Origin of the sequence: Salinivibrio sp. PR5 (genome assembly GCF_001996085.1) — a bacterium.
Taxonomy (GTDB): Bacteria; Pseudomonadota; Gammaproteobacteria; order Enterobacterales; family Vibrionaceae; genus Salinivibrio; species Salinivibrio proteolyticus.
This window is the reverse complement of record NZ_MUFK01000029.1, coordinates 1-42,962: the sequence shown is the minus strand read 5'-3', so window position 1 is coordinate 42,962 and position 42,962 is coordinate 1. Positions and strand designations below refer to the sequence as shown.

43 protein-coding genes and 1 riboswitch are annotated in these 42,962 nt (G+C 49.5%); of the genes, 24 read left to right on the top strand and 19 right to left on the bottom strand.

All coding sequences use genetic code 11. The features are described 5' to 3' along the window. Nucleotides 1-221 precede the first annotated feature (221 nt). The gene (locus BZG82_RS11170) at nt 222-1,064 is read right to left on the bottom strand and encodes a hypothetical protein (protein ID WP_241825755.1); all 843 of its coding nucleotides are present in this window, start codon (nt 1,062-1,064) and stop codon (nt 222-224) included. Nucleotides 1,065-1,250: 186 nt separating this feature from the next. Between BZG82_RS11170 and BZG82_RS11165 the strand changes: the two genes are divergently transcribed. After that, nucleotides 1,251-1,586: a DUF440 family protein gene (locus BZG82_RS11165; protein WP_077640324.1), complete on the top strand. Its 336-nt coding sequence runs from the start codon at nt 1,251-1,253 to the stop codon at nt 1,584-1,586. Between the two features lie 109 nt (nt 1,587-1,695). On the opposite strand, the gene emrD is transcribed toward BZG82_RS11165, so the two are convergent. The 5 genes from emrD to BZG82_RS11140 form a co-directional block, all read right to left on the bottom strand. Continuing rightward, on the bottom strand, nt 1,696-2,907 hold the full coding sequence (emrD, locus tag BZG82_RS11160; protein ID WP_077765857.1) for a multidrug efflux MFS transporter EmrD: 1,212 nt from the start codon (nt 2,905-2,907) through the stop codon (nt 1,696-1,698). A gap of 193 nt (nt 2,908-3,100) precedes the next feature. Further along, nucleotides 3,101-3,562, bottom strand: coding sequence for a methyltransferase family protein (locus tag BZG82_RS11155; RefSeq protein ID WP_077663123.1), 462 nt, complete (start codon nt 3,560-3,562; stop codon nt 3,101-3,103). A gap of 110 nt (nt 3,563-3,672) precedes the next feature. Further along, nucleotides 3,673-4,278, bottom strand: coding sequence for a GTP cyclohydrolase II (locus BZG82_RS11150; protein ID WP_069587601.1), 606 nt, complete (start codon nt 4,276-4,278; stop codon nt 3,673-3,675). Between the two features lie 119 nt (nt 4,279-4,397). Beyond that, nucleotides 4,398-4,955 carry a sugar O-acetyltransferase gene (locus BZG82_RS11145; protein WP_077765856.1) on the bottom strand — a complete coding sequence of 186 codons (558 nt, stop codon included), beginning with the start codon at nt 4,953-4,955 and terminating at the stop codon, nt 4,398-4,400. Between the two features lie 3 nt (nt 4,956-4,958). Then, nucleotides 4,959-6,227: a patatin-like phospholipase family protein gene (locus BZG82_RS11140; protein ID WP_241825754.1), complete on the bottom strand. Its 1,269-nt coding sequence runs from the start codon at nt 6,225-6,227 to the stop codon at nt 4,959-4,961. Nucleotides 6,228-7,179: 952 nt separating this feature from the next. On the opposite strand from BZG82_RS11140, the gene BZG82_RS11135 reads away from it, so the two are divergent. The 5 genes from BZG82_RS11135 (at nt 7,180) to BZG82_RS11120 (ending at nt 12,421) form a co-directional block, all read left to right on the top strand. After that, nucleotides 7,180-8,667, top strand: a complete 1,488-nt coding sequence (locus tag BZG82_RS11135; RefSeq protein ID WP_069587598.1) for a sodium-dependent transporter — start codon at nt 7,180-7,182, stop codon at nt 8,665-8,667. After that, entirely contained in the window at nt 8,664-8,765 is a 102-nt protein-coding gene (locus BZG82_RS16205) for a MetS family NSS transporter small subunit (protein WP_096628241.1), read from the top strand. Before BZG82_RS11135 ends, BZG82_RS16205 begins: the two co-directional genes overlap by 4 nt. A 233-nt stretch (nt 8,766-8,998) precedes the next feature. Next, nucleotides 8,999-9,718, top strand: coding sequence for a response regulator (locus BZG82_RS11130; RefSeq protein ID WP_069587752.1), 720 nt, complete (start codon nt 8,999-9,001; stop codon nt 9,716-9,718). Beyond that, entirely contained in the window at nt 9,708-11,156 is a 1,449-nt protein-coding gene (locus tag BZG82_RS11125; protein WP_077765855.1) for an ATP-binding protein, read from the top strand. The genes BZG82_RS11130 and BZG82_RS11125 overlap by 11 nt, the downstream gene beginning before the upstream one ends. Next, on the top strand, nt 11,156-12,421 hold the full coding sequence (locus BZG82_RS11120) for an ABC transporter substrate-binding protein (protein WP_077765854.1): 1,266 nt from the start codon (nt 11,156-11,158) through the stop codon (nt 12,419-12,421). Before BZG82_RS11125 ends, BZG82_RS11120 begins: the two co-directional genes overlap by 1 nt. Before the next feature lie 9 nt (nt 12,422-12,430). On the opposite strand, the gene BZG82_RS11115 is transcribed toward BZG82_RS11120, so the two are convergent. Then, entirely contained in the window at nt 12,431-13,195 is a 765-nt protein-coding gene (locus BZG82_RS11115; protein ID WP_274532487.1) for a DeoR/GlpR family DNA-binding transcription regulator, read from the bottom strand. A 31-nt stretch (nt 13,196-13,226) separates the two neighbouring features. Then, the gene (locus BZG82_RS11110) at nt 13,227-13,967 is read right to left on the bottom strand and encodes a glycerophosphodiester phosphodiesterase family protein (RefSeq protein WP_077765853.1); all 741 of its coding nucleotides are present in this window, start codon (nt 13,965-13,967) and stop codon (nt 13,227-13,229) included. Nucleotides 13,968-14,243: 276 nt separating this feature from the next. Here BZG82_RS11110 and ugpB point away from each other — a divergent pair, with 276 nt between their 5' ends. The 7 genes from ugpB (at nt 14,244) to panP (ending at nt 21,997) form a co-directional block, all read left to right on the top strand. Then, a complete protein-coding gene (ugpB, locus tag BZG82_RS11105) occupies nt 14,244-15,548 on the top strand; it encodes a sn-glycerol-3-phosphate ABC transporter substrate-binding protein UgpB (RefSeq protein ID WP_077765852.1) in 1,305 nt (434 codons plus the stop codon). A 58-nt stretch (nt 15,549-15,606) separates the two neighbouring features. Then, nucleotides 15,607-16,488, top strand: coding sequence for a sn-glycerol-3-phosphate ABC transporter permease UgpA (gene ugpA / locus BZG82_RS11100; protein WP_077456081.1), 882 nt, complete (start codon nt 15,607-15,609; stop codon nt 16,486-16,488). Continuing rightward, nucleotides 16,488-17,336: a sn-glycerol-3-phosphate ABC transporter permease UgpE gene (gene ugpE, locus BZG82_RS11095; protein WP_077479353.1), complete on the top strand. Its 849-nt coding sequence runs from the start codon at nt 16,488-16,490 to the stop codon at nt 17,334-17,336. The genes ugpA and ugpE overlap by 1 nt, the downstream gene beginning before the upstream one ends. Beyond that, entirely contained in the window at nt 17,337-18,440 is a 1,104-nt protein-coding gene (gene ugpC / locus BZG82_RS11090; RefSeq protein WP_077479352.1) for a sn-glycerol-3-phosphate ABC transporter ATP-binding protein UgpC, read from the top strand. Nucleotides 18,441-18,455: 15 nt separating this feature from the next. Beyond that, entirely contained in the window at nt 18,456-19,253 is a 798-nt protein-coding gene (locus BZG82_RS11085) for an HAD family hydrolase (RefSeq protein WP_077479351.1), read from the top strand. 288 nt (nt 19,254-19,541) lie between these two features. Further along, the gene (locus tag BZG82_RS11080) at nt 19,542-20,063 is read left to right on the top strand and encodes a hypothetical protein (protein ID WP_069587589.1); all 522 of its coding nucleotides are present in this window, start codon (nt 19,542-19,544) and stop codon (nt 20,061-20,063) included. A 284-nt stretch (nt 20,064-20,347) separates the two neighbouring features. After that, nucleotides 20,348-21,997 (top strand): pyridoxal-dependent aspartate 1-decarboxylase PanP, encoded by a 1,650-nt coding sequence (panP, locus tag BZG82_RS11075; protein WP_077479349.1) that lies wholly within the window; start codon nt 20,348-20,350, stop codon nt 21,995-21,997. A 54-nt stretch (nt 21,998-22,051) separates the two neighbouring features. Here panP and BZG82_RS11070 read toward each other — a convergent pair whose 3' ends face one another. The 5 genes from BZG82_RS11070 to BZG82_RS11050 all read right to left on the bottom strand — a co-directional run bounded on the left by BZG82_RS11070 (nt 22,052) and on the right by BZG82_RS11050 (nt 26,400). Then, nucleotides 22,052-22,495, bottom strand: a complete 444-nt coding sequence (locus BZG82_RS11070) for a hypothetical protein (RefSeq protein WP_077479348.1) — start codon at nt 22,493-22,495, stop codon at nt 22,052-22,054. Nucleotides 22,496-22,557: 62 nt separating this feature from the next. Further along, nucleotides 22,558-23,031 carry a DUF2947 domain-containing protein gene (locus BZG82_RS11065; RefSeq protein WP_077479347.1) on the bottom strand — a complete coding sequence of 158 codons (474 nt, stop codon included), beginning with the start codon at nt 23,029-23,031 and terminating at the stop codon, nt 22,558-22,560. A 135-nt stretch (nt 23,032-23,166) separates the two neighbouring features. Further along, complete coding sequence (gene hutZ / locus BZG82_RS11060) at nt 23,167-23,736, bottom strand: heme utilization protein HutZ (protein WP_077479346.1); 570 nt, start codon at nt 23,734-23,736, stop codon at nt 23,167-23,169. Nucleotides 23,737-23,738: 2 nt separating this feature from the next. Further along, nucleotides 23,739-24,272, bottom strand: a complete 534-nt coding sequence (hutX, locus tag BZG82_RS11055; protein ID WP_077479345.1) for a heme utilization cystosolic carrier protein HutX — start codon at nt 24,270-24,272, stop codon at nt 23,739-23,741. 70 nt (nt 24,273-24,342) lie between these two features. Continuing rightward, nucleotides 24,343-26,400: a TonB-dependent hemoglobin/transferrin/lactoferrin family receptor gene (locus tag BZG82_RS11050; RefSeq protein WP_077765851.1), complete on the bottom strand. Its 2,058-nt coding sequence runs from the start codon at nt 26,398-26,400 to the stop codon at nt 24,343-24,345. A gap of 203 nt (nt 26,401-26,603) precedes the next feature. On the opposite strand from BZG82_RS11050, the gene BZG82_RS11045 reads away from it, so the two are divergent. From BZG82_RS11045 to BZG82_RS11000, 10 genes are all read left to right on the top strand, one after another. Next, complete coding sequence (locus BZG82_RS11045; protein ID WP_077479343.1) at nt 26,604-27,446, top strand: heme/hemin ABC transporter substrate-binding protein; 843 nt, start codon at nt 26,604-26,606, stop codon at nt 27,444-27,446. Next, the gene (locus BZG82_RS11040) at nt 27,446-28,483 is read left to right on the top strand and encodes a FecCD family ABC transporter permease (protein WP_077765850.1); all 1,038 of its coding nucleotides are present in this window, start codon (nt 27,446-27,448) and stop codon (nt 28,481-28,483) included. The genes BZG82_RS11045 and BZG82_RS11040 overlap by 1 nt, the downstream gene beginning before the upstream one ends. Beyond that, on the top strand, nt 28,480-29,256 hold the full coding sequence (locus tag BZG82_RS11035; protein WP_077765849.1) for a heme ABC transporter ATP-binding protein: 777 nt from the start codon (nt 28,480-28,482) through the stop codon (nt 29,254-29,256). The genes BZG82_RS11040 and BZG82_RS11035 overlap by 4 nt, the downstream gene beginning before the upstream one ends. Nucleotides 29,257-29,516: 260 nt before the next feature. Beyond that, entirely contained in the window at nt 29,517-30,521 is a 1,005-nt protein-coding gene (gene purR, locus BZG82_RS11030) for an HTH-type transcriptional repressor PurR (protein WP_077663108.1), read from the top strand. A gap of 180 nt (nt 30,522-30,701) precedes the next feature. Continuing rightward, nucleotides 30,702-30,804: riboswitch (cyclic di-GMP riboswitch) on the top strand. A 107-nt stretch (nt 30,805-30,911) separates the two neighbouring features. Next, nucleotides 30,912-31,505 (top strand): TfoX/Sxy family DNA transformation protein, encoded by a 594-nt coding sequence (locus tag BZG82_RS11025; protein WP_077765848.1) that lies wholly within the window; start codon nt 30,912-30,914, stop codon nt 31,503-31,505. 284 nt (nt 31,506-31,789) lie between these two features. Further along, nucleotides 31,790-33,925, top strand: a complete 2,136-nt coding sequence (lpdA, locus tag BZG82_RS11020) for a dihydrolipoyl dehydrogenase (RefSeq protein ID WP_077765847.1) — start codon at nt 31,790-31,792, stop codon at nt 33,923-33,925. Nucleotides 33,926-33,937: 12 nt separating this feature from the next. Next, nucleotides 33,938-35,092: an ABC transporter substrate-binding protein gene (locus BZG82_RS11015; protein WP_077765846.1), complete on the top strand. Its 1,155-nt coding sequence runs from the start codon at nt 33,938-33,940 to the stop codon at nt 35,090-35,092. A 12-nt stretch (nt 35,093-35,104) separates the two neighbouring features. Continuing rightward, entirely contained in the window at nt 35,105-36,814 is a 1,710-nt protein-coding gene (locus BZG82_RS11010; protein WP_077765845.1) for an ABC transporter permease, read from the top strand. Then, complete coding sequence (locus tag BZG82_RS11005; RefSeq protein ID WP_077765844.1) at nt 36,774-37,445, top strand: ATP-binding cassette domain-containing protein; 672 nt, start codon at nt 36,774-36,776, stop codon at nt 37,443-37,445. Before BZG82_RS11010 ends, BZG82_RS11005 begins: the two co-directional genes overlap by 41 nt. Continuing rightward, entirely contained in the window at nt 37,438-38,064 is a 627-nt protein-coding gene (locus tag BZG82_RS11000; RefSeq protein WP_077666317.1) for a CDP-alcohol phosphatidyltransferase family protein, read from the top strand. The genes BZG82_RS11005 and BZG82_RS11000 overlap by 8 nt, the downstream gene beginning before the upstream one ends. A gap of 1 nt (nt 38,065) precedes the next feature. Here BZG82_RS11000 and punR read toward each other — a convergent pair whose 3' ends face one another. Continuing rightward, on the bottom strand, nt 38,066-38,965 hold the full coding sequence (punR, locus tag BZG82_RS10995) for a DNA-binding transcriptional activator PunR (RefSeq protein WP_046073314.1): 900 nt from the start codon (nt 38,963-38,965) through the stop codon (nt 38,066-38,068). 106 nt (nt 38,966-39,071) lie between these two features. Here punR and punC point away from each other — a divergent pair, with 106 nt between their 5' ends. Further along, nucleotides 39,072-40,277: a purine nucleoside transporter PunC gene (gene punC, locus BZG82_RS10990; protein WP_077765843.1), complete on the top strand. Its 1,206-nt coding sequence runs from the start codon at nt 39,072-39,074 to the stop codon at nt 40,275-40,277. Between the two features lie 139 nt (nt 40,278-40,416). Here the strand turns inward: punC and BZG82_RS10985 are convergent, their stop codons facing one another. The 5 genes from BZG82_RS10985 to BZG82_RS10965 all read right to left on the bottom strand — a co-directional run. Then, nucleotides 40,417-40,845, bottom strand: a complete 429-nt coding sequence (locus BZG82_RS10985; protein WP_077640297.1) for a VOC family protein — start codon at nt 40,843-40,845, stop codon at nt 40,417-40,419. Between the two features lie 16 nt (nt 40,846-40,861). After that, nucleotides 40,862-41,617 carry a DUF4336 domain-containing protein gene (locus BZG82_RS10980; protein WP_198928549.1) on the bottom strand — a complete coding sequence of 252 codons (756 nt, stop codon included), beginning with the start codon at nt 41,615-41,617 and terminating at the stop codon, nt 40,862-40,864. 27 nt (nt 41,618-41,644) lie between these two features. Continuing rightward, entirely contained in the window at nt 41,645-41,938 is a 294-nt protein-coding gene (locus tag BZG82_RS10975) for a hypothetical protein (protein WP_077765842.1), read from the bottom strand. 12 nt (nt 41,939-41,950) lie between these two features. Then, nucleotides 41,951-42,496: a lipocalin family protein gene (locus BZG82_RS10970; protein WP_077765841.1), complete on the bottom strand. Its 546-nt coding sequence runs from the start codon at nt 42,494-42,496 to the stop codon at nt 41,951-41,953. Further along, on the bottom strand, nt 42,493-42,962 hold a 470-nt coding region (locus tag BZG82_RS10965; protein ID WP_077765840.1), incomplete at its 5' end, for a DapH/DapD/GlmU-related protein. The genes BZG82_RS10970 and BZG82_RS10965, both read right to left, overlap by 4 nt.

The window sequence follows — 42,962 nt, the reverse complement described above, 5'->3', positions numbered from 1 at the left end:
GTCATAAATACTGAATAAATACATCTATAGAGCACAACTACCACGGCTCAATTGCGTTTTATAGTTCATCAAACCTTCATTTGTGAAAAGTTTGTTACACTATTTTATTGACCAAGATCAGATTCCGTTAGCAACTTGTAGGGTATAAGGTGGGCCAGCTCACAGATTATCGTAACCACGTTTTTGGATAACGAGCTGATATACACTGCGTATTGGTCCTGCTAACCGATTTTAAAGTCAATACGTGCATATTCTTTGATCAACCAGTCACCAAAGTCATTGAGGAGCATCATAACAGCACGTTTTTTTACAGGTTTGCGATCTAGCAGGATAAAAAGTCGCTCAATTGCTTGTTGTTTAGCAGGATAATGCTTAATAAACAACTCTGCACAGTCAGGTAGTGATTCCGTCCACGTCCCTTCTTTATGCAAAACCAAACCAAACGCACCACGAATTAAGGTATCGGCAATGCGCTGTGCTGCAGTCAGTTGCGTGTTCCATGTCGTGGCCGCTTGTATTTTATGCTTGGCACGTGCGAGTTTACCGCTCAAATCGGGATTCATCGCTTTCGCCACTTCCCAACTCGCCTCGAAATGGCCAAAACTCTCGGAAAGATCTTGGCCATACAGGCACATTGCACGATGTTTAAAAAAGAAGCCCCAGTGAAAGATTTCGGCCAAATCACGGACTTGTGACACTGTCACTGTGTCGATATGACAGCCATCGATGACTTTGCTATGGCTGGTTTTAATTCGCCACAATAAGGTATTCATGGCACTGGATTGGTCAAGCGTTAGTGGTTGGTGGCATACCACGGTTAAATGCAGGACAGACTCCCCCACTATCGCACGGCGCCAGACAATATCGCCGCTCACGTAGACACTGTGAAGCCGCTTACCGATCAAAGCACGAAGCTGTTTGATCGCTTTGACCATGACAGGGATAAATTCGGGTTGTAACGGCGAGCGCCGATCCGGCTCTGGTAAATAAGCCGTTTGAGATTGCAACTGAGTCACGACTTTCACACAAGGTTGAATGCGTGCGCTATTGTTGGTCATCTGCATGGACAAATCAACGCTCTACCACCGAATCTCACCCTGTATCAACGCGCTTGCTTAAATTGAGTACAGGCGTTTGCGTAAAGTTAAGCATAATCCTTGCCAGCTGTCGCGTTGGATAATTGACGGGCTGAGAATTCGTAACCAGCATGCTATAGTCCGAGCACGCCCAGAACGAATAGAGAACACCCAATGACGCAATCAGCGCTAATGAGCTTGGATGAGATCCTTGAAACCGCCTTTGAGATCTTCGCGGAGATGGCACCAGATAATTTGGAGTATGACGATTTGGCAGCATACGAATCCCATTTTGAGGAAGACGGCGGCGCCATCGTGGTTGAAGTCGGCAGCGATTGGCCTGAGCATGTCGGGTCTGACATCAACCTCGCCCACTGTGCGGAAGTACAAATTGGGATGGCAAAAGAAGGCGCCTTGGCCGATGTGTTTGTGCGTATGCTACTCAGCCGTGATCCGGAAGAAAAATTCTGTCACTTACTATGGAAACGCAGCCCCACACAACTGCACTGATGGCAGACCTCATGTCTATGATTGACGTGACAGCTCGCCTTTATCGACCGCTATGGTCAGGATGAGAAATTAAAAATGGCAGCCCATGCTGCCGTTTGCATTTGTATCCTTAGTGGACTGGTGCCGAGGTGGGATCGTCCCCGTGTTGGTCCGCACGATAACTCATCATTAAGCCAATGCTCGCGAGTATGCCGAGAGCAAGCATCATTGAGCCCAGAGAAAGCTGACTCGCGACACCTAATCGACTGGCCGCTAGCGTCACAAGACCCGCAAGCAGGTTTTGAGCGCCCCCCAAGATAGCACCGGCTGTGCCCGCATGATAAGGAAATGGGCTCAGTGCCCCCGTGCTGGCCGCTGGGAATAACACGCCTGCACCGGCAAAATACACACAACCGCCACCAATCAAGCTATACACAGAAATCTCGCCCATTAATCCTGATACAACAAGGATCCCTGCCCCCATTAATGCCATTACGCTACCCAGCGTCAATGTCGCGTAGTAGCCTATGGTATCGGCAAAGCGGCTAGATAGGCCCGAGCCCACTAAATAGGCAGGCAGTGGCGCGACAAAAAGGACACTGATCAGCGTCGGTGATAAATGTAATCCATCAGACATAATCACCCCAGCGGCTGCTTCAAAGACCGACACGCCCGAGAAGACTGTAATCAAACACAATAGGTAACCTCGAAAACGCCGCGAGCTCATGACATGGCGGTAACGACCGATAAAATTACCGGGCTGACGAGCCTCTTGCGGTAACGTTTCGGTAAAACGCAGCGCCATCACTGCATAGACCACGATCGCTAGCAGCAGCAAGAAAAAGTAACTCGCCCGCCAGTTCAACACCTCAGTAAGGTATCCTCCTAATAAAGGCGCAATTAATGGTGAGAAAATAAGCCCCATACTCACCAAACTGTTGGCACGGTGCAACTTCGCGCCAGAGAAACAATCTCGGGTTAAGGTTCGCGCCATGGCGCCACCACAGCCAATCCCAGCGCCTTGCACCACACTACCCACTAAAAACCACGAATAGGAATGTGCTAACAGCGTGATCCCTGTCCCGACCAAGAATAAGGCAAGCCCGGCCAAAATAACGGGCTTACGCCCAATACGGTCGGAGATGGGGCCATAAATAAACTGAGACAGCCCGTACGGGATCAAGTAGCACGCCATCACCGCCTGCAATAGCGCCGGTGATACCGAGAAATCTGCGGCCATCGCTGCAATCGATGGAACATACATGGTTTGAGTCATTTGACCCACCGCAGCCAGCATTACAATGAGCAGCAACAACTTACCCATAGGCATTGCCGAAGACATTCCTACACTCCTAAAAATGAATTATGCGAAATAATGATTTGATAAGTGGATGTTGCAAAGTTTTACGCTAGGCACACGAAAAACATCACAACCAAAGACAGCGCGATAATAGGCCTGAGCAGTGAGGAAAGCAATGGGCGATGAGTCGCCGCAACACGATTCTTTATCATGGTTGAGATTAGTTTTTATAATCTCAAATCCAGCGTCTGACGTGTGCCCGATATTCAGCAAATGCGTCAGGCCAATGCGCAGCGAGTCGCCGCTCTTCAGAGAAGATAAAGGTCATTGACAGGTAGGTCATATAGGCGGGAACCAAGCCCCAACACCAAAGAGAGTTAAAGTAGAATCCAGCGCTAACGATGAGCAATACCAAAGCGAGATACATCGGATTGCGCGTATAGGCATAAATGCCGGTTGTGACCAGGGCTGATGGCTCTTTGATTGGATCAACGGTGGTGTGATGACGATGAAATGCCCATTTCGCCGCCACCAGCAATCCAATGGCGAGCGTAAGAGGAAATACAGCCCAATATGGCGAACCTAATGTGAACGGAAAAGAAAAATAGTGGTTGAGCAACACACCGAAGCCCACGGTAAGTAACATCGCAATGGGCGGCAAAGGTGGGAAAATATACTGCCAAAATTGCGTTTTCATGACTCGTCCTTGAGTGAAAGCTTATATATCGCGCCGCACTGTATCGAAAAAGGGCAGTGACTGTCACTGCCCTTCCGTAAAGTTTGCGACTAAGCACAACTCACTACCACTTAGTCTTGCTCGATATTCAGACGATGTTTGCCATGCTCAATTTTAGCTTTTAAATAATTGCGATTACCTTCTTTGAGGTGCGCTTTGGTGCCAATCACTTCTTTGAGATCAATACCGGCAGCTTGGAGTTCTTCAATTTTTTTCGGGTTGTTGGTCACTAACCGAATGCGATGAATGTCCAAGGCTTTTAGCATTTGTGCGGCTTCAGTAAAGTCACGTAAATCGTCCGCAAAGCCAAGATGGTTATTGGCTTCGTAAGTAGTCATGCCTTGGCTTTGCAGCTCATAAGCATCAAGCTTATTGTATAGGCCAATTCCACGCCCTTCTTGACGAAGATAGAGGATAATCCCGCCATTTTCACCCATCTTTTGGATCGTTTCTTCGAGCTGCTCACCACAATCACACCGTGATGAATGGAATACATCGCCCGTTAAGCACTCAGAATGCATTCGCACTAGGGGAGTTTGATCGGTCACGTCCGCTTGTTTAAAAATAAGCGCAACGTGCTCCTGTCCAGACGCTAGTCCTTCAAAAGATAGAATTTCGGCAGGGATATGGCTCCCTACTCCAACGTTCAGAGGCACCCGAGCCCTTACTTTTACCATTAGAATTTGTCTCTTACTACTGACACCCGAATCAGGGCGTTAACATTACTACAGCGTTACCAGGATGCCAATTAGAAAATGTTATATTATAACATTTCCCACCCAAGTAATGGCTACCTCTATTGTAAACGCCGGACAACCTCTGCTGGATTACCTGCCACTATGGAAAAGGGTTCGATATCTGTATCCACCACCGATCCCGCCTCAATCACCACACCTTCACCAATCGCAACGCCTGCTTTGATCACACTGTTGCCTTCGATAATGACGTTATTGCCGACAATCACGCTTTGTGAGGTTTCACACTCTCCACGAGCAATGTCGAGCGGGAGTACGCGATGGCGCGTGGTATAGATACCCACATTGGGACCGATGCTGACATTATGCCCAATCCGAACATGGGCCCCATCAAGCATGGTGCAATTAGGTCCAATACTGACGTTATCGCCGATTTCGATATTCATTCCGTAGTGACAAAAAAACGGCGCATCAATATCCACATTGGATCCAATCCCTGCAAACAACTTGGTCGTTACTATCGCAAGGTTATCGGTGTCTTCAGGATCGATACAATTAAACTGTTGGCATAAGCGGCGCGCAGCATAGCGAAATAAGGTTAATTCCTCATCGGCTGGGGAATACGGTAACCCCCGCTGCATTTTTTCAAACTCCGTCATCGCCTATCCTTGGTGTGGTAACGCTATTGAGTTGGGCTCAAAAGCCTCACTTTTAACGGTTGATATGGTATTGAGAGCATCGCCGTATTGCGCCATAAACTGATTGCCAAGCGATAAGCCCAGTTGATAGTCCGCATCGAGTTGCTCAGGCTTGCTCAATAATGCACTGCTTTGTAGCGGTGCGCTCGGCGCGATTTGTAACACCTGTGCACGAGGTGGTGGCTCGGCTAAAAACTGTAATTCGTTTTGATAGCTTTGATAGTGCGTAGTGAGCATTTTGAGCATCTCGCTGCTCAGCGGTTTACCCGATAACGACTGCAACCGATAAATCGTGTCACCGCCAAAGAGCCAGCGTCCGCCGTTTTGCATCGCTTTTTCTCTCATTCCATCGCGAACACGACTCACCCATTGCTCACGGCTAGATTTGTAGCGTTCGGAGAGTTCGGCTAACTGCTTGTTCAACTCCTTTTGAAAGGTTTCAAATCGGGTTAGACGGTACTTAAATTCAAAATTAGAGAGATAGTCAGAAATCTTAAAATGCGGCTTTTTGGCTTCAAACTTGGTCCGTAATGTATCCAAAAAATGGCTCTGATCTTCTGGGCCGCCTTTGTCTTGCTCCAACGCCGGCTCAGTGCGAATCACTACAATAATATCCGCCCCACGGGCGAAGGCTTCTTTCGCCGGCACCGCGGCACTCACGCCACCGTCAACATAGCGCTTACCATTAATGCAAACAGGATGCGGATAAAGCAAAGGGATGGCACAGGTTGCTTTGAGTGCATCTGGCCAAGTGTCATCGGTAATCGAGAAAAAGGCCGGTTTCAGGGTATCAACCTCAGTCACGCACGCGTAGGCCTCTCTTCCGTTCAAGTGTAGCTTCGCTGTTTCAATGTCCAGCGCAGCCTCATGACCCGGCAATGCCGTACTAAGCGCCCAATCTAAATCCATATGGTGTTGGCGGCGCACGTACTTCATCAGGTGGAAAAAGCGCTCTTGCGTGGTGAGCTCAGTGATAAACCGATGCCCGTAGCGATGCTGCTGGCATACATACGCCGTCAAGTTGAGTGCGCCGGCAGACGTCCCTAAATAAAGTTGAAATGGATCAAATCGGACATTAAGAAATGCATCAAGCACGCCTGCGGTAAAAATCCCGCGTTGCCCGCCTCCCTGCAGTACCAGCGCGATACGCTGTGGCCGGGTAAAATGGCGCGGAGCAATTGGCATTGCCGTACCGGGAGAGTTGTCTGTCAAAGCTTGCTTACTTCTTAACACTTTCGCCCCTTATTCATCTTGCATAACGCTTTATGCGAGCAAAGCTCTTTATTAGCGTACAGCTCTTGATTAACGCATCGCTTTCAGTGTGTTAGCTCACTTCCAGCACGCTGGCCGCTGTGCATGGTAACGCTTACTGCGCAACGTAGCTACTCACAGTTAGGGCGCCAGTGTCCATTCTCGTTAACAGCGAACCGATGATAATTAAGACAACACAGCGACAGCAGCAAAAGTGAAAATCATACCCAGCGCGCAAACAGCGGTTGTCAGTGCGTATGCAAGTGTTTTATCCATGCTGATACTCCTTGTTGACATAATGATTAACCCCAAAGACGCCGCGGATCAGGTGCAATACCTATTAATCCAAGTATATACCCTCTCCTGTCAAAGCTGCACCGACGTCGACTAAGTGGGCTCTTACAAAGCTAAACCACTGATTAAAAGATGAAAAATATCGCTATTATGTAGCGAATAAAATGGCGAATCTGAGGCGATCATCATGTTTTCCCTATCCTCATCGTGAGGATCCGCGAGTAAAGATACCTGTGTGAACTTCAATTCAAGGGGGCATTTTGCTGTTTTTTTCGTCACCCAGACAGCAAATCAAAATAACGATCATTCGCCTCTATTGATAATTTTGACAGCTCAATCGTCTACATCAAAAGTAAAAGCCCAGCATGAAACACCACTTATAATTGTTTACACCAAGTTAACAAAAATTTTTGTGCTAACTGCTTGGTTTTGCGGCTATTGATTTAGGCCTGACCAGTGCTTAATCTGCCATCAATGCCCGTCCTAGATAAAAATTTCAACATACGGGCAACAGGAAGTTAAAACTTATAATTGTGGGAATGTGCTATTTCTTTCATATAAGCCATAAAACGATCTGCAGCCTCACAACACTGCGATACCTATATGGTGAAAGATGGTAGCGATTCGCAAAGGAGTAGATATGAAACGAGAACAATGGGGCTCGCGCGCTGGCTTTATTTTAGCCGCTGTCGGGTCAGCAATTGGCTTGGGGAACATTTGGCGATTCCCTTATATGGCCTACGAAAACGGTGGCGGCGCCTTTTTTATTCCATACCTTTTCGCCATGCTAACCGCCGGTATCCCCTTTATGATCATGGAGTTTGGGTTAGGCAAAAAACTCCGCGGCTCGTCGCCTGTGGTCTTTTCTAAACTCAATACCAAGTTCGAATGGTTAGGCTGGTTCCAAGTTCTGATCGCCGCAACCATCGGTATTTACTATGTTGCCGTCATTGGTTGGGCCATCTCTTATTTTGGCTTCTCGTTTGGCCAGGATTGGGGCACAGATACCAACGCGTTCTTTTTCTCTGACTATTTGAAGCTGGGAGAAAATTCACCCACCAACTTAGGCGATTGGCAATGGCATATTGCTATTCCGATGATCATCGCATGGGCAATCACTTATGCAGCCGTCTATCGTGGCGTCAAAGGCGGGATTGAAAAAGCCAGCAAGATTATGATGCCACTGCTATTCATCATGGTGATCTTGCTGATTGGCCGCGTAGTGATGCTGCCGGGTGCCCTCGATGGCTTGAACTACTTATTTGCGCCTGACTTTAGCAAGTTGTTAGATGCAAAAGTGTGGTCGGCCGCCTATGGGCAGATTTTCTTCACCTTGTCCGTTGGGTTTGCCATCATGCTGGCCTACTCCAGCTACCTGCCTGAAAAATCGGACGTAAACAACAACGCCTTGATGACAGTGCTGATCAACTGTGGCTTCTCCATTGTGGCGGGGGTATTGATCTTCTCCATTTTGGGCTACATGGCGGCAGAGCAAAGCAAAGGCATTACCGATGTTGTCAGTGGCGGCGTAGGACTTGCCTTTGTCACGCTACCAGCGGCGATCAACTTACTGCCGATCCCCTACATCCTCGGGCCATTGTTCTTCCTTGCGCTCGTCGTCGCTGGGCTGAGCTCACACATTTCGATTATCGAAGCAGTGACTGCATCGATCATGGATAAGCTGAACCTTGCACGTGAAAAGGCAGCGACAGCCGTCTGCGGCGTTGGCTTCGTGGTTTCTATGGCCTTTGCAACTAACGGCGGCTTGTTGCTTCTCGATTTAGTGGACTACTTCGTCAACAACGTAGCGCTGCTAGCAAGCTGTTTGATTGAGCTCATTGTCGTCGGCTGGTTGGTGAAACTTTCCGATATTCGCCAATACGTTAACCGCGTATCTGAGTTTAGTGTTGGCCAGTGGATGGAAGTGTGTATCCGCTTTGTCAGCCCAATTATGTTGGCCGTGATCATCACCAAAAACTTGATCAACACGGTTAATGAAGGATACGGCGGCTATGCACAGTTCGAACTCATCACCCTAGGTTGGGGGCTCGTCGCAGCCATGGTTGTGGTTGGCATCATCGTGAACTCAACCACAACGCCCGCACGCGATATGGAGACAGAATCATGACCACAGGCGCAATTGTAATGATGATCATTGGTTTCGCGGTCACATGGGGTGGCGCGGCACTGTGTATTCACAAAGCGATGCACAGCGATAGCGAGTAATCCTGTCTGACATCTCACTAAGGTTTCTAAAGCCCTCTTCGGAGGGCTTTTCGTTTCCAGCGATTTAGATTCTTTGTTTGCCTGCATTCTCGTTCGTCCTGTCTAGGGGATGTGGTCTGACCTTGATCAAGTCGCTGATTAATTATGCAAAGTGCGTCATTGTCAGTAGCATCACAGGCCCAAACCACCGATAATGGCGCTCATTGATATTGGTAAGAAAGGGTATCGGCGCTATGGCTGCAGCCAAACGCATTTTAGTGGTTGATGACGATGTAGAAATTCGCGAGCTTTTGCAGGCCTATCTGTCCAAAGCAGGATATGAAGTGACCACCGCGCAAAATGGTCATGAAATGCGCTCTAAGCTTGCGGTCCAATACCCAGACCTTATCTTACTTGACGTGATGCTTCCCGGTGATGATGGGTTTACCTTATGTAAAGCCATTCGCAAAGACTCCAGTGTGCCAATCATTATGCTCACCGCAGTATCTGATGAGACCGATCAAATCGTTGGCTTAGAGCTGGGCGCAGATGATTATATTGCCAAACCCTTTAGTCCTCGTCAGCTCATTGCGCGTATTCGTGCTTTGCTTCGCCGCACCCAACAGTTGCAAGAAACGACCTTGTCACGGCCGAAAGCGATCCGTTTTGGTCAATGGCGCTTGGAACCGGCGACACAACAGCTACATCAAGTAGTCACCGGCATGGAGATTGAACTCTCTGCATCGGATTATGCGCTACTGATGTTGTTTATAGACAATCCCCACCAATTGCTAGATCGCAACGCCATTAGCCAAGCCACCCGCGGTCGCGACGCTCAGCCACAAGAACGAGGCATAGATGTCCAAGTGAGTCGCCTACGACAGCGCCTGCGTGATAATGGTAAAGCGAACCTAATCAAAACCGTCCGCGGTGCGGGCTATATGTTTGTCGCTGAGATCCAATATGAATCATGAGTGGTTACAACGGCTCGTGCCGCGCTCTCTCCTCTCGCGTACGCTGCTCCTGACCCTATTGTCTGTCGTGCTCGCACAGGTGATTGCGACATCCATTTGGTACACTCAATCCAAACGCACGCAGCTGGCGGGCTTAGAGTCCGCGTCAGCCAGCTTGGCGAATATGTTCGCATCGACAACCACCTTTTTTCAGTCTTTGCCCGTCGCGTACCGCCACATCGCATTAAATCAGCTTCGCAATATGGGCGGAACGCGGTTTTTTGTCTCTTTCAACAAAGAAAAAATCAACATCACCCCAATAGAAGAGACCCAAGCGAAACAGGTGGCGGTCAATACCGTCTCGCAAGTGCTAGAGGCGCAACTGCCCGCGCTGAGCACCATTGACGTGGAATTTTCCCGCCCCGAGACGCTGCGCGTTTTAAATAATGACATTTTACTCCGCGACCTGCCCAAGTCATGGGCGCATCACACGCTAAGCCTTGAGCCACTCAACCCACCAATTTTGGTGGTGCAAATGGAGCTCAAAACTAATGAGTGGATTTACATCGCTGCCCTGCTCCCCGCGCCGTATGTCACCTTGGACGATACGTTGATTACGGCCGATCAAGTGGTCTTTATTGTGGTGATCACTGCGTTACTTTTGCTGTTTACTTACAGTTTAATTCGTCAACAAGCGCGGCCACTCAAACGCTTAGCGAAAGCGGCGAACCTATTTAGTACAGACATTGAACAACCGCCACTCAAAGAAGAAGGCGCTGCAGAAATCGCGATTGTGACACGCGCATTTAACCGTATGCAGCGTCGATTACAACGGCATTTGCGAGAGCGTGAAACCCTGTTTCGCTCGATGTCACATGATTTAAAAACCCCGATAACCCGATTACGTCTGCGGGCAGAATTGATTGATGATGACATCCAAGCCGCCAAAATGAACAAAGACTTGGATGAACTCGAAATCATGGTAAAAGGCGCCGTTCAAACCGTGCGTGATACCGACATTCACGAAAACATGGCCGAGATTGATGTGATTGATTTCTTGGCGGTAATTGCCGAGCCCCACAATCAAGATCGGGTGCGTGTCACCATCGAATGTGAGGCAGTGAAAGGCTTTACCTGTAAACCTCTGGCGTTTAAACGCTGCCTATCTAATTTGATTGATAACGGCGTTAAATACGGCGAACAAGTCACCATCTATGTGATGGATGCCGAACATACGCTGGATATCACCCTAATCGACCAAGGGCCAGGGATCCCGGAAGAAGAGCTCGACTCGGTATTTGACCCCTACGTGCGCCTTCACACCGATAACGAGGGCTCAGGGTTAGGGCTTGGCATTGCGCGTGATATTATTCATGCCCACGGCGGTGACATGGTACTCAGCAACCGCAATGAAGGTGGCCTGCAAGTCGATATTAGTTTTCCACGGGTAGAAGAATAATGCGATTGACTCTTAAAGCACTGTGCGTCAGCGTCATTCAATCGACACTGCTGTATATTACGCCTGCCGCCCATGCCAGCGAAGTGGAAGTGCTCCATTGGTGGACATCGGCCGGAGAAGCCAAAGCGGCCTCCGTTTTACGCGCCGGGATCGAGCAACGCGGTCATCAGTGGCGTGATTTTGCGGTCGGCGGACAAGCGGGGATCAGCGCGATGAATACCCTAAGGATCCGCGCAATCAGTGGTAATCCTCCCCTCGCCGCACAAATTAAAGGACCAGAGATTACCGAATGGGCGCGTTTAGGCTTTTTACGCAACCTCAATGACATTGCGGAAGCAGAACACTGGGAAGACAAAATTCCAGCCCCGCTTCGTGACGTGATGCAATACCAAGGGGATTATGTCGCGGCCCCAATTAATATTCACCGCGTCAACTGGCTCTGGATCAATCTACGTGCCTTCAAGGACGCGGGGGCTGCCATTCCCCATGATTTTGAAAGCTTTTTTACCGCTGCCGATAAACTACAACAGGCTGGCTATATCCCACTGGCATTAGGCGGAGAACCTTGGCAGGTAGCGACCTTATTCGACACACTCGCCTTATCCGTGATGGGGCCTGAACATTATCAACAAGCCTTTCTCGACTTTGATCGCGAGGCGCTATTAAGTGACGGTGTCACAAAATCATTTTCTCTATTGGCCAAAATGCGCCCCTACACCGACTCCGACAATCTCGGTCGGAATTGGAGTGACACCACACGATTATTGATCGATAACCGAGCAGGCATGCAAGTGATGGGCGATTGGGCGAAAGGTGAATTTCTTGCAGCAAATCAGCAAGAAGGAAAAAACTTTACCTGTGTCGCCGTCCCCGGTACGGAGCAAGCGTTTAGCTATAACATAGATAGCTTTGTCTTTTTTAAGCCAAACAATGCCGAAGAGCGACAAAGCCAAACGGATATGGCCGAATACTTGTTAACATCCCAGTTTCAACGCGATTTCAATCGCTATAAAGGCTCACTGCCTATTCGCTTTGATATCCCACTCCCGAACGAGGACACCTGTGCCGAAAAATCGCGTCAGGCCTTTCTCTACGCCGAGCAGCACAACACACTAAGCCCAAGCATGTCACATGGATTGTCGACCACCCGTTACGTCCAAAGCGCGATTTTTGATGTGATTAATGAGTTCTTTTATAACCCTAAGCAAACACCCGAGGAGGCGACTCAAGCCCTCTATCGCGCCATTTTATCTGCGCAGGCCTAATTCAGTATATTAGGCCTCGCCCATCGGCACATCATGATGACACAGTACGCGAGGAATGGTGTCATCCAATCCGGTGTAATTGGTAAAGACACAATCAAACGTCGCAAGCGATGTCACACGAACCGGCGCTTGGCGTTGCCATTTTGAGCGGTCCGCCACCAGCCATCGCGCGGTAGCATTGGCTAAAATCGTCTCACTCACCGCCGCTTCGTCGGGAGTAAACTCGCACGCCCACCCTTGTTCACTGACAGCCGCACAGCCAATAATGGCGATATCAGGCTGAAAACGAGACAAAAATTGGATCACAGAGTGGCCAACCATATCTTGATCATTGGCGCGTAGTTTTCCCCCAGCTAACCATACATCAATATGCGGATTCGCCCCCAAACGATGCGCCACCTTAAGGTTATTAGTCACCACTCGCAGGTCTTTACGAGAAAGCAACTGATCCGCCACCGCCGACGCTGTGGTGCCAATACCTAACATCACGGTGACACCATCAGGGATACGCGCAGCAACCGCCTGAGCAATGGCTTCTTTTTCGCGTGAATGGCTTTGTAAGCGTCGCTGATAGTCGGTATTGGCCAACGCTGCCGGCACACTGATCCCACCATGATGGCGTCGCGCTAACCCGAGTGCGCACAGTTGATTGATATCACGACGAATAGTTTGGGTAGTCACCGAAAACTGGGCCGCCAAGGTATCCGTTTCTAAGTGTTCTACCTCATTGAGCTGGCGCATAATCGCCTGCTGACGTCGGTTTAAATCGGCCACGTCTGTCAACGTATTCCTCTCCTAGATTCGCTCATTCCGTTGGCTCAGAACCTAAATAGTTAGATGGCGCGTCGGTGATCATCATATCGACCCCCCACTCCCAAAGGTGCGCAACCTCTTCTGGGTGATTAGGGGTGTAACATTTAATCTTTAAACCGCACGCTTTAATCGCTTTGGCTTGTACCTCTGTTATGCCGCGATAGTGACAATGGATACTGTAGGTCGCGAGATCTTGATAACGGTGCCAGTCTTCGGGCACCACATCCCATAAAATCGCTCTTGCCACGCTCGGCATCGCCGTTTGACAGTAGGCAAGCGCCTCGAGAGAGAATGAAGAAAGCAGTACCCGCTCGAGTGGGAAACCGGTTTCACTCAGCGTGGCGGCAACCGCATCACACAAACGCGGAATATCTGTTTCAGGGTAAGTTTTTATTTCGATATTGATGTGTAGATCATCGGCAGCCACTTGGGCTAGCACGGCGGCCAAAGTAGGAACGCGCTCGCCTTGATATTGCGTATCAAAATATCCGCCAGCATCGAGCTGCGCAAGCTGGGCATAAGGTGTTTCCCCTAGCCGACCCACACCATTGGTGCAACGACTCAGTGTGTCATCATGAAACACAACGGGTACCCCGTCTTGTGTCAGTTGGACATCGATTTCAACCCATTCCATTCCCCACAAGCGCACTTGGCGAATCGACGCCAAGGTATTTTCAGGAGCATCCGCGGCGACACCCCGGTGGCCACAGAGTTGTTTGGGGCTAATTTTCATTTGAACATTTCTCTTTAGTCAGTAATGGCAGCGCCAATTTGGCACGCAGTGGACGCATTGTCGCCGAACTAGCTTACAGTTTTGTTACTTACAGGTGTCAGATATTTCAGTGTTTTCATGCACAAAGTCTGCGCCTGTTAACAGAGATTTAACCTTAAGTGCGACCCCAGTCAAAAGTCATCAAATCGTCATCTCCCTTTTCATACCCGTTCATATTATGTTCACTTTTGTTCATTAAGTTGCGTCATGTTCACACCCACTCAAAAGGAGTTATGCATGAAAACCCAACGCTTAACCGCGATCTCTTCGGCCCTTCTGTTGGCCTCTTTTTCTGCCAACGCAGCAACCGAAATTGAATGGTGGCACGCGATGGGCGGGAACTTAGGCGAAAAAGTGAATGAAATCGCTGAAAAGTTCAATGCCAGTCAGGATGACTATATTGTTAAACCGGTATACAAGGGCAACTATACCGAAACCATGACCGGCGCCGTCTCTGCGTTCCGCGCCAACAAACAACCTCATATTGTGCAGGTGTTTGAAGTTGGCACCGCGACCATGATGTCAGCAAAAGGCGCCGTCTATCCGGTGTACAAGCTGATGAAAGATGCCAACGAGCCCTTCGATCAATCTGATTATCTTTCGTCTGTCACCGGCTATTATTCGGATGAAGACGGCAACATGCTGTCAATGCCTTTCAATAGCTCAACGCCCGTCCTGTATTACAACAAAGACTTGTTTAAACAAGCCGGTGTTCAGCCTCCTAAAACCTGGGAAGAAGTTGAAACCGCATCGAAAAAGCTCCTCGCGAACGGCGCGAAATGTGGCTTTACCACAGGTTGGCAATCGTGGGTACAAATCGAAAACCTAGGCGCTCGTCACAACGCACCGATTGCGACCAATGACAATGGCTTTGCCGGTATCGACAACAAAATGTTGATCAACAAAGCACCTTTTGTCGATCACATTCAGAAGATGGCCGATTGGCAGCAAGCTGGCATTTTCGAATACGGTGGCCGCCGCTCTGACAGTGCACCACTGTTTTACAGCGGTGAGTGTGCCATGTACATGAACTCATCGGCCTCTTATGCCGGTGTGAAAGAAAGCGTCAAGGACTTCGAGTTTGGCGTTGCAAAACTGCCGTACTGGAACAAAGCGGTCGAGCAGCCACGCAATACCATCATCGGTGGTGCCACTCTATGGGTTCTGCAAGGCCACGAGTCTGAAGAATACAAAGGTGTCGCCCAGTTCTTCTCTTTCCTCTCAAAGCCTGAGATCCAAGCTGATTGGCACCAGTTTACTGGCTACTTACCCATCACCCATGCAGCGTACGAGCTGAGCAAGAAACAAGGCTTCTATGCGCAGAACCCAGGGACTGACATTGCTATCAAGCAAATGACAGAAGTCGAGCCAACCCCTGCATCAAAAGGGATTCGCTTGGGCAACTTCGTGCAGATCCGCGATGTGATCAACGAAGAGCTTGAAACGGTTTGGTCTGGCGACAAATCGGCACAAGAAGCGCTCGACGAAGCGGTTGAGCGTGCCAATGGTCTGCTGTCTAAATTCGCGAAAGCGAACAAATAAGTTAGTTGTTGTATGAAGGAGCGGTGCCTTAGGCCCGCTCCTGTTATTGAGAAAGCCTATGTCCAATAAACCCACATTTAACCATTGTGCGTTTCCAATACTGCTCCTCACGCCTCAGTTATTGATTACGTTTGTCTTCTTTTTATGGCCCGCCGCACAGGCCATTTGGCAATCAACCTTATTAGAGGATCCATTCGGCCTGAGCACCGAATTTGTCGGGGTGGAAAACTTTATCGAACTGCTCGGTGATTCAAGCTACTACGGCTCCTTTTTTACCACGCTGTTTTTTAGTTTTGCCGTCGCAGGCACCGCGTTGATCTCTGCCCTTATCCTCGCAGTCATGGCCGACCGTGTGATTAAAGGCGCCACAGGCTACAAAACATTATTAGTATGGCCCTATGCCGTCGCACCAGCTGTCGCTGGGGTACTGTGGCTCTTTATGTTTAACCCGACCGTCGGTGTATTGGCACATGCGCTGAAAGCGCTGGGGCTAGACTGGAACCCGTTTACCCACTCGGGAGACGCAATGACCATGGTGATCATTGCCGCAACATGGAAGCAGATCAGCTACAACTTTCTGTTTTTCCTCGCAGGGTTGCAGTCTATTCCTCGCTCCTTGATTGAAGCGGCTGCCATTGATGGCGCCGGCCCGGGTAAACGTTTTTTTACCATTATCTTCCCGCTGCTCTCGCCCACCTCTTTCTTCTTACTGGTGGTCAACTTGGTGTATGCCTTTTTCGAAACCTTTGGCGTGATCCATGCCATGACACAAGGTGGCCCGGGACAGTCCACCACCACCTTGGTTTACAAAGTCTACGCCGATGGGTTTGTCGGTCTCAATCTGGGCTCATCAGCAGCGCAATCTGTGGTGCTCATGCTCTTGGTCGGTGCGCTGACCGTTATCCAATTTAAATACGTTGAAAAGAAGGTGGCTTACTGATGGTTGAACGTCGCCCTTGGTTAACTTTTTTCTCGCACTTGGTATTGATGCTGGGTGTTGCGTCAGTGGCCTTGCCAGTATGGCTTGCCCTTACTGCCGCCACGCACGATAGCAGTGCGTTTGTCAGTGGCATGACGCCGCTGTGGTTTGGGGACAAAGGTTTGTCGGTGTTTCAAGAGGTCCTTACTGAAGGCACTTCGCGCGAACTCAAGATCTCGGTCGCTGGCATGTTGTGGAATTCCTTTTTAATGGCGATGGGAATTTCACTGGGCAAGCTGGCCATTTCTATTTTATCGGCCTATGCGGTGGTGTACTTTCGTTTTCCCGGTCGCATGCTGGCTTTTTGGGTGATCTTTATGACCCTGATGCTGCCTGTTGAAGTCCGCATTATGCCCACGTTTCAGGTGATTGCTGACCTCAATATGCTCAACTCAATGCCAGGATTAACCATTCCGTTAATTGCCAGCGCCACTGCCACTTTCTTATTTCGTCAGTTTTTTATGACGGTCCCGGGAGAAATGCTGGAAGCGGCTCGCATCGATGGTGCAGGCCCCTTTAAGTTTTTCAAAGACATTTTATTGCCGCTTTCGCGAACGAATATCGCGGCCTTGTTTGTAATTACCTTTATCTATGGATGGAACCAATACCTTTGGCCCATTTTGATCACCACCGACGATCAGTACTACACCATTGTGATGAGTATTCAACGCATGCTTTCAGTCGGTGATGGTGAAGTGGAATGGAACCGCGTAATGGCGACCACATTGATGGCCATGCTTCCCCCCGTTCTAGTCGTGTTGGGGATGCAAAAGTTGTTTGTAAAAGGTTTGGTGGAGACGGAGAAGTAAATGGCGACGGTAACCCTGAATAACATTAAGAAAACGTACCCAAACGGGTTTAAAGCAATTCATGGCATTGATTTAGCCATAGACGATGGCGAGATGATCGTGCTCGTCGGTCCGAGTGGGTGCGGTAAATCGACCTTGCTACGCATGATTGCCGGTCTGGAAGGGATCTCGCAAGGCGATCTGATTATCGACCAGAAAAAGGTCAACGACTTGGAGCCCGGCGAACGTGATATCGCAATGGTGTTTCAAAACTACGCGCTCTATCCGCATATGAGTGTGTTCGACAACATGGCCTATGGCTTGCGTAACCGCGGAACACCAAAGGACAAAATCCAGCAATTGGTCCAAGAAGTTGCGACCATGCTTGAACTCGACCACTTACTAGACAGACGCCCAAATCAACTCTCTGGCGGCCAACGCCAACGTGTTGCCATGGGCCGCGCCATTGTGCGTCGACCAAAAGTCTTCTTGTTCGATGAGCCGCTGTCAAACCTGGATGCAAAACTGCGGGTACAAATGCGGCTCGAGATCAAAAGCCTACAACGTAAGCTGAATACCACGGCGGTGTACGTCACCCACGATCAGGTCGAAGCCATGACGTTAGCCGACCGCTTGGTGGTCCTTAATGGTGGCAACGTCGAGCAAATTGGTACGCCAATCGAGGTTTATGACGCACCGGCAAGCTTGTTTGTCGCCACCTTTATTGGCTCACCCGCCATGAACATTGTTGCTGGAAGCCTCGAGCACGGTCAGCTCAATATCGGCGCACACACACTGGCAACCTGTGATGTGGTAGGTCATCAATCCGTCTCTGTTGGGTTACGGCCAGAACACTTGAAAGTAGTCGATGCGAGCAAAGCATTGTTCACCATGACGGTAACCCTCACCGAGTCACTCGGTGCAGATTTACTGGTTTATGGACACATACGTGACACCAACAGCTTGCTGACGCTCCGCCTTGAAGGCCATACCAAAGTGAAAGAAGGCGATCAGTTGCCGCTGACGATAGCTGCTCACAACCTGCATGTATTCGACGGTGAGCATGGCAAGCGACTGGATGTCACCTTACAACAACCAGAACGTCAGATTGAGACGGTATCCTAACATCGGAGTATCCCCATGACCGCCCCTTTGCCGATTGCTCAATTGTCACAGTCTGCTGCAGACTGGCGTGATCTGCGTTGGTTGCTAACAGACGTGGACGACACGCTCACTTGGCAGGGGGCGCTGCCTTGGCAAACGTTACAAGCACTCACCCAACTTCGCGATGCGGGAATCCGCGTGATACCGGTAACGGGGGCATGTGCAGGATGGTGTGATCATATTGCGAATGCATGGCCCGTTGACGCCGTGATTGGAGAAAATGGTGCATTCGTGATGCAGCGTCAAAACGGAACCTTAAACACCACCATCAATCGCGCGGCCCAGCAAGCACAGGCAGAATTACTCGCTTTCGTACAAACGCTTTTATCTCAGTATCCGGCACGGTGCATTGCCAGCGATCAAGCCTACCGTGTCGCAGAAGTGGCGATTGATATCGGTCAGCACACTCCGGCTGCGCCAAAGGATGAAATCCGAGCCCTTCTTGATGCGCTCCACGCCTATGGTGCCAATGCGACAGCAAGCTCCATTCATATCAATGCCTGGGTGGGTGATCACAGTAAGAAGGTATCGAGTTTTTGCTATTTAGCCGAGCAAGGCTTATCCGGTAAACAATACAGTGAACAGGTTGCGTTTATTGGCGACTCGCTAAATGACAGCCAAATGTTCGCTTCGTTTCCCTTGAGCGTCGGCGTCGCGAATATCGCGCACCATTTACCCTCACTGTCCCATCCCCCGCAGTGGATCACCACCCAACCGGGCGGTTTTGGCTTCGCGGAATTTGCGCACCAACTTCTCACTCTCAAGCGTCAATAACCGGCTAACCGAAGGCGCGCTATGTCGGGATAATAGGACGCAATTTGATATCGTTCGGACGAAAAATCACCACTAAATCTGCGACCTGCCTCATACCTAGCTCGACAGATGACTTTTTATATCAATGTTTTATTTAACTTTAACAAAGGCTCGTTCTACAATGTCGCCCGTTAACGTTTAAACTAACGCCCAAAACCTCACGTATCGCTCGCGGTTATGTCGCCCTGTCACCACCAACTGTGGCAGTGAAATGCATAGAGCGATGATAATAACGATAAGGATAATGTTATGAAACGCTATGCCCTAGCGCTGTTAGCAGCGGTAATGCCAGCGATGTCACAGGCGGCTCCCGTCGAGAATGCGGATTGTTATACCGCCAAATACCACGATTACGTTGACGCCTCGATCAACTGGTACCAAGATTTAGTATCCTTGACCGTCAGTAAAGACGAGTCGTTAAAAGACGTTGCCGATTGGTTCTTACGTGGCCGAGAAAACCATTTTAAGCTCAACGCACAAGCCTTTGACTATTATCTCAGCAACGATACCGCCAAGCTAAGCCTCGATGCCCCGGTTGAATCTTGGCTGCAACTCACGCAAGAAGACGTCAAAGCCCTTTCACAATCATCATTGCCACCGGCTAAGCTCGCCAAAGAAGTCTTTGAGTTTCGCCAAGGCGAGGCCATGGAAGGGAACTATGCGCTGCGCAGTGCACTTGCTGACTTGCTCAGCCATCCCAAAGAAATTGATACCGCGCTTAATCAGTACAACAACCAAATGGCCGCGATTAATCAGCGCCAGTGTAAATAGTCTGTACGCTTAAACGCCACCTAGTTTTGAATGGTTGCAGGCAGAGCCGGTTCACTCCGGCTCTTTGTCCATCTACCGGTGAACAAAGCACGACGTCATTTCGCTTTCACTCCCCTACGCATTAGGGATAACACCTTGCTGACTGATAAAAAAAGCCTGATGCTAGCCGGTTTTTTTGCTATGTTGTGGCCATTTCTCAGCAAGTGCTCTCGTGACCATCAGTGACCCTGTCACTTAATGATGGCCAATCTTGAACTGCGAAGCAGATACAAAAGAAGAATTCCATGGCAACACAAAACAAAGCTGCGGACGCCACACCGGAAACGCTGCACCGGATTTTTACTGTTCCAGAAGCGCCCGATTCAACACTGAGCAAAATCGAGCAAGAGATCTCGCAAAACCTCAATCGATTTTTGCAAAACCATATTGCCGCCAGCGATCGCTCTTTGGCAGATATTGAAAGTGACTTTAGTGATCCGACGATCCCTGAAGATCCTGCGTTTGTGTCCGACCATACCCAGTTTTTGCTCGATAAATTGGTCGCACAGTCTGTACATACTTCCTCGCCGCGATTTATCGGTCACATGACATCGGCGCTGCCGTACTTTTTGATGCCGTTATCTAAAATTATGATCGGGCTAAATCAAAATACGGTGAAAATCGAAACATCGAAGGCCTTTACGCCATTGGAGCGTCAAGTCTTGGGCATGTTGCATAACTTGATTTACGGCCAAGACGATGCCTTCTACCAAAGCTGGATGCACAGTGCTAACCACTCTTTAGGGGCATTTTGTTCGGGAGGCACCATTGCCAATATGACCGCCCTTTGGGTCGCCCGTAACAATGTATTGAAACCAGACGGTGATTTTCCCGGCATTCATAAAGCGGGACTATTCAGTGCCATGCGCCATTATGGCTACCAAGATCTGGCCATATTGGTGTCTGAGCGCGGTCATTATTCTCTCGGCAAAGCCGCCGACGTATTAGGCATCGGTCGAGACCAGCTGATTTCTATTCCTGCTGATGGCAATAACCGCATTTGCATTGATGCACTGGAAGAGAAAATTGTTGAGCTTAACCAAGCCAATATCAAGCCAATTGCGATTGTCGGTGTCGCAGGGACCACAGAAACAGGCAACATTGATCCGCTTAATGCCCTCGCAGATATTGCCGAACGTGAAGGGATCCACTTCCACGTCGATGCGGCTTGGGGAGGTGCGACCTTGATGTCAAATAATCAGCGACATAAGTTAGCGGGCATTGAACGGGCCGACTCCGTCACCATTGATGCGCATAAGCAACTCTATGCGCCTATGGGTGCCGGTATGGTGCTGTTTAAAGACCCGTCTCTCGTCGCATCGATTGAGCATCACGCTGAATACATTTTGCGTAAGGGTTCAAAAGATTTGGGCAGCCACACGCTTGAGGGCTCACGGAGTGGAATGGCGATGCTGGTGTTCGCATGTATGAACATTATCTCGCGACGTGGTTATGAGTTGTTGATCGATCAGAGCATCGATAAAGCCTCTCATTTTGCACGCATGATTGACGCTCACTCTGACTATGAGCTAATTTCTGAGCCCGAGTTATGCCTACTCACCTATCGTTTTGTGCCTCAACGTGTTCAAGCGGCGCTTGCGATTGCCAGTGATGAACAGGTCGATTTGATGCACGACCTGCTCAACGATCTGACCCAATTTATTCAAAAACGTCAGCGCGAGTGCGGCAACACCTTTGTGTCACGGACGCGTCTCACCCCAGAGCAGTGGCAACGTCGCACCACCACGGTTTTCCGCGTGGTATTGGCCAACCCTCTTACGACCCATGACATTCTCCATGAGGTGTTAGAAGAGCAAGCCCGCATTGCAAAGCAGAGCGAATTTGCCTATCCGCGCCTGATGACACTGGCCGAAAGCATTCTCAAAGCGTGTTAACCCATTGCAATGATGCTGGGTAAGAGACAAAAGGCAGTCATCGACTGCCTTTTGTTATTTGAGCGGTCCCGTTTTCGGGGGATCGGTCGATTGTAAACAGTGTGTTTGGCCCAAGGCTAACTCCCGCTCATGTTCAATTTGCAGTCTCGCTTGCCGCCATTGCATCAGCACTTGCGATTCGTTCATGGCCTTGCCGGGCTCAGAAAACAAAAAGCGCTGCAGGGTGTGATTGAACTCATGCGTGTTTTCCTGTTCATCATAGGTCACCCCCATTAGCTCAAATGCACGCGCTTTCTCTCTGTCTGTGCCGATCACAGTATACCGCTGCGCAATATCTAAAGTGTTGTCGTATCGACAATGGACCAGAGCTTGTTGCGCACCACGCAATTCTTCATTAAGGCCAATGGTGCTGTAATTACGCCATAAGTCAGAAAACTGCGGTACCGCGCAGCCGGTTACGGCCAGCGATACACTTAAAATAATCACCTTTTTAATCATGACCTGTCCCTGATTGACCCTGACTTCACTGATGACCTAAAACAATGCAATTTAAATGCCGACTAAGACTGGCGCGTTCCGATAACCACCTCTCCCGATTGCTCAAACATGGCCACCTCTTTACGGCGGCGGCCAAGCAAGATGGGTTTATCATCATAGAATAGAAAGTTCTTCCAATATTTTTTAAAGATTCCCCAGCGAGACTCCACGACATTGTGTTTGTCGTAACAAAAATAGATCACAATGTTGTCCTCCCAGGGGAAATGCGCCAAGAACTCATCAGGAAGATCCTCATCATTATCCCATGCGCTCTGCCATACCAAGCGGTTTTTCCAAACGCTTTGGTGAGTTGGCCAATCTTGTTTGCCAAAATGATCGGGCGTAGGACTGTCTTTACTGACAAATTCTTGCCATAGCTGTCCAGCACGGGCCTCCGTCATGGGTTTAATTTCGGCGAGATCGCTCTCTGCAATCGGTAATGATTGATGGGTGAAGATCCACTTGCGCTTATAGTCGGATAAAGGGATGTAGTTCATGGTGTTGTTCGTTATCACATTGGCGTAAGACGCCACTTTACCATATCCACGGATCGGTTGTTACTGACGCGCTCGCATACAAAAACGGCAATGCGCGAGGCATTGCCGTGAATGACTAAATAGCAGTGGTTAATGTTAACTGTTTACCGCAATCTCGTCGGTTGATTTAATGTCTTCATCGCTACCCACTTTGCGGTGGCCTTGATCAAGGTGAACCATTCCCACTAAATCATCATTGCTCACTTGGAACGCTTGACCAAACCCTTTTACGTACAAGCCATTTTCTGGCACCAAGCGGAATAAGCGAAAGTCTTCCAACCCACTTAAGTTACCAATAATGTCACCAAAGCGTGCTTTCAATGCCTCAATACCTGCATGCCACGCCTCAGTATTGCGCGTCACCATCTCGGCTTGAGCGTCAAAGCTGAGTCGTTGACGAGCAAAAATCTGCTTCGCGCTGCCCTCATCTTCGATCATCATCAAAGACAGGTTGGGGTTTTCTTGCAGGTTACGGGCATGACGAGCAATTTCACTGATCAAGATATAAAAGCCATCTTCGCGCTGGGCAAAAGGGGCATAACTGACATTGGGTTTGCCTTGCGCGTCGAGTGTTGCAAGCTGCAGGGTACGGCAGTTTGCACGAAATTCTTTAATTTCAGGGCCAAGACGGTTTTGTAGGCGCTCTTGTTTAGTAGCTTGATCCATGATTATTGCTCCGATTCTGTCAATTGAGAGGTTGCCAACTGCGTTTTTAGTTGATTGAAGGCTTCAATCTGATGTTCGAGAAGCTGACGCTTTTCGTCACGCCCCAAGTAAATTTTGAAAATTGACTCACCTTGTTCGGTGAAAAAGCCGATGTAGTGGGTTACTTTGCCGCGAAAAGGCTTACTGACAAATGCAATACCCGCCATGCGCTCTAGCTTTAGGTGGCCATGCATTTCGCCCGGCTTTCCCATTAAGTTGTAGTAGCCATAAGCGATCTTGCCTTTAGGGAAAGGCGCCTTCACTTCAAATATCGAGCCGCCAGAATGCACGATCGCGGTCACCGGACCGCCCCACTCGGCCACTTGACTTAACACCGTTTCGGCGTGTTGCCCATCTACCCAGGTTTGATACTCGGATGGCATCGCGCGTACCACCTCACCTTCACTGACACCCAGCGTATTCGCCATATCCGCGGGCAGCATAGAGGCGTTCTCGGTGAGTAAGGCATTGACTTGCTCGGTCAATGTAGTTGTCATGGTTTACTCCCAGCCTATTGTTATCGTTTTCTGTTGGGCAGGGACAACCCTGCCCATGTTTAGTGATTGATTAAAATTGATAGCGAACGTTGAGTTTAATATCCCGACCCGGTGAGGCGACTTCAGACCACGCCGTGGTGTAATACTCATCGGTGAGGTTTTCGATCGCGAGATCAAACTTCACACCATCCCAAGCACCTTTAGGGCTATAGCTTGCATACAGGTCCCACAATGTATAACCGTCATAGGTCTTCTGATCGGGGTTCTCGTTTTGATCCGCGTAATGAGACACTCGCGCACCCAAGTTCACCGGTAACGTCGCTAAACGATAATCCGTTTCCGCGACCAGTTTATGTGCGGGAATTTGCTCCAAGTAACGGCCATCCGCTTTATCCTTGCCTTCCATTTGGCTATAGCTCAAATCGTTTTTAAACTGACCATATTCATGATGGAAGCTCAGCTCTACCCCCTCCAATTTGGCATTGCTTACATTCTGGCGGGTGGTGGTCGCTCCCATAAAATCCACGTTCATTTCGATAAAATCTTCGACATCATTGCGGAAAACACGCGCATCGATATAGCCACTATCCAGATAAGCCATCGGAGCAAACTGATAGGTCAGCGCTAATTCTTTGTTTGCACTGTGTTCAGGCTTAAGGTTTGGATTAGGGACAAAACGGTTAATCAGTTTTGAAGGTCCCATCGGCACCACAAAATGGGTTCCACTGGCATACATTTCCTCTAAACTTGGCGCGCGAAAAGCTTCCTGATAGCTTGCCGTCAACGCCAACTGTTCGGTCACATTCCACGTCAGTGCAGTAGATGGTGACCATTGGCTGTCACTGGCATCCTCAATGGTTGATGTTGCTCGCGTGTCTTCATTTTTGTAATCGTCAAATCGCAGACCGGCAGTCCATTGCCAAGCTTCTGCAAGCGGAATCTCTAGCTGACCAAACACGCCAATGCTTCGCGCTTTCGCATCTTGTCCCTCAGGGCGCTCTCCCGGCGCACTTTTATCGTCACGCTGAGTTTGGTAGTGATCGAGATAACCATCAAATCCTGCGATAAATTCAATATCGTTGAATTGAGCACGATTGGTGAGTGACAATCCTAAGGTTTGCATTTGGTTGTCATCATGCTCATCGGTTGCGACACGATATTCTTGCATTTGCGTATCGTTCCAATAGACACGAGATGAAAGGTCAACCCAATCATTCATTGGTGTGTATTGATACGCTACAGCAAGGCTTTGGTCTTGAGTTTGGCGATGCACCAATGGATAGTTACTTGACGGGTCTTGAACCGAGGGATTCGACGGTGACATGGCATCACGGTCGCCTTGGCGCGCCGAGAAAGTCCACTGGTGCACAAGAGACGGTGTATAAGTGACCTTCGCAAGTCCTCCTTTCTCACGACTCGCGGAGTAGGATAAAGCTTTACCATTGCCCAGTTGATTGTCATCAGCATCGTGATAATAGCTCTGCACTAGCCAATCAATCTTATCCGTGCGCCCAAATACAGCGCCACTCGTACGCGATGCATTGTCGTTACTGTGGAAACCTTGCTTCAAGTAGCCACCAATATCTTGGTCAGCATCCAAGAAGTCTTGAGCAGATTTGGTGTTTTGCGCAACAATCCCACCAATCGCTCCTGAACCCCACACTGTGCTCGCGGGACCGCGAACAACATCAACAGTCTTGAGTAACTCCGGGTCGATAAACAAGCTTGAGCGATGCCCCAGAGAGAAATTCTGGCGTACACCATCAATCAGTTGGACCACGCGTCCGTTATCACTACTGAGCCCTCTAATCACTATGGCTTGTGATTCATCTCGCCCGCCACCGGCAATGGTTACATTGGGCAAATGGCGAATCAGATCCGCCACACTGGTTCCCTGCCGCTTTTCAATCTCTTCGAGTGATACCGTGCTCACAGCAGCAGCGCCGTTCGCTTTTTGTGCGTCAATGCGGCTCGCATACACCGATATAACGTCTGATGACGAATCCTCCGTGTTTTGCGTATCCGCAAACGCCGAAGGAATAAATGCCAATGTGCCAAGGGCAGCACCAATAGCAAGTTTGATCGCAGAAGGCATGAATAGGTTTGAGACATCCGTTTTTACCAGCATGGGTCTTCCTGTGCGTTAATTACAAATGAGAATCATGAACAATTTGGCAGGATTGTATTGATCATTAATGGCAATGTAAACGATAATTGCTCGTAATTAGGTTTGTAACTCATAATTACATTCCTGTTCGCTAACAGTGTGTAATGGACAGACGTCGAGCATTGCACTCACATTGACTGGTTTAATAAATAAAGGAATTCATCATGGCAACTGCCGCGGTTAGACTGCTTGCCCTCGTCTCTGCACTACTCTCACTCTCAGTCACAGCATCACCACGCATAGTCAGCGCAGGGGCTGGTGTAACAGACTTACTGGTTGAATTAGGCGCGACAGAACAGATAGTTGGCATTGATGTCACCAGCCATCTTCCGAACAAAGAAGTGCCGAATGTCGGCTACCACCGCCAACTTGCCGTCGAAGGTGTGCTGTCTTTATCACCGACTCTAGTCGTAGGCTCAGATGAAATGGGCCCTACCCCGGTTTTGGAGAAAATCGAAGCGTCAGGGGTAACCGTGGCTCGACTGTCTAGTGAACCCAGCGTCGAGACACTCAAAACACGGATTAAAAAAGTCGCGAGCCTGACTCATACAGAGTCCAAAGCCGCAGCCTTACTGGCCGATATAGACACCAAGCTTGCGACATTGAGAGCGCATGCCCCTAAAACCTCGCTCAAAGGTGTCTTTCTTTTGGTTCACCAAGGACGTCCTGCCAGTGTCGCGGGAGCCAATACCTCACCGGATACCTTGTTGTCGCTGATGGGTGCGACTAACCCTGCCGCCGCGGCGCTCAGTAGCTATAAACCACTGTCGCCAGAAGCGTTACTTGGCTTTGATCCAGACTTTATCTTGGTCATGCAGCGTTCTCTCGACCAGCTAGGCGGTGTTGAAGGGCTCGCTGATGCCGTGCCTTTACTCAATGCCACGCGCGCATTCCAACAGCAGCGAATTATTCCAATTGACGGCAGTGTATTAGTGGGAGGGCTTAGCTTGAAATCACTGGATGAAGCCATTCGTATTCAGCGCGCTGTCGTTGGAGAGAACGACTAATGCAAGCGTCTTTTCGATCCTCACAGTCGCATGTTTTTCCGGCGCTCATCGTCGCACTTGTCGTCGTAGGGATAACATCTATTGCGGTGGGACAATGGCAACTTGGCTGGCTGACCAGTTTACAGAGCTTAACCCCTTGGCATGACAATATTGAGCCGCATGTACTCGCCATCGTTCAACAAGTTCGATTACCTCGAACCTTGCTGTGTATTTTTATCGGTGCATTACTCGCCGTTTGCGGCACTTTGATGCAGGGGCTTTTCCGCAACCCGCTCGCTGACCCGGGTATTATCGGTGTCTCTGGCGGCGCATCATTAGGAGGCGCACTGGGCTTGCTATTGCTCTCTTGGGGCAGTATCGAGGCCAGCTTTGTGTTTTCGGTGCCTGCCTTTGCGTTTATCGGTGCACTACTGGCGACCCTATTTGTATACAGAGTTGGCACAACGGCCATGGGCAGTTCGGTAACCATCATGTTGCTAGCGGGCATTGCGATCAGTGCTTTGTCCGGCGCTGCATTAGGCTTGATTAACTATGTTGCGGATAATCAAACGTTACGAGACATCGCCCTTTGGTCGATGGGGTCACTGACCGGTGCGACTTGGGGACAGATTGTTCTCACTGGCATCGCTGCATGCTTACTCACGGTATTTGCCTACCAGCGCGCACGCCACTTAAATGCCCTTTTGCTCGGTGAAAACGAAGCGGCGTATTTGGGCATTGATGTACACCATTTAAAACGCCTACTCATTGTTGTGACCGCGGCGGGAATGGGCATTGCGGTAAGTGCTGCCGGTCTTATCGGCTTTGTGGGTCTAGTGATCCCACACATTGGACGTTTAATTGCCGGCCCGGATCATCGCACACTGGTGCCCTTATCAGCCATTCTTGGTGCCCTGTTACTGACCTTGGCCGACATTGTTGCCCGTGTCATTGTCGCACCCGCCGAATTGCCGGTTGGCATTATTACCGCCCTAATGGGGGCTCCTTTCTTTCTATGGCTTCTTATTCAACAACGAAAAGCAGTGGTTCACGAATGACAGATTCTGCCCTTCAAATCTCCAAGCTCAGCTATGCGCTTAACGGCCGTCAACTGCTAAGCGAGATTGATCTCGCCTTTACTGCCGGCCAGTTACACGTTTTACTCGGGCCGAATGGTGCGGGGAAAAGTACACTGTTAAAGCAATTGATTAGCGACAAACATCAACATGGCAGTGTGCAGTTTTGGCAACAGCCAAAAAGCCAGTGGCAAGGCGAAGAATTTGCCCGACGAGTTGCCTTCCTTCCCCAACATAGCGGGCTCACGTTTGCATTCTCCGCACAAGAAGTGGTCGAGATGGGGGCGACACCACTAAAGGCAAACCGAGAAAAGATCGCGGCCCTTGCCAACGAGCAACTAACGGCATGGGATATTAGCCATCTTGCTCATCGACCGTATCCGATTTTGTCTGGCGGTGAAAAACAACGCGTACACATGGCGCGCGTGTCATTACAGCTGGCACAAACCGCACCGGATCAAGCGATTCTGATGCTGGATGAACCCACTTCGGCCTTAGATATTACCCATCAACATTACACCCTAAAGCGCTGTCGAGCACTCGCTGACCAAGGAATGACAGTACTCGTAGTGTTGCACGACCTGAATTTGGCGGCGCAATACGCCGATCAACTGCATTTTCTGAAAGCAGGTCGAATCGTCCTATCCGGCGATCCGTGGCAGTGTTTTAGTAGTGATAGAGTGGCAGATATCTACCAATACCCTCTGACCGTATTGACGCACCCAGAGCATAACTGCCCACTGATCGTGTCTTAATTGACAAATACATCATAGCTGGCTCACAAAACCGCCTGTTGGTCCGTTTTCGCTGATCAGACCAATTGCGAGTGTGCGCCAACCTAAGTAAACTGAGAGCGCAACCGATTAGCTATGAGAATGGATGAAATCGGATTCGTTACCTTCGCAACCGTCTGATGTGCCGGGATTGTGAAAGACATCGCCGCTGAGAAACAGCGGCGTTTTTCTGTAAGGTCGCGAGTAACGATCCCTACGCATTACTACAAAGAAGAATCAAGATGGCAACGATTAAAGATGTCGCGCGTCTCGCCGGTGTATCGACCACGACGGTGTCGCACGTGATAAACAAAACCCGCTTTGTCGCGGAGAAGACGACTGAGAAAGTATGGCAAGCGGTTGAAGAATTGAACTACGCCCCAAGTGCTGTGGCGCGAAGCTTGAAGTGTAATACAACACGTACACTGGGTATGTTGGTGACTAAATCCACCAACCCCTTTTTCGCCGAACTGGTTCACGGTGTGGAAGACTATTGCTATAAGCAAGGCTACACGCTGATTCTCTGCAATACCGAGGGTAACCTTGAAAAGCAACGCGACTACCTGCGTATGTTGTCTGAAAAACGCGTCGACGGACTCATTGTGGTGTGCTCTGACCTCAACGAAGATTTGATGCTGTTATTAGAAAAAAAACGCGATCTGCCTATGGTCGTGATGGATTGGGGCAGTCATCATATCGATACAGACCGTATAGAAGATAACGCTGAATTGGGCGGTTACCTTGCTACCAAACACTTTATTGATAATGGTCATACTAGGATTGGCTGCATTTCTGGCCAAATGGATAAAAATACCTGTAAGCATCGTTTAAACGGTTATTTCCGCGCGTTGAAAGAAGCCAACATTCCAGTAAATGAAAATTGGTTGATTGAGGCAGATTTTGAAGCCGATCAAGCGCAAATTGCCGCGAAGCAATTAGCGACAATGTCAGACCGCCCGACCGCTGTGTTTTGTTTTAATGACATTATGGCATTAGCGGCCATTAGTACATTTAACGAGCACGGCTTGAAAGTGCCAGATGATATATCGGTGATTGGTTACGATAATATTGATCTCACCGAGTATTTCTCGCCACCATTGACAACTATTCACCAGCCCAAACGCCGTCTAGGCAAAACGGCCGTCAAGCTCTTGCTCGCGCGAATTGCCAACAACGAGACTCAACAGCAAGTGTTCGAAATGCAACCTGCACTAGTGAGTCGACAGTCAGTTAAAACACTATCTTAATGTTTTAATGAAATTTTTATGAAGAGCACCGTCAATGCCTTGGCGGTGCTTTTTTACGCGACCACTCGTCTAGTAGTGCTTTTACTCTAGCTCATCAATTACACCCACCCTGAACCAAGATCACACTTTGCGTAATGGGAGAGGACGACATCGGTGTCTAATTATTATATGCTTAATAGCGATTGAACAAGGCAAACCATGGCGAAAGCATGGGACGCAAAGCCTCCGGCCTAACGGTAATTTGACATGATGTCAAAATATCAACGGTAGCGGGGTTGCCAACATATCAAAGCTGACAAATTTGATGGCTCGTTGACAATTCTGCGATCTTGCCTTGTTACATTATGACGTCTTTTTTAGGCATTAGTAATTCATCGAGATTTTAATCAAATGGATAAACCAGCTTTAAAGAACGCAATGAAGTTATTTGCCAAATTTGGCAGTATAAAGTCCCGTTCAATGTTTGGTGGGTTTGGTATCTTTTGTGAAGACACCATGTTCGCACTTGTCGTTAACAACACTCTCCATTTACGTGCTGGAAAAGAAAACGAAGCACTATTAAAAAAACAAGGCTTATCACCCTACGTGTATAAAAAGCGGGGCTTTCCCGTTGTGACGAAATATTTTGCGATTCCTGAATACTGGTGGGATGACCAAGATAAACTGCTCACTGAAGCCAAAGAAGCGCTGGATGTCGCGACACGCGATCGTACTTTGAAAAAACAAGCCACGCCATCTCGTTTAAAAGACTTGCCTAATTTACGGCTTGCGACCGAGCGTATGCTGAAAAAAGCCGGTATTGACACACCTGAACGTTTACAGCAGCAAGGTGCCGTCAATGCCTACAAAGCCCTTCTTTCTGCGCATGAAAAAGAGCTAAGCTTGGAGTTACTGTGGTCACTAGAAGGTGCGATTACTGGCAAGCATTGGTCTGTGGTTCCCCCTCAACGTCGCCAAGAATTATTACAACATTTAGAAAATTAATTCCTCACAACCCCCATACCTCTCTACCTTTTTTGTGAGCAATGTTCGCGTCCAACACCGCCTTTATGGCGGTGTCGCTTTTTCTGAACGCACTAAACGCTCAATAAATCATCATTCAAACTAATTTCTGACTAATAGCGAAAGTTTCTTGCGATCGGTCGGGTCTGGTTAAAGGTACGATTAAGGACACAGTTCCTCAATGTAACCGACAAATCAGCCAGTTAATTCAGCTACAGTACCTAAAGTAATAACTGGGACCCATTTACTATCGGACGAGACACAGTATGCCAGTAAAAAAGATATTGCTTGGTTTAGTGGTGGTGGCGCTTGTAACACTTTGGTTCAGTTTAGATCTCAGCCAGTGGCTCACGCTTGAAAACGCCAAAGCACAACAAGTGGCATTGAATGATTACATTATCGAAAACGCGACCATCGCAAGCCTGGTGTTTTTTGTCGGCTATGTGGTGATGACCGCCCTGTCCTTACCGGGTGCGGCAGTAGCGAGTTTATTGGGCGCAGCACTCTTTGGCTTTTGGTGGGCATTGGTGTTGGTCTCCTTTGCCAGCTCAATTGGCGCCACCCTCGCCTTCTTGGTGAGTCGCTTTATCTTACGCGACTGGGTCCAAGCCAAATTTGGCAATAAGCTCGATACCATTAATCGCGGCATAGAGAAAGACGGTCGCTTGTATCTATTGACCCTCCGCCTGATCCCGATTTTCCCGTTTTTCCTGATTAACTTGGTGATGGGACTAACCTCGTTCAAAACCCGCACCTTCTATTGGGTTAGCCAGTTAGGGATGCTGCCAGGCACCGCGGTATACGTGAATGCAGGGACCCAACTGGCCCAAATCGACGCACTCGGCGATGTGGTGTCTCCGTCGGTGCTTGGCTCTCTCGCCTTACTGGGTGTCTTCCCACTACTGGCAAAGTGGGTCATGGCTTGGATCACGCGTCGTAAACGCTATCAAGGTTGGAACAAACCCCAACAGTTTGACCGCAATATGGTGGTGATCGGTGCCGGTGCAGGCGGCTTGGTATCGAGTTATATCGCTGCAGTGGTAAAAGCAAAAGTCACGCTGGTTGAAAAAGGTTCGATGGGAGGTGACTGCCTAAACACCGGATGTGTTCCCTCAAAAGCGCTAATACGCGCGGCAAAAACCATGCGAGAAATTGGCAAGGCCAAAACGTTTGGCATTCATACCCAAACGCCAGCTGTTGATTTTTCGGCCGTGATGGCACGGGTTAAACAGGTTATAACCCACATTGAGCCTCACGATTCGGTCGAGCGTTACACCAAACTCGGCGTGGAGTGTGTGCAAGGTGAAGCGCACATCGTTTCGCCATGGGAAGTTGAGGTGAACGGCGAGCGACTGACCACTCGCAACATCGTGATTGCCACAGGCGCACGCCCCATGCTGCCCCCGATTCCCGGTTTGGCTGAGGTCACGCATTACACCTCGGATACGATTTGGTCTCTGGATGAGCTGCCACCACGGTTGTTGGTTTTAGGCGGTGGCCCCATTGGCGCGGAATTGGCGCAAAGCTTTTCATGCTTAGGCAGCCAAGTGACGCTCGCGGAAATGGCTGACCAACTTCTTAGCCGTGAAGACAAAGATGCCGCCCAGTTGGTTGAGCAGGCGTTAGAGCGTGACGGTGTCACGGTTTTAACACAGCACAAAGTCAAAGCATTTGAACACAGTGATAATGAGCAAATCGCGTTACTCGATGGCCCTGACGGTGAGAAGTCTGTCTCATTTGATGCGGTGCTAGTCGCGTTAGGGCGCAGTGCCAACACCAAAGGATTTGGTCTCGAAAAGCTCGATATTCTAGTGACCGAGCGTGGCACTATTCAAATCAACGAGTATCTGCAAACCGTCTATCCGAATATCTATGCGGTAGGTGATGTAGCGGGGCCGTTTCAGCTCACCCACGCCAGTGCCCACCAAGCGTGGTATGCCGCCGTGAATGCACTATTCGGGCAATTTAAACGCTTTCGTGCTGACTATTCAGTAATGCCTTCCGCGACCTATACATCGCCAGAAGTCGCGCGTGTGGGCATCAATGAAAAAGAAGCCAAAGCCAATCAGCAAGAGGTGGAAGTGACCTATTACGGCATTGATGATCTGGATCGCGCGATCGCTGATGGAAATGACCACGGTTTTATTAAGGTACTGACACCGAAAGGAAAAGATACCATTCTGGGGGTGACTATTGTTGGCGAGCATGCAGGCGACTTGCTCGCAGAATTTACTCTCGCCATGCGGCACGGGTTAGGACTGAATAAAATTTTGGGCACCGTCCATCCGTATCCAACCATGAGTGAAGCGGTGAAGTATACCGCTGGAATGTGGAAACAAGCCCATGCACCCGAGAAGCTGCTTAACTGGGTCGAAAAATATCATCGTTGGATGCGTCACTAATTGAAAAGGAAGATGACAATGAAACACTGGATAGCGGCGTTAACATTGGCAATTGCGAGTACTGCCAGTTTTACTGCCTCTGCAAGCGCGGAAAACAACAGTTGGGAAAGTATTGAGCAACAAGCCAAAGGTCAAACTGTTTACTTTAACGCATGGGGCGGCAATCAAGAGATCAATGCTTACCTGCGCTGGGCAAGCCGCGAGTTACAACGCGATTACGGTGTCACCCTGAAACATGTCAAAGTGGCGGATATCGCTGAAACCGTCAATCGCCTGCTTGCCGAAAAGACCGCCGGTAAGGATAGCGGCGGCAGTGTCGATATGGTTTGGATTAACGGCGAAAACTTCAAATCGATGAAGGAAAATGATTTGCTGTACGGCCCTTTTGTCAGCACGCTCCCCAATTGGCAAATTGTCGATAAAAGCTTACCGGTTGAAGAAGACTTCACTGAGCCTACAGACGGCCTCGAAGCACCCTGGGGGGTGGGACAGCTGGTGTTTATCCATGATCAGAAAACCTTGGCCAACCCACCTCGCTCTTTCGCCGAACTGTTAAGTTTGGCTAAAGCATTCCCTGGCCGTATTAGTTACCCCAAACCGCCCGAGTTTCACGGCACCAGTTTTCTGAAAGCGGCGTTACTCGAGCTCACGGACAGCCGCGAGGCACTTTACTTGCCGGTTGATGAGGTGGATTTTGACGCCGTGACCGCACCATTGTGGCGCTATCTCGACCAACTGCACCAAGTCTCTTGGCGCGAAGGCGCGCAGTTCCCATCGGGTAGTGCTGAAACTATCCAATTGTTGGACGATGGGGAGCTTCTCGTCGCGATAGCTTTTAACCCCAATGCAGCAAAAGCGGCGGTGGCCTCTGGAAAACTTGCCCAATCAGCGCGTGCGTTTGCCTTTGACCAAGGCGCGCTGTCTAACATTCACTTTATGGCGATTCCATACAACGCCAATGCCAAAGCCGGTGCTATGGTCGCCATCAACTTCTTAATGAGCGAAAAGGCACAGCTGCGCAAAGCCGATACCCAAGTATGGGGCGATCCACCCGTCGTGAAGCTGCCTGACACCGCCGAAGTTAGCCGCTTTAACACCCAACCCGAGCCACACCCAAGCTGGCAAACCGCGCTTGAGCGCGCTTGGCTGAAACGCTACGGCCAATAGAAAGAGGTTGATATGGCACGTTTGCTGTTTGCCATTACCCTAACGGTGTGCTGCCTACCCTTGTTGCCAGGGGTGGGCGGCTTATTCGCGACCGCCTTTGCATTCTTACCCACACTAGGGCTGACAGAGGCTAACTTTAGCGGCTGGCAAGCTGTCATGGCATGGCCGGGGCTATCACAATCTATTCAGCTAACGCTCATCTCGGGGTTAGGCAGTAGCCTGCTCGCGGTGGCACTTAGCTTTATGATTTTACAGGCTACTTGGCACACGCCTATTTGGCAAAAGATCAGTGCACGCTTGCCTGCGTTACTGGCATTACCACATGTCGCCTTTGCCATTGGTCTGGTTTTGCTGCTATCCCCGTCGGGTTGGCTATTTCGCCTGTTAACTCCCCTTCTCGGCGATCAACCCGTGACTTGGGCGCTGGTACAAGACCCTTATGTTATTGGGCTCACCTTGGCGCTGACACTAAAAGAAACCCCGTTCTTACTATTGATGAGTCTATCGGTGCTGCGTCAAATTGATGTGTCTAGACTGACGATGGTATCAACCAGTCTCGGGTATAACCGCACCGCAACCTGGTTAAAAGTCATTCTTCCGCTTTGGCTGGCCAAAATGCGTTTCCCGATTTTTGCCGTCATCGCCTACAGCCTGTCAGTGGTTGATGTGGCGATGATCCTTGGGCCGAATACGCCGCCTACCTATGCGGTATTGGTATGGCAGTGGTTTAATGACCCGGATTTAGCACTATTTCCCAGAGCATCAGCCGGTGCCCTGCTGTTATTTGTTCTGTGTGGCTTAGCCTTATTGCTATTTCGCTTTTTGGCGTGGCTTGGTTGCCAATGTCTCAATCGCTGGCAATACACGGGCCGCCGCCACGCATGGTTACCCGGCAAATCACTCTGGTGGCCGGTGTTTATCACTCCCCTTGCAATTATGCCTGTGTTGCTGATGTGGTCATTCGCGCTGCGCTGGTCATTTCCCGATTGGCTACCCAGCCGATATAGCTTACGGTTTTGGGAGCAAGAGCTTAGCTATGTGTGGTCATTGGCGGGGAACAGTATTGTTCTGGCGGTGATCAGCGCCAGTGTCGCCTTGCTATTTGCCATCGGATGTCTGGAACGGTCAGTCAATCAGCAACGCTCAGTGCCGAGAGCGATCATCGCTATTCCATTATTGGTTCCTCAACTCTCTATCTTGTTCGGTATTCAGGTGGCGGTGTATAGCCTTCCCGGCCAGTGGCACGTGCCGGCAACCCTTTGGGCTCACATTTTTTTCGCGTTTCCTTACGTGTACCTCGCACTCGATGGGCCGTGGCAGCAATTTGATATGCGGCTTATGCAAACCGCCAGAAGCCTCGGTGTCAGCGCCACGCTTGCATGGTGGCGAGTGAAACTGCCACTCCTTTTGCCCGCCATTATTTTGGCGTGGGCGGTCGGCGCGAGTGTCAGTTTGGCACAATACCTACCCACACAATTGCTGGGCGCGGGACGCATTAATACCCTGACCACAGAGGCGGTTAGCTTATCGAGCGGCCTCGATCGCCGTATCAGTGGTCTGTATGGGCTGATGCAAGCGATGCTTCCTCTCATTGTTTTCGCCTTAGCCACTGTGCTGAGCCGCCTCGCTGAACGTCGCCTTTTACCTAAATCAACACCAACTTATTCAGGAGCTCAACACCATGACACTGTGTGTCAACCAACTCACCATAAACGCGCCTGATCAATGTTTGGTGCGTGAGCTGTCATTTTCGGTCGCTCCGGGAGAAATACTCACCGTGATGGGGCCTAGTGGCTGCGGAAAATCGAGTCTGCTGAGTGTATTGGCGGGGCACATCCAACCGCCCATGCATTACAGCGGTCAGCTGACGTTAAATGGTAAGCCCTTTGATCACTTACCGCCGGAGCAGCGCCGTATTGGGATTTTGTTTCAAGATGATTTACTCTTCCCGCATTTAAATGTGTGGCAAAACTTGGCGTTTGCGTTGCCATCCTCGATGAATAAAGCACAAAAACGCGATCAAGCTATCGCAACATTAGGATCAGTCAATTTGGCGGTGTTTTCCGATTATGCCCCCAGCCAGCTTTCGGGCGGACAGCGTGCGCGAATCAGTGTGTTGCGTGCATTACTCGCCGCGCCCGATACCATCTTGCTTGATGAACCCTTTAGTAAGCTGGATAAGCCGCTGCGACGGGATTTTCGGGCCTTTGTGTTTGAGCAAATTGCGCAGCGCAACATTCCTGCGTTGATTGTGACGCATGATGCCGAGGATATTGCGGATCAGAGCCGCTGTTTAAATTGGCCGGCTCGCCCGACTGACCCCGCACCGCACGAGGAGATGCAGAATGCTTGATCGTTACGCCATCGCGATAATCCGCTGGCCATTGAAGCAGGCAGCGGTGCAGCTTACAAAATGGAGGGTAAAACCCGATACCGTCACGCTCTCAGGCTTTTTGATTGGCTTGCTGGCCGTGCCCGCTCTCGCGCTACAAATGTATTGGCTGGCGCTTGTGTTTATTATCATCAACCGACTTTTTGATGGCCTTGATGGTGCCCTCGCCCGCGAGCAAGGGCTCACGGACGCGGGGGGCTTTTTAGATATTACCCTCGATTTTATCTTCTACGCGGCCATTCCTTTTGGCTTTGCGCTAGCCGATCCGGCCAATAACGCCATCGCCGCCAGTTTTTTGCTGTTTTGCTTTATGGGGACTGGCGCAAGTTTTTTAGCGTTTGCAATTATGGCCAGCAAACACCAGATTGATAACCCGGTTTACGCCAATAAGTCGATGTATTACATCGGCGGGATCACCGAAGGAACGGAGACCATCGCGAGTTTTGTGTTAATGTGCCTTTTCCCAACATACATGGCGTGGATTGCCGGCATCTTTGGCGCAGCCTGTTTAATTACGGCAGCAACACGAGTCTGGGCGGGGTACCAAACGTTGCGTACGCTCGATACGCCCTCCTCCTAGCTTATAGCCACTGGTGCTGCAGCTGCTCTTTATCGCCTAAGTAATCGAGCAGCCAGCGCACCGGTGGTGATTCTTTATCCGAGCGCCATGCAATGCAGCACGGACTGCTTAATAGCGGCTCTTCAAGCGCAAGCTCCACCAGCTCTCCTCTCGCAATCGCATCTTCTGCCATGTGTGAAGGCATCACACCAATGCCTAACCCTGCCTTAAAACATTGCATGGCACTGTGCCAATTCGGTACCGTGAGGCGGCGCTGATTATCCAATAGCCAAGTGGTACGGCGCGGTAAGCGGCGCGAGGTGTCTTCCAAACAGATCGCCGGATACGGCGCGAGCTGATCATTAGCCAGTGGCTGGGCACACTGGACGAGTGGATGCGAGGGGCTCACCACAAACCGCCAACGCAGGGTGCCCATTTCCCGATAGCGAAACGCGCCGCTCACTGGCACGGCAGCCGTGGCACCAATCGCAATATCGGCTCTATCATCCGCCAACGCATCCCATACGCCGTTAAACACTTCCATGGTTAGTAACAGCTCGACATCAGGAAACGCATCGTAGAAATCCCGCACCAGCGTATTGACGCTATCTTCGCGCACGACGTTGTCCAGCGCTAACGCGACACTTTGTGTCCAACCATTGGCCACACGTTGTGTTTGCTGGCGAATAGTTTCCATGTTCTTAATCATCTCACGCGATTGAGAGACAAAAAACTCCCCCGCCGCCGTCAACCGAACCTGACGATGAAGCCGCTCAAACAGGGTAACCGCCAGTTTGTCTTCAATCTGGCGCACCGTGTAGCTCACCGCGCTCGGCACTTTGTGCAACTCGTCGGCCGCCGCGGAAAAGCTTCCTCGCCGTGCGACCACGTCAATCACTTGAAAATCTTGGTAAGAAAACATTCAAATCAATTTTTTTGAAAGCAATGTTCAAATCATAGCGTTTCACAGCATAGATTGTTAGTCATAAACTGCTTGTTACACTATTCTTTACATCAAGAGATAAAAAATGAACAAACAAGTGCCGTTTATCACTCTGTTCTGGCTAGCAGGGCTAAGTATGCTGGGCTTTTTAGCCACTGATATGTATCTGCCCGCTTTTGAAGCCATGCAAGTCGATTTTGCTACATCGTCCGCAAATATTGGGTTGACCTTAAGTATATTTTTGCTTGGTATGGCTTGCGGTCAACTGGTTTATGGTCCGCTGTCCGACCGCGTTGGCCGTAAGCCTGCGCTATTGATCGGCTTGCTTCTTTATATTGTCGCGACTGTCGTATGCCTTTTCGCGAGTAATATTTATCTGCTACTCGGTGCACGTCTTGTTCAAGCATTGGGCGCATGTAGCGCGATTGTGATTTGGCAAGCGGTGGTCATTGATCGCTATGAGGGTAAACTAGGTCAGAAAGTGTTCGCCACTATCATGCCATTAGTTGCCTTATCTCCAGCTCTAGCACCATTATTAGGTGCCTACTTGCTCCAGCATTTTGATTGGCGCAGTATTTTTGTGGTTTTATTTGCACTAGGACTTGTTTTCGTTGCACTTACTCTACGTGAAAAAGAAAGCTTAGCTAAGCCAGTACAAGACACTAAAATTATTGATAAACTTAAAAGTGACTACCAACAAGTTTTTAAATCAAAAAAATTCATCGGTAATATGCTCATTTTCGCGGGTTGTTCCGCGGCATTTTTTGCCTATCTGACAGGGTCACCGTTCGTGATGTCCGCCATGGGTTATACCGAAGCGGATATTGGTCTGAGCTATATTCCACAAACCATTGCTTTTGTCGTCGGTGGTTATGCCTGTCGTCATGCCCTCAACAAGCTTAAAGATCACATTATCTTGCCTTGGCTGCTTAAGCTGTTTGTCATCAGTGTCGTGGTTATCTTTTTGATCAGCTGGCGCACCGACGTCACCAACATCTGGGCAATTTTAGGTCCGTTTTGTTTCCTCGCAGCAGCGAACGGTGCCATCTACCCACTGGTCGTCAATCGCGCCTTGGAAGATTTCAAATCCTGTAGCGCGACCGCTGCGGGGCTGTTGAACTTCTTACAAATGATGGTCTGCTTCGTGGCGAGCGCCGTGGTGTCTGCGTTTGCAGCCTCCGGCTTGATCGCCGTCACCACGGTCATGCTATCAACCTGCGCGGTGGTCATTATTGGCTTTGGCTTGGTCTGGCATGCAAACCGTCAAGCGCAAACGCTAGCAGCCGCGTAATACCACTGAATTTAGAGACTAAAAAGGCGTCTTTCCAGACGCCTTTTTTATCGTGCCAACTTTCACTCACGCAAATGTTGCAGGGCATCATTCTCTGTCCCCTGCATTTGCAACTGCTCCAAAAAGACGTCCATGGTTATTAATCCAAGACAAGGCTGCCATTATCATCAAATTGCCAACAATCGCCATAAGCCACTTCCCAAAGATAGTTATCCGGATCGGCAAAGTAGCCGCTGTAGCCTCCCCAAAATACGTCTTGTGCAGGTTTAACAATACGACCGCCACAACGTTCTGCCAAAGCCAGCACCTCCTCCACTTCCTCTTTGGAACGCGTATTGTGCGCTAACGTAATGCCACCAAACCCTGTCTCGTTAACGGTGAGTCCGGGCTTGATATCATCGGCTAACGAGTCTGCGGGATATAACGCTAATCGTGTACCTGCGGTACTAAAAAACACGATTCCTTCTTCAGGATGGCTATGCGTTGGAAAGCCTAACTGGCGATAAAATTCATACGAACGTGATAAGTCAGCAACACCCAAAGTGATAATACTAATTCGTGCTTCCATACCGTTGCTCCTTCGCTTAATGAGTGGGGGCATTGAGCCGCTTTTCACCTAGCCATGAAAATGCGCGCAATAAATGAGGGACCGCCGCTTCTACAATTTCGCCATGTGCCATGACAAGGCGCTGCGGTGTCCAATTAATCAAGGTACGAATATGTTTTGCTAATTCGTCTTTGTGAAACCAAAAGCTCAATCGCCAATCGAGTGGCGTTTTACCATTGGGCGCTGTCACACCTGACCACTCGGCAATTTTGCGTTTAAAAGGTGAAAATGCCTCGGGACGAAAATTTTCAATCAGATCAGTGACTATCAGCGTTTGACTTTGTCGATGGAAAAATACGCATTCTGTCATCACTGGCGAGCCGGTAATCAAACATTGCGCGATCTCATCGTGCCAAGCAGGCTCAGACAAGTCCTCAAAACAGTGATCAAAACATAGATCATCTCGTTTTTTCGCCACTTGTTGGGTACCCATTAATTGTGCGTCAGGAAAGGCCTCAACCCATTCGGATAAAAAGAGGTGATGCAATTGGTTAGGAGCGATTAAATAACGCACTCTCCCTAACGACGCTAGCTCAGTGCGTAATGCATCGGTAAGCTTTACCGGGCTGTGAATCCATAGGGAGTGATCGGCAAGCCTCACCACCACCATGCGCGTGGTATAGGGTAAGGTAAAGAAAGGGACCGCTTCACCATCAGCGATCCAAATTGACGTATCGAGTTGATACACAGCATCCTCCTCACGGCCGACTTTACACTGTAGCTTGTCAGCCATAAGGTAAGTGTGCGAGTAGTCACAGGCTTACAGTGTATCTAACTCAATATGTTGATTGATGTTTTTCAGTGTGACTCCTGCAGCAGTGAGGCGAGTTTGTATATCATTCAAAACAGCTTGGTAGTCATCACTCCGTTCAAAGCCGGCTAGCGTTTGCCTGTCTTTAAACATCAGCCGCACGGTTAAGCTTTGTGGAAAACGCTGATAATTCACTTCATGCGTGAGCCATTCAAACCCCTCGACCTTTTCCATTGTCAACTCACAGACGTCAGTCAGTGCTTCTCGAATCGCTTTGTCATACTTCTTGTCTGTTTTTCGCATGGTACTTCTCTTCTACTGCTGGGTTTTCTTGTGTTTGGGGTCCGTGCGGCTGTGCTCGACAAAAATCAGCTCTTCGGTGGCAAAACCCCGCTGTTTCGCCGATGCAATAAACTGCTCCTTCACGGACTCCGAGACAGTTGGCGTGCGCGATAACAGCCATAGGTAATCGTGGTCAGGCCCCGAGATAAAGGCATATTGGTAGTTGTCATCCAACTCAAACACCACATACGACCCATAGAAAGGCCCAAAGAATGAAACCTTCAGGTACCCCGTTTTATCGTTTTCAACGAAGTACGCCTTGCCTTCTGCCTCTTGCCATTGACCCTCTTCACGGCTGTAGCCACGATTAATCACTTTGACACCGCCGTCTTCACGTAAGCTGTATGTTGCGGTGACATCCGATAAACCCCGCTCAAAAGAGTGATTCAGTCGCGCGACTTCATACCAAGTGCCTAAATAGCGGTTAAGCTCAAAGTTTGTTACGGGTGTAACCTGTTTTGGCATGCCTAAGCAACCGGTTAACAGTAATGCACATACAAGTAAAACAAACTTCTTCATTCGTTTTGCCCAACAACCCTAGCCGGAACACCTGCGACAACTGCGCCAGCTGGTACATCTTTGACCACTACAGAATTCGCTCCAATGACTGCCCCCTCTCCAACAGAAACAGGGCCTACGATTACAGCATTAGCGTAAATGATGGTGTTATCACCGACATAAGGTTGTTCTTTATGTCCCGCTTTACCTCCAATGGTTACGCCTTGATGTATCGTTACGTTTTTGCCGAGAACAACTCCTCGGCCAATGACGATACCTACTGGATGTGGAAACTGTGTTTCCTGACGAAAGAAGTACTGTATTTGAGTGCCATCGGCATTCTTAGTCGTAAAGTCATTGCTCAACAACAATTTAAAGCTCTGATATTTAAAAACCGAATAATAAAAGTTACGTAAATTTCGCGCATTTAAAGGCCGGATAATGAGTGCGTAAAAGGGAAAAAATAACTTTTTAATCATATTTATAG

Bases quoted from the DNA above. Each gene is read 5' to 3' on its own strand.
- BZG82_RS11170 (WP_241825755.1), bottom strand. From the start codon at position 1,064: ATGCAGATGACCAACAATAGCGCACGCATTCAACCTTGTGTGAAAGTC.
- BZG82_RS11165 (WP_077640324.1), top strand. From the start codon at position 1,251: ATGACGCAATCAGCGCTAATGAGCTTGGATGAGATCCTTGAAACCGCC.
- emrD (WP_077765857.1), bottom strand. From the start codon at position 2,907: ATGTCTTCGGCAATGCCTATGGGTAAGTTGTTGCTGCTCATTGTAATG.
- BZG82_RS11155 (WP_077663123.1), bottom strand. From the start codon at position 3,562: ATGAAAACGCAATTTTGGCAGTATATTTTCCCACCTTTGCCGCCCATT.
- BZG82_RS11150 (WP_069587601.1), bottom strand. From the start codon at position 4,278: ATGGTAAAAGTAAGGGCTCGGGTGCCTCTGAACGTTGGAGTAGGGAGC.
- BZG82_RS11145 (WP_077765856.1), bottom strand. From the start codon at position 4,955: ATGACGGAGTTTGAAAAAATGCAGCGGGGGTTACCGTATTCCCCAGCC.
- BZG82_RS11135 (WP_069587598.1), top strand. From the start codon at position 7,180: ATGAAACGAGAACAATGGGGCTCGCGCGCTGGCTTTATTTTAGCCGCT.
- BZG82_RS16205 (WP_096628241.1), top strand. From the start codon at position 8,664: ATGACCACAGGCGCAATTGTAATGATGATCATTGGTTTCGCGGTCACA.
- BZG82_RS11130 (WP_069587752.1), top strand. From the start codon at position 8,999: ATGGCTGCAGCCAAACGCATTTTAGTGGTTGATGACGATGTAGAAATT.
- BZG82_RS11125 (WP_077765855.1), top strand. From the start codon at position 9,708: ATGAATCATGAGTGGTTACAACGGCTCGTGCCGCGCTCTCTCCTCTCG.
- BZG82_RS11120 (WP_077765854.1), top strand. From the start codon at position 11,156: ATGCGATTGACTCTTAAAGCACTGTGCGTCAGCGTCATTCAATCGACA.
- BZG82_RS11110 (WP_077765853.1), bottom strand. From the start codon at position 13,967: ATGAAAATTAGCCCCAAACAACTCTGTGGCCACCGGGGTGTCGCCGCG.
- ugpB (WP_077765852.1), top strand. From the start codon at position 14,244: ATGAAAACCCAACGCTTAACCGCGATCTCTTCGGCCCTTCTGTTGGCC.
- ugpA (WP_077456081.1), top strand. From the start codon at position 15,607: ATGTCCAATAAACCCACATTTAACCATTGTGCGTTTCCAATACTGCTC.
- ugpE (WP_077479353.1), top strand. From the start codon at position 16,488: ATGGTTGAACGTCGCCCTTGGTTAACTTTTTTCTCGCACTTGGTATTG.
- ugpC (WP_077479352.1), top strand. From the start codon at position 17,337: ATGGCGACGGTAACCCTGAATAACATTAAGAAAACGTACCCAAACGGG.
- BZG82_RS11085 (WP_077479351.1), top strand. From the start codon at position 18,456: ATGACCGCCCCTTTGCCGATTGCTCAATTGTCACAGTCTGCTGCAGAC.
- BZG82_RS11080 (WP_069587589.1), top strand. From the start codon at position 19,542: ATGAAACGCTATGCCCTAGCGCTGTTAGCAGCGGTAATGCCAGCGATG.
- panP (WP_077479349.1), top strand. From the start codon at position 20,348: ATGGCAACACAAAACAAAGCTGCGGACGCCACACCGGAAACGCTGCAC.
- BZG82_RS11070 (WP_077479348.1), bottom strand. From the start codon at position 22,495: ATGATTAAAAAGGTGATTATTTTAAGTGTATCGCTGGCCGTAACCGGC.
- BZG82_RS11065 (WP_077479347.1), bottom strand. From the start codon at position 23,031: ATGAACTACATCCCTTTATCCGACTATAAGCGCAAGTGGATCTTCACC.
- hutZ (WP_077479346.1), bottom strand. From the start codon at position 23,736: ATGGATCAAGCTACTAAACAAGAGCGCCTACAAAACCGTCTTGGCCCT.
- hutX (WP_077479345.1), bottom strand. From the start codon at position 24,272: ATGACAACTACATTGACCGAGCAAGTCAATGCCTTACTCACCGAGAAC.
- BZG82_RS11050 (WP_077765851.1), bottom strand. From the start codon at position 26,400: ATGCTGGTAAAAACGGATGTCTCAAACCTATTCATGCCTTCTGCGATC.
- BZG82_RS11045 (WP_077479343.1), top strand. From the start codon at position 26,604: ATGGCAACTGCCGCGGTTAGACTGCTTGCCCTCGTCTCTGCACTACTC.
- BZG82_RS11040 (WP_077765850.1), top strand. From the start codon at position 27,446: ATGCAAGCGTCTTTTCGATCCTCACAGTCGCATGTTTTTCCGGCGCTC.
- BZG82_RS11035 (WP_077765849.1), top strand. From the start codon at position 28,480: ATGACAGATTCTGCCCTTCAAATCTCCAAGCTCAGCTATGCGCTTAAC.
- purR (WP_077663108.1), top strand. From the start codon at position 29,517: ATGGCAACGATTAAAGATGTCGCGCGTCTCGCCGGTGTATCGACCACG.
- BZG82_RS11025 (WP_077765848.1), top strand. From the start codon at position 30,912: ATGGATAAACCAGCTTTAAAGAACGCAATGAAGTTATTTGCCAAATTT.
- lpdA (WP_077765847.1), top strand. From the start codon at position 31,790: ATGCCAGTAAAAAAGATATTGCTTGGTTTAGTGGTGGTGGCGCTTGTA.
- BZG82_RS11015 (WP_077765846.1), top strand. From the start codon at position 33,938: ATGACAATGAAACACTGGATAGCGGCGTTAACATTGGCAATTGCGAGT.
- BZG82_RS11010 (WP_077765845.1), top strand. From the start codon at position 35,105: ATGGCACGTTTGCTGTTTGCCATTACCCTAACGGTGTGCTGCCTACCC.
- BZG82_RS11005 (WP_077765844.1), top strand. From the start codon at position 36,774: ATGACACTGTGTGTCAACCAACTCACCATAAACGCGCCTGATCAATGT.
- BZG82_RS11000 (WP_077666317.1), top strand. From the start codon at position 37,438: ATGCTTGATCGTTACGCCATCGCGATAATCCGCTGGCCATTGAAGCAG.
- punR (WP_046073314.1), bottom strand. From the start codon at position 38,965: ATGTTTTCTTACCAAGATTTTCAAGTGATTGACGTGGTCGCACGGCGA.
- punC (WP_077765843.1), top strand. From the start codon at position 39,072: ATGAACAAACAAGTGCCGTTTATCACTCTGTTCTGGCTAGCAGGGCTA.
- BZG82_RS10985 (WP_077640297.1), bottom strand. From the start codon at position 40,845: ATGGAAGCACGAATTAGTATTATCACTTTGGGTGTTGCTGACTTATCA.
- BZG82_RS10980 (WP_198928549.1), bottom strand. From the start codon at position 41,617: ATGGCTGACAAGCTACAGTGTAAAGTCGGCCGTGAGGAGGATGCTGTG.
- BZG82_RS10975 (WP_077765842.1), bottom strand. From the start codon at position 41,938: ATGCGAAAAACAGACAAGAAGTATGACAAAGCGATTCGAGAAGCACTG.
- BZG82_RS10970 (WP_077765841.1), bottom strand. From the start codon at position 42,496: ATGAAGAAGTTTGTTTTACTTGTATGTGCATTACTGTTAACCGGTTGC.